The following is a 55164-nucleotide window of genomic DNA, read 5'->3' on the forward strand; positions in this document are numbered from 1 at the left end:
CGGATGGATCGAGGAGGTCGAGTGATTGATGTAGGAGATCGAACCGGTCGGCGGCACGGCCTGCAGGTTCTGGTTATAGAGGCCAAAGGTCATTACCGCCTGCTTCAGCACAAGCCAGTCTTCCTGTGTCGGAATATCGATGCCGGCTGTCTCGAAGAGCTCCTTGATCCGCTCGGTTGCCGGGACCCAGGCCTGCTCCGTGTATTTGTCGAAGTATTCGCCGGTTGCATACGTCGAGTTCTCGAATCCCTTGAAGCTCGTGCCACGCTCCCCCGCCAGCCGGTTCGAGGCGCGGATGGCATGGTAGGTCACCGTGTAGAAATACATATTGGTGAAATCGACGCCTTCGTCCGAACCGTAGTAGATGCGCTCGCGGGCGAGATAGCCGTGCAGGTTCATCTGGCCGAGGCCGATCGCATGGCTGTCGTCATTGCCCTTCTCGACTGACGGCACCGAGGCGATATGGCTCAGGTCGGAAACGGCGGTCAGCGCGCGGATCGAAGTCTCGATTGTCTTGCCGAAGTCGGTGGAATCCATCGCCGCGGCGATATTGAGCGAGCCGAGGTTGCAGGAGATGTCCTTGCCCATATGCTTGTAGGAGAGATCATTGTTGAACTCGCTCGCCTCGCTCACCTGCAGGATTTCCGAGCAAAGGTTGCTCATCGTGATGCGGCCGGCGACCGGATTGGCGCGGTTCACCGTGTCTTCGAACATGATGTAGGGATAGCCGCTTTCGAACTGGATTTCGGCGATCACCTGGAAGAAGTCGCGCGCCTTGATCTTTTTCTTACGGATACGGCTGTCGGCCACCATCTCGCGGTACCTTTCCGTCACCGAAATCTCGGTGAAAGCCACGCCATAGACCCGCTCCACGTCGTAGGGCGAGAAGAGGTACATGTCCTCGTTGTTCTTTGCGAGCTCGAAGGTAATGTCGGGAATGACGACACCGAGCGACAGCGTCTTGATCCGGACCTTCTCATCGGCATTTTCGCGTTTGGTGTCAAGGAAGCGCATAATGTCGGGATGGTGCGCATGGAGGTAGACTGCCCCTGCCCCTTGGCGCGCGCCGAGTTGGTTGGCGTAAGAGAATGAATCTTCCAAAAGCTTCATGACAGGAATGACGCCGGAAGACTGATTCTCGATCTGCTTGATCGGAGCACCCGCTTCCCGCAGGTTCGTCAGAGCAAGTGCAACACCCCCGCCGCGCTTCGACAACTGAAGCGCCGAATTGATGCCTCGCGCGATCGACTCCATGTTGTCCTCGACGCGCAAGAGAAAGCAGGAGACGAGTTCGCCGCGTTGCTTCTTCCCGGCATTGAGGAAGGTCGGCGTCGCGGGCTGAAACCGCCCGGCGATGATCTCATCGACCATATCACGGGCGAGGTTTTCGTTGCCGCAGGCCAGCGTCAGGGCAACCATGCAAATGCGGTCCTCGTAGCGCTCCAAATAGCGCTTTCCGTCGAAGGTCTTCAGCGTATAGCTGGTGTAATACTTGAAAGCCCCGAGGAAGGTTGGGAAGCGGAACTTTTTCGCATAGGCATGGTCGAAGAGTTCGCGCACGAAGTTGAACGAATATTGGTCGAGAATGTCCTGCTCGTAATAACCCTCGGTCACCAGGTAATCGAGCTTTTCCCTGAGGTTATGAAAGAAGACGGTGTTCTGGTTCACATGCTGCAGGAAATACTGCTTGGCCGCCAGCCGATCCTTGTCAAGCTGGATTTTGCCGTCCTCGTCATAGAGGTTCAGCATGGCATTGAGGGCGTGGTAGTCGAGCGCGGCTTCTGATGCCTTCAGAGGTCGATCGAGCGTTAGCGTGTCCAAAATCGTTCCAATCCGCGTCTGACGTTGTCGACATCCGCCGCCGTGCCCAGCAGCTCGAACCTGTAGAGGTACGGCACCTGGCACTTGGCAGAGATGATGTCGCCGGCGATCCCGAAGGTCGCTCCGAAGTTGCTGTTGCCCGCGGCGATGACCCCGCGGATGTTTGAACGGTTTTCCGCGTCGTTGAGGAAGCGGATCACCTCTTTGGGCACGGCCCCCTTGCCGCATTCGCCGCAATAGGTGGGGACGATCAGGACGAAAGGACTGCTAACCGCAAGGTTAGCGTCGCCGCCGATCGGGATGCGTTGGGCCGGCAAACCCAGCTTTGTTACGAAGCGATGAGTGTTTTCCGACCGACTGGAAAAATAGACGATCTCGCCCATCGTCCTTTCCGTCACACCAGCGCGCTGATCTTATCGGGGCGGAACCCGGCCCAATGCTGCTCACCGGCGACGACCACGGGCACCTGGCGATAGCCGAGGCCTTGCACCAGTTCGTAGGCCGCAGAATCGGTGGAAACGTCGATCACGGTGTAATCGATGCCCTGGCGGTCGAGTGCGCGGGTGGTCGCGGTGCACTGGACGCAGGCGGGCTTGCTGTAAACAGTAATGCTCATCAATATATCCTCGTGTATCAGGAAGGCATAAAGGATCGTTCGGACATCCGCCGATGTCCGTGCGACAGGAACTCGAAAATGAAGACAGCTATTGCCGATTGCCGGGCGCGCTAAATGCCCGTCACTCGCGTAGATGCAAATCGAAACTCAAGGACATAAGACTTCACCCCGAAGTGACTCATGCGGGGCATTAGCGGAAGCGAAGATCGCGGCATCGTGCACAATCCAACGCTCTCCATCCGGACACCCCGCCCGTGGACGTTGCTGATCGAGGCAGGTCTCCTGGCTTGCAGGTCATAGCGCTCATTCTCGCCTTCCCGAAATCAAAGACTTCAGTGGCTTTGTCGAACGAACACTCGCCGCTTACAGTTGCGGGGGCAGCTCCGGCATTGCTCGGCCCGTCATGGACGTCGCGCACCTTATTCCCGTCTTAGCTTCCGATCCTTGCGAATCTGAAGAACCTCGAACACTACATATAGTATATGAGGTTAATTTCCCGTCAATGGCTATGTTCACACCAGCCGGTGAAAGTCTGGGAAATCGCAATGCCACTCCGGAGGGGGTGTCGGACGGATCGACCTCGAAAGAAAATTGGAGCGAAGCAGAGTATTCGATCTGCACCGCGTCGCGACGCCTCTTGCGACCCGACCGCGCCCTGATCAGCTGCGTCCTCGCTGTCCCAGGCCGCGGGGCCGTTCATGGCGGAGACCGCCCTTGTCATCGATCAGCAGCGTGGCGGACAGGCCAAGGACCGCCCCTGCCGGCTGCTGGTGAAATATGTCGAGGCCGGCTGGCTCGGCCGCAAGTCCGGCCGTGGCTTCTATGACTATCGTGGCGAACCGCCGGTCCCGAGACGCCAATTGATATCGCGGATCCACGAGATGTCGGGTTCCATTCCTGCTATTTGAGGTTGGCCGCTCACACCAGATCGATAAGCTGATGAAGTGACCTGGCAAAAACCATCAACGCCTATACGCCACGGGCGTCGCGCTTTGCCTGTGAAACAGCGCCAGCCTTCCGCAATCTACCTCGCTCCATAGGACGGATGAGATTTTTGCGCTTTGAACTTTCGATCGAGTGCATGCCTGCATGAGCCTGGCGTGCGTTAAATGACGCGTCTTTCTCGCTTTTTGCTTCTTTCTTTCGCGCCAACACGGCTCGCATGTTCTCGACCATCTGAACTTTAGCGAGCATTCTACGCCGACGAGCCTGTTCGGCATTTACACTACGCACGCCCATTGCCAGAACTTCGAGTTTGGCTCTCGTGCCCGTATCCTTGCGCGCTGGCGCCGCCCCTTTGGGTTGCGCCTTGCCTCTCATTTCCCTGCGCTGTCTATTCGCCTCGCTTTGCGCACGATCGCGCCTTTCACGTATTCGCTTGGCGAGGTCCGAGAGATCAGCATCCGGCAGGCCCTGCATCGCCGGATGGTGGGTTTTTTGAACGAGTTGCCATTCGTCCGCCGTTAGCAAACGCTCTGCCTGCTTGCGCGAAATTGCCATCTACGCCTCCTACTCTGTCGCACCAGTAAACTGACTTGCGTTCGATAGGGCTCGCCTGCCCCCTGAGCGAAGCGAGCTAAAGCTTGAAAAGCTTGGGAGACGCCGTCTCCTTCAGTCGGGGTTCGACTTATGCGCCAAGCACGCGACTTCGTCTCGTTCACAATCTAGCGACGCACGGCAAGGTCCGCAATGGGCCTTCAATATCGGTGGTCGTGTGGCGTCTTTCGAGGGAGTATTCGAAGTTGTCGACGCTCACGACCCCACGGCACCCTTGATCAGCGCCTTGGCATCTTCGCTATCCCAGGCCGCCGGCCCGTTCATGGCAGAGATCAAGCAGCCCTTGTCGTTGATCAGCAGCGTGACGGGCAGGCCGAACGCCAGGCCCTGCTTCTTCAGGCTGTTGAACACCTCGATCGTGTTGTCGCGATAGAGCTTGAGCGCATCAACGCCGATCTCGCTCAGGAAAGCCTTCGGTTTCTCATCGTCGCCGGTATCGATGTTGACGGGAACGACCTGGAACCTGTCGCTGCCCAACTCCTTCTCCAGCGCGTTCAGGGCCGGCATTTCCTCGCGGCAGGGCACGCACCACGTCGCCCAGAGATTGAAGAGCACGGTCTTGCCGGCGAAGTTGTCGAGTGTCATCGGTTTGCCGTCGGCGCCCTTGAAGGCGACGGCGGTGAGCTTGCGGTGCTCGTCGGCGGCAACCATTGCTGCGACCTGGCCCTTCAGGAACGGCGAAATCCTGGCGGCGACGTCCTTTGCCGCCGCGCATTCGCCCGATGCCGTTTGCGCCCCGCCATTGCCAGACCCGGCTTCCCTGATGTAAACCGCTGCCGCACCGGCAATAATGCCTGCGACGGCCGCGATCCCTATCAGCTTGAGGGATGGCAGGCGCAGGGGCGTTCTTGTCGTCATTTCGTTCTCCGAGACACGCGTTCTTCAAGGCAGGCATCTTCATGGCCGACAGCACGGACACCAAATCCTCCAACCAGATGTGGGGCGGACGTTTCGCTTCCGGCCCAGATGCGATCATGGAGGAGATAAATGCCTCGATCGGTTTCGACAAGAAGCTGTTTGCACAAGACATCCGCGGCTCGATCGCCCACGCCACCATGCTCGCCCACCAGGGCATCATTCAGTCCGATGATAAGGACAAGATCGTCGAGGGGCTAAACACGATCCTGTCAGAGATCGAAAGCGGCAATTTCGAATTCTCCCGCCAGCTCGAAGACATTCACATGAATGTCGAGGCACGGCTCGCGACGCTGATCGGCCCGGCCGCCGGCCGCCTGCACACCGCCCGTTCGCGCAACGACCAGGTCGCGCTCGATTTCCGCCTCTGGGTGAAGGAAGAGCTTGAGAAGACCGAGCAGCTGCTGACCAACCTGATCGCCGCCTTCCTCGACCGCGCCGAAGAGCATGCCGAAACCGTCATGCCGGGCTTCACGCATTTGCAGACGGCACAGCCCGTCACCTTCGGCCATCACTGCATGGCCTATGTCGAAATGTTCGGCCGCGACCGCTCGCGCGTACGCCATGCCATCGAGCATCTCGATGAAAGCCCGATCGGCGCGGCGGCGCTGGCCGGCACCGGCTATCCGATCGATCGCCACATGACCGCCAAGGCGCTCGGCTTCCGCGAACCGACCCGCAACTCGATCGACACCGTCTCCGACCGCGATTTCGCCATCGAGTTCCTGGCGCTGGCCGCCATCTGCAGCATGCACCTGTCGCGTCTGGCCGAAGAGATCGTCATCTGGTCGACCCCGCAATTCGGCTTCGTGCGCCTGTCGGATGCCTTCTCCACCGGCTCGTCGATCATGCCGCAGAAGAAGAACCCCGACGCCGCCGAACTGGTGCGCGCCAAGACCGGCCGCATCAACGGCTCGCTGATCGCGCTTCTGACCATCATGAAGGGCCTGCCGCTCGCCTATTCCAAGGACATGCAGGAAGACAAGGAGCAGGTCTTCGACGCCGCCGAGAGCCTGGAACTGGCCATCGCTGCCATGACGGGCATGGTCCGCGACCTGACGATCAATACCGCGCGCATGAAAGCCGCAGCCGGTTCCGGCTACTCGACTGCAACCGACCTTGCCGACTGGCTGGTGCGCGAGGCCGGCCTGCCGTTCCGCGACGCCCATCACGTGACCGGCCGCGCCGTGGCGCTTGCCGAGAGCAAGGGTTGTGATCTCGCCGACCTGTCGCTTGCCGATCTGCAGGCGATCAATCAGGCCATTACCGACAAGGTCTACGACGTGCTGACGGTCGAGGCATCGGTTGCAAGCCGCAAGAGCTTTGGCGGCACGGCACCTGAGGAAGTGCGCAAGCAGATCGCCTACTGGCGCGCCCGCAACTGACCTCAACAATCAGGGTGCACAAGGTGGACAAACTTCGCTATGAAGGTGTCCACCAGTGCCGCTCCAAGAGGAATTCCATGCAGAAGAGCTTGCCGCAGATCGTCCGCTTGACGGTTGTTTTCGCCGTGATCGGCCTTGCCGTCGCCGGGTGCGGGCGTAAAGGCGATCTCGATCCGCCGAGCGCGAACGCAACGAAGACCGGCGACTCGTCGAAGCCGACGCCGCAGCCAGGCACCGCGGATAGACCCTTCATCCTCGATCCGCTTCTCTAAGAGGCAACTGACGTGAACCATTTCCAGTATCGCGACGGCGTCCTCTACGCCGAAAACGTTCCCGTTCCCGAGATTGCCAAGGCCGTCGGCACACCTTTCTACTGCTATTCCACGGCGACGCTCGAGCGCCACTATCGGGTGTTCGCCGAAGCGTTCAACGATGTCGACGCCATGGTCTGTTACGCCATGAAGGCGAATTCCAATCAGGCCGTGCTGAAGACGCTCGGCAATCTTGGCGCCGGCATCGACGTCGTCTCCGAAGGAGAGCTGCGCCGCGCGCTCGCCGCCGGCATCCCGGGATCGCGCATCATGTTCTCCGGCGTTGGCAAGACACCGCGCGAAATGGACTTTGCGCTCGAGGCCGGCATCTACTGCTTCAATGTCGAGTCCGAGCCGGAACTCGAGATCCTTAACCAGCGCGCCATCAATTCGGGCAAGAGGGCACCTGTCTCCTTCCGCATCAATCCCGATGTCGACGCCAGGACGCATGCGAAGATCTCGACCGGCAAGAAGGAAAACAAGTTCGGCATTTCCTGGGAGCGCGCCCGCGCCGTCTATGCCCGCGCTGCGACCCTGCCCGGCATCGAAGTGACCGGTATCGACATGCATATCGGCAGTCAGATCACCGAACTGCAGCCGTTCGAGGACGCCTTCAAACTGCTGCGTGAGTTGGTGAGCACGTTGCGCGCCGACGGCCACGACATCCATCACGTCGATGTCGGCGGTGGCCTTGGTATCCCCTACCGGGATGACAACAACCCGCCGCCGCATCCGGAAGCCTATGCCGAAATCGTCAAGAGCCAGCTGCGCGAACTGAACTGCAAGATCGTCACCGAGCCCGGCCGCCTGATCGTCGGCAATGCTGGCATCCTGGTGACCGAAGTGATCTACGTGAAGGACGGCGGCGAAAAGACCTTCGTGATCGTCGACGGCGCAATGAACGACCTCATACGCCCGACCCTCTATGAAGCCCATCACGAGATCCGCCCCGTCGTGATCTCCGCAGCAAACGCGCCGCGCATCAAGGCGGATGTTGTCGGCCCCGTCTGCGAAACCGGCGATTTTCTGGCGCTCGACCGCGAAATGGCGATGCCGAAACCCGGAGATCTTTTCGCTATCAGCTCCGCCGGCGCCTACGGCGCGGTGCAGGCCGGCACCTACAACAGCCGCCTTCTGGTTCCCGAAGTGCTGGTCAAGGGTAGCGATTTCCACGTGATTCGCCCGCGCGGGACCTACGAGGAGCTCATTGGTCTCGATTCCGTCCCGACCTGGCTGGGCTGATCACGCTCTCGGTGATGGCATCACTTTTTGGCGAAGAGCCGTGAAAAACCGGCATTGGCCGGCGCTTGCCCTCGCCTTCGCCACAAAGAATGTTATCTTTGACAGGGAGCGAATTCCCCCGGCGATCGCCGGAAGTGCACTCTGCCCTCGAACGCCAGCTCGCGGAGACCGGATTGAATAAGAGCTCCAGCAGCGAGAAACGCGGTGCATTTGCCCTGAGGCCGTCCTTGGCTCGGCTGGTTGCGGCGAAGCGCTTTCTGGCGCGCCTGGTCCTGCTGTCCGAGCAGATGCTGCCCCTGTTCCTGCCGATCCTGTCGGTTGTGGCTCTCTATCTGGCAGCGTCGTGGTTCGGTGTCTTTCGCTACGCGCCCGACTGGGTCCGCGTGGCGCTGCTGATCCTTTGCGCGGTTGCCTCTCTCGCAACGCTTCTTCCCCTGCGCCGGCTGCACTGGCCCGACACGGCCGCTGCCGACCGGTTGCTCGAACAGCGCAACGGCCTGCAGCACCAGCCGGTGGCCGTTCAGGAAGACGAGCCCGCCACCGACACGCCCTTCGCGCGCGCCCTCTGGCGCGAACACCAGACGCGTATGGCGGAGAAGATTGCGGCACTTGATACCGGCTTTCCGCGTCCCGACATCGCCTCCCACGACAGAATGGCGCTGCGTGCCATCCCGGCCCTGCTTGTGGTGATGGGTTTCGCCTATTCACTATCGATGAACGGCGGCTCGATCACCGACGCGCTGCTGCCGCGGCCGGCACCGCAAACCACCGATCCTGCAGTGCGCATCGATGCCTGGGTCACGCCACCCTCCTATACCGGTCGCGCACCGATCTACCTGACGGTAAACGGCACCGAGCAGGCGGCGATCCGTGTTCCCGAACTCTCGAACCTTACGGTCCGTGTCAGCGGCGGCAAGACCGCCGAGAAGGTCGTCTTCCGGCATGAGAACGGCGAGGCACAGAACATCGCGCCTCAGGAGGCGGCCAAGCAGCCCGCGCCTCCAGCGGCGACGCAGACTGAAGGCACGGCTGCACTCCCTGCTCTGTCGGCCGCTACGCATCTGATGAAGCTCGAGGAAAACGGCGAGCTCGAGGTCAACGGCCGCACGTGGAGTTTTGAGGTTATTCCTGACAAGGCGCCCGAGATCGCCTTCAATGGCATGCCGAAGCCGACGGTCAACGGTGCGCTCGAAGTCGGCTTCACTGTCAAGGACGACTACGGCGTACAGGAAGCGCGTGCGGAGATTGTTCCTGTCGACGCCGAGCCGACCGCAACGCCGCTCTACCCGTTGCCCGACTTTCGCCTGGATATCCCCCGCCGCAATTCGCGCGACGCAAAAGGCGTGACCAGCAAGAACCTTACCGAGCACCCACTCTCGGGTAAGCGGGTCCGCATCACCCTTGTTGCCAAGGACGCCGCCGGCCAGACCGGTCGCAGCCCGCCGCACGAGATGACGCTGCCCGCCCGCCCGTTCAACGAGCCTCTCGCCGCGGCCGTGGCCGAGGAACGGCAGGTCTTCTCGCTCGATACCCGGAAGATGCCGGAAGCGATCGCGCTGAACGAAGCACTGACGCTCCGCCCGGAAGAGACGATCCCGAGCCTGACCAATTACCTGCTGCTGCAATCCGCGTTGACACGCATGAAGCTCACCAAGGGCGACGAAGCGATGAAGGACACCGCCGATTACCTTTGGGATATCGCGGTCGGCATGGAGGACGGCGATCTTTCGCAGGCCGAGCGCAACCTGCGCAATGCCCAGCAGAACCTGGCCGATGCCCTGCAGCGCAATGCACCTGATCCCGAGATCAAGAAGCTCATGGACGAGCTGCGCAAGGCGATGCAGGAATATATGAAGGAGCTTGCCCAGCGCATGCAGAATGCGCCGATGCAGCCAAACCAGAACGCCCAGAACATCATTCGCCAGCAGGACCTGGAGCGGATGATGGACCAGATCGAGAATCTCGCACGCTCGGGCAATCGGGACGCTGCCCAGCAGATGCTCTCCGAGCTGCAGCGAATGATGAACAACCTGCAGGCCGGCAGGCCGCAGCAGGGGCAGCAAGGCCAGGACAACAGCCAGATGCGCCAGCAAATGGACAAGCTCGGCCAGATCCTGCGTGACCAGCAGAAACTGATGGAAGAAACGTTCAAACTGGACCAGCAGCTGAAGGACCGCATGCAGCGCGGCGATCCCAACATGGGCATGAACGATCCGTTGCTCGACGACACGCCGATGGACAATGACGGCATGCAGCAAGATCAGCAGGGCCAGAGTCAGGACCCGAACCAGCAAGGCCAAAACCAGCAGGGCCAAAGCCAGCAGGGCCAAAGCCAGCAGGGGCAGTCGCCTTCCGACCAGATGACGGCCGAGCAGCTGCGCGAGGCCCTAAAGCAGTTGCGTTCGCGCCAGGACGAACTCGGCAAGCAGCTCGGCGAGTTGCAGAAGGGTCTTGGCGACATGGGCATCAAGCCCGGTCCGGGCTTCGGTCAGGCCCAGCGCGAAATGGAAGGCGCCGGCCGCGAGCTCGGTCAGGGCCACGGTGAACCTGCGATCCAAGGCCAGGGACGTGCACTGGAAGCGCTGCGCCAGGGTGCGCGCGACATGATGAACCAGATGATGCAGGCAATGCAGGGCCAACAGGGACAGGGTCCCCAGGGTCAGGTCGGGCAAGGCAACCAGAACGGCCGCGACCCGCTTGGCCGTCCACGCCGCGCCGAAGGACCTGATTTCGGCGATCAGGTGAAGGTGCCTGACGAAATCGATGTGCAGCGCGCCCGCGAGATCCTGGATGCCATTCGCGAAAAGCTCGGCAACAACCCACCGCAGGAAATCGAACGGCGCTACCTGGAACGGCTGTTGGACATCCAGTAACCCAACTGTGCCGATTCAGGTCACAATAGCGTGAGATTCGCTGCCTCCACGCCCCCGACGCCTATGTCTACTGTGACGCGAGATCGCGCGTCGTTTGGGCACGAGCCGAGGGTATTTCCATGAAAACGGATTTGAAGCTGATCGCAGCTATCGCGCTTGGATTCGGCATGGCTGCAAGCACAGTAAGCGCAATGGATATCGGTGGTTTCGCCACGACCAACAGCGGCGGCAGGACCATGGCTGCCGACGGCTACGAATCGAGCCGAAGCTGGCGCGGATCGAATGCCTACCGACCGGCTCCCTATAGCATGGAGACGACGGGGAGCATTTCGTCCAACGGCTCCAGAGCACGGCGACCAGTCAATTGCCCGCCGCGGCCGGTTCCTGGCACGCTGCAGACGCAGGGCGGGAACAGTGGAACGACCATAAATCCGGCTTGCCCCGACTATTGAGAAGCCGCGACGGCTGGAACCTTGCCGATCATGCCATCGCCTCCCATCCAGCGAGACGATGGCATAACCAGACGCATGACATCGTAGACGCCAAGCTCCAAATTTATCGACGAGGCTAGCCCTGCCTGGCGAAAGCTTCGTAGTGTCACGCTGCAAGTGAATAACGATAGCGATTCGATGGCAATTCTCTTCAAGACGGCAATCGGTGAAAACGCAGCATTTGAGTTGATCGAGAATGCCCTCTCCCGAACCGGCGAATACGATGGCTACCTCAACGTCGTAGCTGACGAAGGCGAGCGAACTCTCTCCTGGTCCCCGGGCATGCACGCCGAACAGTTCCAGGCGGAGATCACGGAGATCCTTCGTTCGACATGGGACATTTGTCGCTTCTGGGTGATCTACGAGCGGCGTGATGATCGGCAGGATGCCGAAGCCAATGCCATCCGCAATGCGGCGTTCAGGCTGACGCGCGGCTATGCCGGCGTCATTGTCGTGACCCTCAGCCTGCTCCACAAGCGCGACAGCCTGGCCGATATCGAACTGATCTTCGTGTGCTTTCAGCAGGATTTCCAGCGACGCAATTTCCGCGTGCGCTACGAAGGCAAGTTCATTCGGGACGAGAACTGAACAGCCGAGGCAGTGCCTGACGCAACTCCCGGGTTTGAGGACGATCCGAGAGCAATAGGCAGTGGTTTGCCGGTGGCTTGACCCGAGGACGCAAACACCCCTCGCCGCAGCTCAAGATGCAAGTCCCGCCAGCCCGGATTCAACTTCTCGATCAGCTCGATCCTCCCACCGAGGGTCAAGCGCAGGATGACGAGAGGATATGGGAGCAAGGGCGCACGAAATGACCGCCCTCGCAACCGAAAATGGGACCCGTTTTCGGGATAAGGACATGGCTGGCCAAGACAACCGCGCGAAAGCGCCGCAAGCGAACCTGAAAGATCGTGACGCGCTCAGGCGGCCAACGCACGCGCAACTGCCTTGCGGATATCGGGCAAGGCAAAGGGCTTCGAGACGACATCGACGATCTTTTCCGCCAGGTCGTCAGCGCGTTCGCGCTGTTCCGCATAGCCGGTCATCAGCAGGATTTTCAGCGCCGGGAAGGCCGATTTTGCCTGGTGCGCCAGTTCGATGCCGTCCATAACGGGCATGCGGATATCCGAGAGCAGCAGGTCGTAGACGCCGTCTCTGAGTTTTTCCAGTCCTTCCGCACCGTCGGCGGCTTCTTCGGTCTCATGACCGTCAAGACGCAAAGCGCGGGCTACGAAAGAACGCAGGGAGTCCTCGTCTTCCGTAATCAGAATTTTTGCCATGGTGTGCATCACTCCGTTTCATGCCCCGCAACGGAAATCACACGACTTTCCTTTGCGATCGGTAAACGGCGCCAAGGGATGGACGGGATGGTTAACAACCCGTCTTATCACGGCACATTCAGGCGTCGCCAGTGACGACGCCGACAAATGGAAGCTCGCGGAAGGCATAGGCGACATCCATTCCGTAGCCGACGACGAAATAGTCGGGGCATTCGAAGCCGACATAGTCTGCTTCCAGCTTTTCCTTGCGCTTCACGCTCTTGTCGAGGAGCACGGCAATGGTGACGTGGCGTGCGCCGCGCTCATAGAGCAGTTCCTTGGCAAACAGCAGCGTGCGGCCGGATTCCAGAATATCGTCGATCAGAAGAACGTCGCGATCCTTCACGTCGCTGTCGATATCCTTGACGATTCGAACGCCTTGCGAAACTGTGCCGGTGCCGTAGCTCGACAGCGTGATGAACTCGACTTCGGGCGCCAAACCGCTGTCATGCAGCGCGCGGATGAGGTCGGCGGCGAAGATGAACGAGCCCTTCAAGACGGCAATGACCAGCAGATCCTTCGTGGGTCCCGCTGCAATCTGCTTCGCCATGGCATGGTTGCGTTCCGCAATCTGCTCAGCGGTGAAGAGTGGCTCGATATTTTTTCCGCGCACGACGGGCATAAGAAGGCTTTCTCCATGAATAGAGCACAAGCCGTTACCACAAACAGCGGGACGAAACACCCCTTACGGCATGAACGAAAGCCGGACTTCCGGCATTTTTCCACCCGCGTACTGGACTCTCGTTGAAAACCCGCGGCTCTGGCCACCGTAGATGACATCCGCAGGCGGGTTGACAACGATGCTTGCCGTCAGCTGCTCGCCGGCAAAAAAGTCGGCGCGGATGGGGCGCACGACCTGCGTCGTGCCGCTCTGATTGTCGATGATGCCATTCATGAGCAATACCCGCATTCCGTTCGCATCACGGGGCGTCATGGTGACGTGCGAGAAATGCAGCGGCGAATCCGTTGATCCAGCCTCGCTTTGCGAGAGACCGGAGAACCCTCCGAAGAGGCCGAATACCAGCACCGAAAGCGCAAGTACGAGCGCGGCAAAGGTCTTGACCGATGCCTGCTGCAACCAGGCTTCGCCCATCCGAATGAGTGCCGATGTGCTCGACGACTGCGAAGCACGCTGGCGATTGTCATTGAAGCTGGGGGCAACAAAGCCCCGGGTACGACCGTTCGCAAGCACAACGAATTCGGCATCGGCAACATCGGCCGGGCGAGTTCGGCGGGCCTCACGCTTGGTCGGTTCGGGCGGCAGAAAATCATAGGCGTGACCGGGCGCCTGGCGTCTGAACGAGGAGGAGGTCATGATGACGGCCTTTTCCGGTGTCCACATGGTTTCAGGCCGGACGGAAATCCGGCATTGAAACGAATCCTGCTCAGTCGTAAATTTTAATGGTTAATGCTTCGCAAAGATCGCCATCAAAGCGGCGTCTTTCCGGTAAAATTTACTGGTTGTTAATGGTGTTGGTTAACAAGTCGTGCGGTGAACAAACAAAAGACTGATCTGCCGTTGATCCACTTCGAAAATGTCGGTTTGCGCTATGGGATGGGGCCGGAAATTCTCCGGGACCTGACGTTCGACATTCCGAAAAAATCGTTTCAGTTCCTGACGGGGCCTTCGGGCGCCGGCAAGACCACGCTGCTGCGGCTGCTGTTCCTTTCGCTGCAACCGACCCGTGGACTGATCCGCATGTTTGGGCGCGACATTTCCGATATTCCGCGCCCCGAGCTGCCACTGCTGCGGCGCCGTGTCGGCATCATCTTCCAGGAATTCCGTCTGCTTGACCATTTGACCACCTACGAGAACGTGGCGCTGCCGCTGCGTGTTCGCGGCAAGGACGAAAGCTCCTACAAGACCGATGTGCTTGAGCTTCTGAAGTGGGTTGGTCTTGGCGAGCGCATCAACGTCTTGCCGCCGGTTCTATCAGGTGGCGAAAAGCAGCGCGCCGCGATCGCGCGCGCCCTGATCGACCGTCCCGAGATCCTTCTGGCCGACGAGCCGACCGCGAACGTCGATCCGCCGATGGCCCGCCGTCTGCTCAATCTCTTCCTCGAACTCAACCGTCTCGGCACGGCGGTTGTCATCGCGACCCACGATCTGGCGCTGATGGACCAAGTGGAAGCCCGCCGCATGATTCTCTCGGAAGGGCATCTCGAAATCCATGACTGAAGCTGCCCCCAAACCGCCGGCAGAGGCCGCTCCCCGAAGCCAGAAGCGGCCGGAGATGAAGGTGCGCCCGACGGCGCCGATTCTGCCTTCCGCCAATATCCAGGGCAACGCGCTGATTGTGGTCATTGCCATCATGGCCTTCCTCGCCTGTCTGACACTCGGCGGCGTCAGCATGGTCCGCTCCACGGCGGCAAGCTGGGAGAGCCAGATTTCCCGCGAGATCACCATCCAGATCAGGCCCGACGAGGGTCTGGACATGGACAAGACGCTGACACAGGCGCGAGATCTCGCGCTCACCTTTGTCGGGACAAAGGACGGCCAGATCGTCGACGAAGCGGCAACGGCCCGTCTGCTCGAACCCTGGCTCGGCACCGGGCTCGACATCAAGGAACTGCCTGTTCCACGGCTCGTGATCATCACCATCGATGAGAACAACCCGCCCGATTTCGAGGCAATGCGCTCGCTGCTCAAGGAAAGCATCCCGCAGGCTTCGCTCGACGACCACCGCACCTGGGTCGACCGGCTGGTTTCGATGGCCCACACCACCGTCATGATCGGCACCGGCATCCTGCTGCTGGTCTTTTCGGCGATGGTGCTGACCGTCGTTTTCGCGACCCGTGGCGCCCTGTCCAGCAATCGCCACATCGTCGAGGTGCTTCACTTCGTCGGCGCGGAAAGCTCGTTTGTCGCAACAGAGTTCCAGAAGCATTTTCTGAAGATCAGCCTCAAGGGATCAGCGGTCGGCAGCGCCCTTGCCGCGCTCTTCTTCATGACCGCCGGCTTCCTGCAGAGCCACACGCTGGCCACCCCGCAGACGGACCAGGCAACCGCTCTCTTCGGCACGTTTTCGGTCGGTGCGCTTGGCTATGCCGGCATCTTTGCCACCATGATCGTCATTGCCCTGCTGACGACCTTCACGGCCCGGCTGACGGTAATGCGAACCATTTACGAGATCGACACGCTGCGTTCCGATCCGACACGCGCCGATGGGCTCGTGAATTGAGCTTTACATGCCTTTTTTGCCTTGAAAGCGTCTGTTCGCCGCCGCAATCTGCATATATTTTTCTGATTCATGAGCATGGGCAACTTTTCGCGCACCCCGATTCGCCCTGGAACGGAGCTTGCTCGCTCCGACGGGCGACCTGTGCGCGGTCCGGTGCGTCGAATGCTGCGCTGGGGCGGCGTTGCCTTTGTGCTCATTGTCGCGCTGATTTTTGGCGGCTTCCTTCGCTTTGCCGATTCCGTTACGACCTTGAAGCCTCCGCTCGATCCGCGCGCGGATGCGATCGTCGTTTTGACAGGAGGCTACCAGCGCATCGACCAAGCCGTCGAGCTACTTCAGAAAGGTGCCGGCAAGCGCCTGCTGATTTCAGGCGTGCATCCGGCAACCACGCCGAAGCAGATCCGCAAGATGACCCAGGCGTCGCCGGAGCTTTTCTCCTGCTGCGTCGACATCGGCTACGATGCGCTCGACACGATCGGCAACGCCCAGGAAGCATCGAACTGGATCCATCAGCGCGGCTACAAGAGCGTCCTCGTCGTCACCAATAACTATCATATGCCGCGCAGCCTGGCGGAGCTCGCTTATGTTGACTCCGAAACCCAGTTCATTCCCTATCCTGTTGTGAACACGGATCTGAAGACCAGCAACTGGTTCACCGATCCCAACGCTGTGCGGGTCATGCTTGCCGAATATGCGAAAGTGCTCTTTGCCGCCGCGCGCAATCTGACGGGTCTCGGCCGTCATGCAGGGCTGCGTTCGGCCGGCGTCTCCGGCTAAAGCCGAGGGAAACCTTTTTCTGACGGCCAATATCGTGTAGGAGGGCGCAACCGCCTTTTGCGGACATTGGCCTTGGGAAAGTTTATGATCGCCCTGCGTTCCGTTCTCTTCAACACGATCTTCTACGTCAACCTCATCGTTCGCATGATCGTGCTGTCGCCCTACTATTTTGTCGCGCGGCGCCAGGACGCCTACCGCATACCGAAGAACTGGGCGCTGTCGAGCCACTGGTTGATGGAGAAGATCGTCGGTACGACCTTCGAGATCGAGGGCATGGAGAACCTGCCTGATGGTGGCTATATCCTGGCACCGAAGCATCAGTCTTTTTGGGATACCTACGCCCTGCTGCCTTGGCTGAAAGACCCGGTCTATATCCTGAAGCGCGAGCTGATGTGGATCCCGCTCTTTGGCTGGTATGCCAAGAAGCAGCGGATGATCCCGATCAACCGCGGCGCACGCGGCAAGGTCATGGTCGAGGCGTTGAGGCGCACCAAGGAAGAATTGGCAAGCGGCCGGCAGCTGATTATCTACCCCGAAGGCACGCGCCGCCCGCCGGGCGCCGAGCCGCTCTACAAATACGGCATCGCTCGCATGTACCGTGACCTGCAGCTACCGGTCGTGCCGGTCGCCATGCATCCCGGCCTCTTCTGGCCGCGACGCAGCACGATGCGCTATCCCGGCCACTTCAAGGTCCGGATACTGCCGCCGATCCTGCCCGGCATGGATCCCGATGCCTTCTTTGCGCATCTGATTGAGGTGACCGAGAAGGCGAGCGATGAACTACTGGTCGATACCGTCGAGCGCAATCCGAACCTGCCGCTTCCGCCGACGGCCACTCGCCGGCTTGCGGAATTGCAGAAGGTCAATGCCGCGACGGCTTGACCTCAGGCCGCCTTTCTCAGCCGTTCCACTTCGCCGACCACCTGCTCCAGCCAGTGATCGCGAATGCCCATCTCCTGCAAATGCGCCAGCGTGTTGAAGACGTAGGCGTCGTTTGGTCCTGACTGGCCTTGCGCACCGTGGACAACCCGCGCCGCCGCGATCGCATCGAGCCCGCCGGCATATTGCGTATGGCTGCGATCGACGACATAGGCGATCGCCTTGCTTGCCCTGCCGTCCGCCAGCTGCAACGGCAGGCAGCGTTCGAGGTAGACGTTGGTTACGAGCTCGCGCTCCCTGAGATAGTCGATCGTTTCGTCCCACTGCTCCGGCGCGATCCGGAAGGCCATTCCACGGCAGGAACCACCACGATCAAGGCCGAGCACCAAGCCCGGATCCCGCTGCGTGCCGCGATGCACCCAGGAATGCACGCAGAGCGAACGCCTATAGCCATAGACAAGAGCCTGAGAACGCTCCAAAAACGCGAAGCCCGGATTCCACATCAGTGATCCGTAGCCAAATACCCAAAATTCGTCCATATCGCACGCCAGACCGACATTCCCACTCGCGGCACACCATTGGAGAACATCATGGCAGCGTCAAGCCCATCCCGCAGCGGCAGAAAATTCTGGATGCTCGGCGGCGGTATCGTCTTGGTGATCGTGCTTTATACGGGTGCTTGGTTCTATGCCGCGTCCCAGTTGAAGAACACCGTGCTGAGGGCAATCGCACCCGGCAATACTGCAGGCGTCAGTGGCGAGTGCACAGATATCGATTTCCGCGGCTATCCATTCCGGATCGGCCTGTTCTGCTCGAAGGTCGATGTCGACGATACCGTCAACGGCGTATCGGCAAGCTTCGGCCAGTTGCGCTCCGCAGCGCAGGTCTACGCTCCCGGCCATATCGTGTGGGAGCTCGATTCACCCGCCGAGATCCGCAGCGCCCATGGCCTGTCGCTCAATGCCGAATGGGCGAGCCTGCAATCCAGCCTGATCACCAAGCTGAAGGGTATCGACCGCTCGTCGATGGTCATCGACGGGCTCAAGGGAACCGCCGTCTCCTCCCAAACGGGCCAGACGATCGACTTCGACGCCGCCCACACCGAAATCCATCTCCGCCAGAACGGCGGCGATCTTGACGGCGCGATCTCCGTGACGGATTCCAATGCCGCCATCAAGGATTGGTCTGCCTTCCCCAAGCTTTCGGCGAGTGCCGACGTGACGCTTGCCGGCAAGGCCGGCATGATCGACGGCAGCGACCAGAGAGGGCTCTTCGGCGCCAGTGGCGAACTGCGCAAGGTCGTAGCCGACATCGGTGACGGCAAGGTCATGACCCTGAGCGGCCCCTTCTCCTTCGACGAGGAGGGCTATCTGTCAGGCAAGTTCAAGCTGGAGATCGAGCAGCTTGGCCCCTGGCGCGACAGCATCAAGCAGACCTTCCCTGACATCGCCAAGACGGTCGACACAGCCGCCAAGTTGCTCAAGGCGCTGGCCGGCGGCGGCGACAAAGTTTCCGTGGATCTCGTGGTGGCGCGTGGCAACGCCACGGTCGGCGGCTTCATTCCGCTCGGATCGATCCCGCCGATCTGAGGGTTAGCCGTGGCCCCGCCTCATCCCTGCACTTGTCGCAGGGATCCAGCCATGGCGCGTCCGCGCGGTGAATGACTGATATTACGCTAGCGGGAGCTTCCCGGGCCGAAAGACTTGGGGCGCGCGCAGTGGATTCCTGTGACAAGCACAGGAATGAGATGCGGGGGCAGCCTATTTGCCAACCCTCGACCATCCTGCGGATGAGAGAGGGGCGAAACGGCTCGGTCAACTCCTATGCTCGTCACCGGAACGGCATGTCTAAAAGTCCGTACCCTACTTCTTTTCGAGCGGGTGGGGACGGCCGAAGTCCGGTGCATCGACATCCTGACCAGCCTGGACGATGGAGCGGCGGATAGCGCGGGTACGGGTGAAAAGATCAAAGATCTTGTCGCCCTCTCCCCATCGAATGGCCCGCTGCAGATAGGCGAGGTCCTCGGAGAAGCGCGCGAGCATTTCGAGGATCGCATCCTTGTTGTGCAGGCAGACGTCGCGCCACATCGTCGGATCGGAGGCGGCCAGACGCGTGAAGTCGCGGAAGCCGGAAGCGGAATACTTGATGACTTCCGATTCGGTGACCGCCTCAAGATCATCTGCCGTACCGACGATGTTGTAGGCAATGATATGCGGCAGGTGCGAGACGATGGCGAGCACCTTGTCGTGATGCTCCGGATCCATCTCGTCGACCTTGGAGCCCAACGATTCCCAGAACTGTCGCAGCGTCTTCAACGCCGTCTCGTCAGTGCCTGAAATCGGCGTGAAGATGCACCAACGGCCCTCGAAGAGCCCGGGGAAGCCGGCATCCGGACCGGATTTCTCCGTACCCGCCAGCGGGTGACCGGGGATGAAATGAACCTGCGGCGGCATATGCGGCTGCATCTGTGCGATGACCGAAGCCTTAGTCGAACCGACATCCGTCACGATCGCACCTGGCTTCAGGCTGCCGGCGATTTCTTTCGCAACGCTCTCGGACGCCCCAACGGGCACCGACACGATGACCAGGTCGGCGTCCTTTGCGGCATCGGCCGACGACGTCGTGTAGCGGTCGCCGAGTTGCAGTTCCTCAGCTCTCTTCAGGGTGTCGGCGCTGCGGGTCGCAATGACGACCTCCTTTGCCAGGCCAAGCCGCTTGACGTCATAGGCAATGGAGGAGCCGATCAGGCCGATCCCGATCAGCGCGATGCGATCGAACTGCACGGTCATGACTTGCGTCCCACAAACTCGCTAAGCGCTTCGATGACACCACGGTTCGCCTCGTCCGGCCCGATGCTCATGCGCAGCGCATTCGCGAATCCGTAGCCCTTGACCGCACGCAGGATGTAGCCGCGGCTGGTCAGGAACGCATCGGCTTCGGGCGCCCGTTTGCCATCGACGTCTGGGAAATGGATGAGTACGAAGTTGGTGACCGACGGCGTCACCTTCAGACCGACAGCCTCGAGTGCGACCGTCATCTTCTCGATCCACATCTGATTGAAAGCTACGGCTTCCTGCACAAATGCCTGGTCGCGAATGGCTGCGGCACCGGCGGAGATTGCCGCCGAATTCATGTTGAACGGACCGCGGACACGATTGACCGCGTCGATGATGTCGGCGGGCGCGTACATCCACCCAACGCGAAGAGCGGCCAGGCCATATACCTTGGAGAAGGTGCGAGTCATGACGACGTTTGGATTGGACGAAACGATCTCGATTCCGGCTTCGTAGTCGTTGCGGCGCACGTATTCCGCATAGGCCGCATCCAGAACCAGCACGACATTCTTGGGCAAGGAGGCATGCAGACGACGGATCTCGCAGACCGGAACATACGTGCCAGTCGGATTGCCCGGGTTGGCGATAAAGACCATTTTGGTCTTGGGCGTAACCGCGGCAAGGATCGCATCGACGTCAACGGTCTCGTCCTTCTCCTTGACAACGACCGGCGTGGCGCCTGCACCCATGATCTGGATTTTGTAAACGAGGAATCCGTGCTCTGTGATGATCGCTTCATCGCCGGTGCCCAGATAGACATGGCAGAGAAGGCCGAGCAGCTCGTCCGAGCCGTTGCCGCACATGATATTAGCCGGATTAAGACCGTGAACTGCCGCGATGGACTCCCGCAATTCGATGGCCTGACCGTCCGGGTAGCGTTCCAGATTGCCAACAGCCTCACGGAAAGCTTCGATCGCCTTCGGGCTCGCGCCGAGCGGCGTTTCGTTGGACGAGAGCTTATAGACGCGTGCGACGCCCGGCGCATGTTCCTTGCCCGGCACATAGGCTGCGATGTCCAAAATACCGGGACGCGGAACGGGCTTGCTCTTCTCTTCGCTCATGGGATCGACCTTGGAAATACCGGGGAAATTCGGCTGAAAACTGCCCTGTGGCAATAGAACGGAAAGGCGGTCTTGTCGAGTGCTGCGGGACCTAGGGTCAGGACCTAGCGGCTGCGCGTCGTTGGAACGCCATGCGGCGCCAGAACCGGCACGAAGACGCGACGCGAGGCCCGGGCGGCAACCGGCAAGCCCTGATAGAGCCGCTTCTGCGCCTCGACGATGATGACGCCTGAGAAGGCCGGCCATAAGGTCCGTCCCACGCGGTCGAAGACACTGCGCAGACGCATCATCGTGCGAAGCTTTGAGGGCGGAAAGAACAATGCCTCCGCCGTCGCGCCGGGCGTGAAATTGGTTTCCCGCAGGAGATTCGTCAGCTGTCCTCGCGAATAGGGACGCCCCGAGCCAAACGGCGTGTGTTCCATGCGCGCCCAGACCCCGCGGCGGTTCGGTACGACAATGACCAGACGCCCGCCTGGTGCCAGCACCCGCCACAACTCCTTCAGGGTTTCCCGCGGGCTCTCGGCAAATTCGAGGGAATGGACCATCAAAACCCGGTCGATCGAGGAATCGGGCAGCGGCAATTCCTCGTCGAAGATCAGGGCCGTCGTGGAGAGCGCGCCCACCGGCCAATTCACGGCGCCTTGCCCTGCCGGCATGAAGGCAAAGGTTCTCTCCGTGTCGGGCTGGAAGCGATCAAGGAAGGGAACGACATAGCCCAGACCAACGAGACGTTCCTGCGGCAGCCGGACCCACAGCGAGGAGAGCGCCATGGCGATCGACTGCTCGGCAATGCGTCCGAGGTCGGAATGATAGAACTGGCGTAGGTCAACAATATCAGCGTGCATCAAGGCAAATGTTATCAGTGGGCGGTTGGACTTCAAGGCGGGACTCTCTACATTCCCGGTATACCCGCGATAAAGAGGCTGCCTGGGACTATGAAACCTTTGGATTTAGACGTTTTTCTCTGCCGTTCCGACAATTTCGGCGTGTTGGTGCACGATCCTGAAGCCGGCCTGACGGCGTCGATCGACGCGCCCGATGCAGCCGCAGTGGAGCAGGCTGCGTCCCGTCGCGGCTGGACAATCTCGCATATCTTCACCACGCATCACCATACCGACCACGTCGAAGGCAATCTCGCGCTGAAGGAGCAATATGGCTGCGAGATCATCGGCCCCGTCAACGAGGCCGTGGCGATCCCCGGCCTCGACAAGACCATGGCCGACGGCGATACCTTCCTGTTCGGCGACCATACGGTACAGGTCATCGAGACCCCTGGGCACACGGCCGGGCATATCTGTTACCACTTCATCGACGACAAGCTGCTCTTTGCCGCTGACACGCTGTTTGCGCTCGGCTGTGGTCGGCTCTTCGAGCGTCCGGCCGCCGATATGTGGCACTCGCTTCAGAAGCTTGCCGCGCTGCCCGACGAAACGGCCGTCTACTTCGGCCACGAATATACCCTGTCAAACGCGCGCTTTGCGCTCACCATCGATCCGGACAATCAGCGCCTGATAGTCCGTGCGGCCGAGATCGAGGCCCTGCGGGCCGAGAACAAGTTCACAATTCCGACGACGCTGGCGCTGGAGAAGGAGACCAATCCCTTCCTGCGCGCCGCCGACCCTGCGATCCGCCGCAACCTGCTGATGGAAACAAAGAGCAACGAGGAGGTCTTCGCGGAGATCCGCCGACGCAAGGACAATTTCTGATGTCCCCGGACGATATCATTCGCGAACTTGGAATGGAGCCGCATCCCGAAGGCGGCTGGTATGTGCAGACCTTCCGCGACACCGACGGTGGCTCGCGCGGACATTCGACGGCGATCTACTATCTCCTGAAGGCCGGCCAGCGTTCCCACTGGCATCGTGTCCACGACGCAGCCGAGGTCTGGCACTACTATGCAGGAGCGCCCCTTGCACTGCACCGCGCCGACGACGAAGGCAGACGTGAAACGCTGACGCTTGGCACCGACATCCTGAAAGGAGAGCGGCCGCAGGCGATCATTCCAGCCAACTGGTGGCAGTCCGCCGCAACGCTCGGAGATTACACGCTGGTCGGCTGCACGGTCGCACCCGGGTTCGAATTCTCAAGCTTCGAAATGGCGCCGCCCGACTGGAAGCCCGCCGCCTGATCATTCCGCGGGCGTGGCTTGCTCCGCCGTTGCGGCCTTCCGCCGAAACATGTCCTGCGCCGCCAGCACCGCCCCGCCTGTCACGAGCAGGCAGGCGAAGGCGATCCGCCAGCTTGGGTCGGCAAAGCCGAAGATAGTCAGGATGATCGTCGAAAGCAGGGGCGCGGCATAGCTCGCCGAGCCGAGGATCTGGATGTCGCCATTTTTGACGCCGAAATCCCACGCATAGAAGGCGGCACCCACCGGAAACAGGCCGAGGCCGAGAACACCCAGCCATTCAAGGCCCGTCTCCGGCCAGATCGTCGTCTCAAGGCCGAGGTGGCAGATCAGCGACAGGATAGAGGTCGCCATGCAGAAACCGGTGACGACATCGGTCGACACAGCATCGAACCGCCGCGTCAACAGCGAATAGCCGGACCACGTGAAGGCGCAAAGGAAGGCAGCGCCGTAGCCGACGGCATAGGCGCCATCGAAATTGATGCCGTTGCGCCCGACGATCAGGAAGGTGCCGCAAAGACCGGCCAGGGCGCCGACGATATGATACCAGCGCAGCCGCTCTCCCGGCAGCAGCGCCGATCCGACGACGATCAGCAGCGGCCAGAGATAGGCAATCAGCCCTGCTTCGACCGCCGGCGCATTGCGAAGCGCCGTGAAGTAGAGGAAGTGATAACCGAACAATCCCGCAATCCCGACGATCCAGACCTTGGCCGGCTGCTTGAGCAGCGCCAGCCGCGACGGATTGAGGGTCAGCACGACGATGCCGGGAATGCTGCCGATGGCAAAGCAGATTGCCGACAGCTGGAACGGCGGCATTTTGCCGGAGGCGGCCGTCAACAGCGCCAGAAACGACCACATGAGGATGGCCGTAAAGCCGATTAGCGTTGCCCGAAGCTTCACCTGCCCCCCTTTTGCGGAGACCCCTGCTCCGTCAGCTTGCGCCGTACTTCACGGCGGTGATCGTCACCGGCCCGTATTGCGTGGGAATACGGACGTAGACCGGAGCATATACATTTGCCGTATCCGACTTGGCAAACCAGATTTCCATCCGGCTGCTCTTGCTCAGATAGTCGATATCGCTGCGACCCTTCTTGTAGCCGGAGCGAGGGACGAACCGGACATTGCAGACCGTCGCCTTGCCGCTGAAGCCCGCCGTCGAGAAATTCTGCGCGCCCTTGGGAGAGAGCACCAGATCCATGCGCATCTCGCCGTCATAGATCGGCAGCTTCTGCGCGCAGACATTGGCATCTCCGGGGAAGATCAGACCTGAGATCGGGTCGAGGACGGAACGCATGTCGCTGGCCGGTACGTTGACCCAGTTCTTTGGCAGCCGGCGCGGCGGCTTGACTGTCGTCGAGGTGATATTGCCGTTGCTGTAACGCACTTCGTATGTCCGGGCGCGCTTGCCGCTCCTGTAGTAGAGATAGTAGCGGGATGCCTGTAGCCGGTCGCCGCGCAGCACGCCGTCGACGCTCGTCTTGGCGGAGATATTGGTGACGAGGTCGGCAAGGCCGGCCGAACTGATGTCACCAGATACCCTGTAGCTCTTGTCGTCCTCGATCTTCGTCAGGAAGGCTGCGCGCGCAATCGTCAAAATGCCAAGCGAAACCCTGTATTCCGTGCGATACACGATCTCGCTCGCCCCGGCCGGAATGGCCATCAGCGCAGCGACCGCGGAAATGAAAATGCGTTTGCCCAGATGAGCCATGAAATGAACCTTGTTCGGGCAGCTCGTAAAGCCGTTCATCACGGTCTATACGCCTGTCTCACGACGAAGCAAACACGAGCTTTTTGACAGAATTGCGGGAAATGCCAAGGTTTGGCTTGACGCGCACGGCCTGTCTGACTATAGAACCGCAACTTTCCAATCATGGCCTGTTGGATTGCTAGCCCGGTTTTGCGTGGGCGTGCAACTGATGGCCGAGAAAAACAAGAATAGGTGTTCCATGTCCCGCATGTGCGAATTGACCGGCAAGGCAGTCCTGACTGGTAACAATGTCAGCCATGCCAACAACAAGACCAAGCGCCGGTTCCTCCCGAACCTATGCCAGGTTACGCTGATCTCCGACGCGCTCGGCCAGCGTTATCGTCTTCGCGTTTCGGCTGCTGCTCTTCGTTCCGTCGAGCACCGTGGCGGTCTCGATGCCTTCCTGCTGAAGGCAAGTGAAAACGAACTGTCGATGCGCGCTCGTCTGCTGCGTCGCCAGATCGTCAAGAAGACTGCCGAAGCCGCTGCTGCGTAAGCTTCGACTGCTTCTTCTTTCATACGGCTTCAAAAGGCTTGCACGGATGATATCCGGACAAGCCTTTTGCTTTGCCGGCCTGTCCCTCGAACTGGTGGCATACCCCAGGATAAAAAAATGCTGACGACGCGCTTTACGCTTATCTATGTCACGCTGATGACGCTGGTCGTGGTCGCCTCGAACTTCCTCGTGCAGTTCCCGCTGAATGCCATGCTCGCCGGCATCAATCTGGCCGACATTCTGACCTGGGGTGCCTTCACCTATCCGGTCGCCTTCCTGATCACGGATCTGACCAACCGCCAGTTCGGCCCGCAGGCTGCCCGCAAGGTCGTCTTTGCAGGCTTTGCCGTCGGTGTGGCGCTGTCCTTCTATACCTCGGTTCCGCGTATCGCGATCGCTTCGGGTTCGGCCTATCTCGCCGGCCAGCTGCTCGATATCTCGGTCTTCAACCGCCTGCGCCGTCAGGCCTGGTGGCGCGCGCCGCTCGTCGGCTCGCTGATCGGCTCGATGCTGGATACAGTGATCTTCTTCTCCTTCGCTTTCGCGGCCTTCTTCGTCTTCATCGGGCCGAACAATCCCTTCGCGCTCGAACCCGCCCCGATCCTCGGCGTCTTCACTGCAGAGGCGCCGCGCTGGATTTCCTGGGCGATCGGCGACTTCGCGGTGAAGATGATCGTCGGCCTCGTGATGCTGCTGCCCTATGGCGCACTGATGAACGTGCTGCGCCCGATGCAGGCCGCCCCCGCGCGCTAAACAGGCGCCCGCCGCCCCCATTCTTAGCTATTCGGCGGAGCTCTTGCTCCGCCGTTTCTTATTATTGGCAAGGACCCCTGGACGGTTTGCCGAAAGATTCTCGCCGCGACACTTTGCTGCCACGCTCGAATGCAAAAAAATCTATGTATCCCATTGCGCGGCGGTGGTTGTTGATGACGTTTTTATGACAGAAAGTGTCGCAACCGCATCAAACAGGAGGCAAGCGTGAGCGAGAAGCGGAAGCGAGTTTATGAGGCGCTGTTGGACGGCGCGACGGAAGGTCTTTTTGGCAATGCGCTTTTCGATTTCGTGCTGGAACGATGTCCCAAGGCCACCAGCAAGAAGATCGTGCGTGCCTCTTTGCTGGCCCTGACCGATCCTGACGTCACCGACCGCAACGTTCTGCATACTATCTACGCGCTCGCCATCGCCCACCGGATGGATGAAGTCGGCTCTACCAACGATCCTGACGACGATGAGAATCCCACGGAAAAGAGCCCGGTGCTGCGGACGCTGAAGAAGAAGCGTACGTCCGCGTCGGCGCCAGTGGAGGCTAGCCAGATCTGAACCGGCGGCTTCAGGGCGGTGCATCACCAATGTTGCGGATGCACAACACCGTAAGCGAAGCGAAACGGCGAAAACCCTCGCCGCAATGTGTGACGGTTGACGACAAGATCGCCACAAACCTAGCAACCAAACTGAGCATCCAATACCACGACCCGGACGATGCCGACGACTATGTGGAAGGTTTCCTGCGCTTACGGCGGAACTCCTAAGGCGCACGTGCTCGGTTCGGGCTGCGCCAAGACACGCGCAGCCCGTGCTAAATTAGCTAATCGGCGGCTCCGACCTGGCGGCGCTGTCCAAGCTCCGCTCGCGGCGATTGCCGGTTGCGGCCGTACTGGCGTGGCGAGCAGCCCATCACCCGCTTGAACGCCGTGCTGAAGGCGGCTTCCGACTCGTAGCCGAGCGATGGCGCGATCAGGGAAATGGGTTCTCTGGAGTTTTCCAGCCGGTCTCCGGCGAGAAGCATGCGCCAATGCACGAGATAGTCCATCGGCGAGGTCCCGACCGTCTCCTTGAACCTGAGCGCAAAGGTCGAGCGCGACATGCCGGCGCGCGCCGCCAGTTCCTGCAGGGTCCAGCGGCGGGCCGGGTCGTCGTGCATCGCCGTCATCGCCGCACTCATCTGCTTGTCTGCCAGCGCAAAGAGCCATCCGACACCGGCCCGGGAACCGTCCGCGAGATGCAGCCGCAGCGCCTGAACCAGGATCATGTGCGCCAGGTGTTGCACGATCAGGAAGCCGCCCGGTTGCGGCTCGCGCAGCTCCTGCATCATCCGCTCCACCGACCAGCGCAGCGCCGCCTGGCCGGGCTCGTCCCTGATGAGGACGATGGGCGGCAGGATGCGAAGCAGCAGGCCCGCATGCGCGCCGGTCAGCGCAAAGCGGCTGCTCACCAGAAGGAAATCGTCGCCGCCATTGTAGGAGACGATGCCGCCCGTGCGCGCGCTCGCAAAGATCGTCGCCGCTCCGACCGGCGGCAGCGAAAGGTCCGTCGCCAGGCGAAAAGGACGGCCACTCGGCATCAGGAAGCAATCACCCGTCTGCAGCCGCACCGCCTCTGGCACGCCTTCCACCGAGAGCCAGCAATGGCCGGAAACCACGGCGCCGCATTTGACACCGTCTCGTTGATCGGGGAACTGGATCGACCACTCCCCACCCGCCTCGAAGCCCGCAGACAGGTAATTGCGGGGCTTCAGCAGAGACAGGACGTTTGACAGCGGATCCATGAGGCCATTCCGGACGATCGCGAAGATAATACGGACCTTATAGCATAGACCGTACTTTCCAGACATCTTACCTTGATCTGGACGAGGCCGCGGGGCGGCCCGAAATTCAGAGATAGCTGGGAGAAATCGATGCGTGTCTTCGTAACAGGCGCGACGGGATTTGTCGGCTCTGCCGTCGTTCAGGAGCTCATTGGCGCGGGCCACCAGGTCCTCGGCCTTGCCCGCTCGGATGCCGCTGCGGTATTGCTTGCAGCGGCCGGTGCTGCCGTGCATCGCGGCCGTCTTGAGGATCTGGAGAGCCTGCGCAGTGGTGCCGCTGCCGCCGACGGCGTGATCCATACCGGCTTCATCCATGACTTCTCCAGGTTCAAGGAGAACTGCGAGATCGACCGGCGGGCCATCGAGACGCTGGCTTTCACGTTGGCGGCGAGCGACCGCCCGCTGGTCATCACCTCAGGAACCGGGCTGCTCCCGAAAGGCCGGTTGACCACCGAGGAGGATGCGCCGACCGCCGCCTCTCCCCGCATCGCCTCCGAAGAGGCCGCCGCTGCCGCCGCATCGCGGGGTGTGCGCGCCATCACGATCCGCCTGCCTCCGTCGGTTCATGGCGACGGCGATCACGGCTTCGTCCCGCTGCTGATCGGCCTCGCCCGCGAGAAGGGCGTTTCGGTCTATACCGGCGAGGGGGGCAATCTCTGGGCCGCCGTGCACAGGTTCGATGCAGCCAAGCTCTACAGGCTGGCGCTCGAGAAGGGCAAGGCAGGCGCCCGCTATCATGGCGTCGCTGAAGAGGGCGTTCGCTTCCGGGAGATCGCCGAGGTCATCGGCCACCGGCTGAACGTGCCGGTCGTTTCCAAGTCTCCGGAGGAGGCGGCTGTACACTTCGGCTGGTTTGCGCATTTTGCGGCGATGGACAATCTCGCCTCGAGCAAGCGCACGCGCGAAGAAATGGGTTGGCAGGCAACCGGTCCGGGGCTGATCGCGGATATCGACCGGCGGTCTATTTTGGCGGCTGACGCCGGGCGGTCATTTCTGCAGGCGAGCCGTGTCGCCGGCTCGCGACTCCACCAGCCGGAACTCCAGCATCAGATTGCGTTGGAGGATGGAGTGATTGTCATCAGAGACGATCACCACATGCGTGGTCCCATCCTTGGCCGCGAAGACATCCAAGCCTTCCATATTGTCGATCTGATAGTTGAAGTCGCCCTGCAACAATATCTCGCCGTCCATAACAGCGCCGGGTCGGATGTCGGCAGCCTTGATGCGGCGGATGCGCATTCCGATGCCTTCTGCGACGTTGAAGCGGCGCTCCAGCAGCAGCAGGTCGCCATTCGGCAGGAAGGCTCCGTCCGTCGCGTCGAAATCGCCGTAATGGGCGAGCGACAGACGTCCCTTCAACGGCCCGTCCAGAATCGCTGCATAGGCATTGCCGTCGATGTCTAAGCTGCGTTCGGCGACGATCAACGTCCCGCCCTTGAGGGCACTGTCCACGGGCGCAATGGCGATGGTCTCAAAGCCGCGGTTGCCGCGCAGCGATCGGTTGGGGAACGGAATGGGAATGGTGTCGATCGCACGCGACGTCTCGAAGCCGGGGTCGGGATAGACGTCGACGCGGTGGTCCTGCTCGAAGGAAACGAGGATCTGGTCGCCATGCAGCGTGACACCCTCGGCATCCATATGCCCCTTGCCTTCAAAGCTCTCCCCGGCGCGATTCTTCATCGGGGTGATCGCGACATCGGCAAGGCCAGACAGGCGCCCCTGCGGATCGCGCTCGATGCGTCCGGTCATCCAGTGGCCGGTATCGAGCACGCCCACAAAATCCGTCTTGTCTGATCGAAAACGGATCGACGACAGCGAACCGAACAGCCGTTGGGGAGAGACCATCTCGAGCCCACCGAGGAATTCGACGGGGCCGAACCGGGTCGCGTCGGAGCCGATCTTGAAGTCAGTGATGACGCGGCTCCTGACCTCGACATCGCCATCGGCAAGCGCTGGCGGCATGGCGGCCGCCAGCGCAAGGGCGATCGATATCAGGCTGGCGAAAGGCTTCCGGAGCATCCAGAAAGCGTCCTTCGCGGTTAGCCGGCGCGGCGGAGGCGACCGCCCCGCGGCTGAACGGTCTTGTCTTCGAAGAGCGACGCAAGCTGCTCGGTCATGGCGCCGGCCAGCTCGTCCGCATCGACGATCGTCACCGCGCGCCTGTAATAGCGCGTCACGTCATGACCGATACCGATTGCCAGAAGCTCGACCGGCGAACGCGTCTCGATGCGATCGATGACGGCGCGCAGGTGTCGCTCCAGATAGTTGCCCGGATTGACCGACAGCGTCGAATCGTCGACCGGCGCGCCATCGGAGATCATCATCAGGATGCGTCGCTGCTCGCGGCGGGCAAGCAGGCGGTTGTGCGCCCAGATCAACGCTTCGCCGTCGATGTTCTCCTTGAGCAGGCCTTCGCGCATCATCAGGCCGAGATTGGCACGCGCACGGCGCCAGGGAGCATCGGCCGACTTGTAGATGATATGGCGCAGATCGTTGAGACGGCCCGGTGTCTGCGGCTTGCCGCCACCAAGCCACTTCTCACGCGCCTGCCCACCCTTCCAGGCCTTTGTGGTAAAGCCCAGGATCTCGACCTTGACGCCGCAGCGCTCCAACGTGCGTGCCAGGATATCGGCGCAGGTGGCCGCAACCGTGATCGGGCGGCCGCGCATCGAGCCTGAGTTATCGATCAAAAGCGTTACGACGGTATCGCGGAACTGCGTGTCCCGCTCCATCTTGAAGGACAGCGCCTGCATCGGGTCAATGATCATGCGCGTCAGACGCGCAGGGTCGAGGTATCCTTCCTCGAGATCGAAATCCCAGGAGCGGTTCTGCTGCGCCATCAGGCGGCGCTGCAGGCGGTTCGCGAGACGGCCAACCGCACCCTGCAGATGTGCAAGCTGCTTGTCGAGGAAGGCGCGCAAGCGCTCCAGCTCCGCGGCATCGCAGAGCTCTTCGGCAGTAATTGTCTCGTCAAATTCCTCGGTGAAGACGTGGTAATCGACCTTCTCGTTGAAGTCGTCGAAGGGGGTGTTCGGACGGCGGGTTTCGCCCGGCGTCTCGGAATCGTCCTCGCCTTCTTCCTGCATGTCGTCGTCGGAGATTTCGGCGCCTTCGGTGTCGCCGTCCTCCATCTGCTCGTCGGCGACTTCGCTGTCCTCCACGGGCGCAGCGTCGGAACCCGCCTCGTCATCGACCTCGTCCTGATCCTGCTCGTCGCCGTTCGGCTGGTCTTCCTGCTCCGAATCGTCGTCGGAATCGGGCTCGCTGTCATCGTCGCCATACTCTTCCGCCATCTCCATGGCCGAAAGCACGTTGCGGATTGCCTTCGAGAAGGCTGGCTGATCGTTGATGACGCCGGAGAGGTTTTCGAGTTCGGCACCAGCTTTCTCCTCGATGAACGAGCGCCAAAGGTCGAGGACCTTGCCGGCGGAAGCTGGCGGCTTCTCACCGGTCAGCTTCTCGCGCACCATCATGGCCATGGCCTCGCCGATCGGCGCATCCTCCTGTCGCTCGATGCCGGAGAAATTCGCCTTGGCGTATTTCTCATCGGTCATCGACCGAAGGTTTGCAGCAACGCCTTCCATGCGCAGCGCGCCGATCGATTCCACCCGCGCCTGCTCGACGGCGTCGAAGATCGCCCGCGCGTCGGAGCCTTGCGGCGCCATCGTCGCGTGCACCCTATCGTCGTGGCAGGCGAGCCTCAGCGCCATCGAGTCGCCGAGGCCGCGCGTGACCGCGAGTTCATGCATCGTCGGACGCTTGGAAAGCTCCGGCAGACGAATCCGCTCGGCAGTCATTCCAGGGCGTTCGTTGGCGAAGGTCACCTCGACGTCGCCATCGCCGGCAATCGCGCGAACGCTGCCGGTTATCGCCCGCCGCAGCGGCTCGACGTCGACTGGCGAGCCAGGCTTTGCTTTCGAATTGTCACCGCGAGCAGCCATGATCGGTCAGCCTTAGGCTTCCAGAACGATATTGGCCGCACTCTCCTTCAGCTCGACGCCGAAGGCGCGCTGATAGTGCTCGGCAACCAGCGGGCGCTCCAGTTCGTCGCACTTGTTGAGGAAGGTGACGCGGAAGGCAAAGGCGATATCCCCGAAGATCTCGGCGTTTTCTGCCCAGGTGATGACCGTACGCGGGCTCATGACGGTGGACAGATCGCCGTTCATGAAGGAGGCGCGCGTCAGATCGGCAACGCGAACCATCTTGGAGACCGTATCGCGGCCTTCCTTGTCCTTCTGGAACGTCTTCACCTTGGCAGCGACGATGTTCACCTCATGGTCGTGCGGCAGGTAGTTCAGCGTCGTGACAATCGACCAGCGGTCCATCTGCGCCTGGTTTATCTGCTGTGTGCCGTGATAGAGGCCGGTGGTGTCGCCGAGGCCGATCGTGTTTGCGGTGGCAAAAAGACGGAAAGCCGGGTGCGGACGGATGACACGGCTCTGGTCGAGCAGCGTCAGGCGGCCGGACGATTCCAGAACGCGCTGGATGACGAACATCACGTCGGGGCGGCCGGCATCGTATTCGTCGAAGACGAGCGCGACGTTGTGCTGGTAAGCCCAGGGCAGGATGCCGTCCTTGAATTCCGTGACCTGCAAACCGTCCTTCAGAACGATCGCGTCCTTGCCGACGAGGTCGATACGGCTGACATGGCTGTCGAGGTTGATACGCACGCACGGCCAGTTGAGGCGGGCGGCGACCTGTTCGATGTGCGAGGACTTGCCCGTGCCGTGATAGCCGGAGATCATCACGCGTCGGTTATGGGCGAAACCGGCAAGAATGGCGAGCGTGGTCTCGCGGTCGAAGAGATAATCGGTGTCGAGGTCCGGAACATAGGCGCTGCCCTGGCTATAGGCCGGCACGCGAATGTCGGAATCGATACCAAAGACCTCCCTGACCGAAACGGTGGTGTCCGGAAGCTCCGAAATATCAAGGTCAATCTTGCTCATCATGTCTCCAAGGCGGGTGACCGACACCCGACCATACTGTCTCAGCCCATATCGCAACCATGACGCCGCAGATTAGGTCCGCGCTCGCTCATGTCGGAACGTCGGCGATGCTTCTCCGGGACTGAAACGAAACCTCGGGGGCGATAATCTACCGCTAGCGAGCATTCTTGAACAAAGTCCCGGACAAGAAGCGCCGCGCCCGGAAGTGGCCAAGGCGCCTGTGGGACAAACGCAGAAAGTTATGCCGCGGTTGCCTGCGGCCTCAGCCGATTTGGGACCATACCTGATTGAAGACCAAGAGCAAGGACGGGAATTAACAAAAACCGTTCTGCTTCAATAATTGATAGGCCTGAATGACGGCGCGGAACCGTTCTTCCGAGCCGCGGTCGCCACCATTGGCGTCGGGGTGGTGCTTCTTGACCAGTTCCTTGTATCGGCTCTTGATCTCCGACGAGGTCGCACTGGCATCAAGGCCCATGGTGTCGAAAGCCTTGGTTTCCAGGCTTTTCAGCTTGCGCTGTTCGGGAAAACGGGGACCGCTTCCCTTGGTGCCGTTGACGAAGCCGAAGGGATCGCGCACGCGGTAGGAACCCGACCGCAGATCGGAATGCAGCGGGCTGTTCTTGGCGGCCTTGTTGACGCCGACCGTCCAGGTCGGACGATGCCCGGTTATCGCTTCCTTCTGGTAGCGCGCGATTTCGCCGTCGGAGAGGCCGGAGAAGTAGTTGTAGCCCTTGTTGTATTCCTTCACGTGCTCGAAGCAGAACAGAAAGAACTGTCCCTCGGCGTTGCGTCCGACGGGAGCGCGATGCACGCCTTTCTTGTCGCAGCCATCCCACTGACAGGAAGGGGGAGCCTGTTCGGTTTCCTGCTCGCGTTTGCGGCGGGTGCGGATGCGGTCGAAATATTTGGAATCGAGTCTCATGGCGGCACTAATTATGGGCCTGCGAAGAGGCGACAACAAGAATTGACAAACGGGAATGTTGCTGGCTTGGTGGGAACCTTTTTCGCAAAGCAACGAGACCATGACCCTGCAGACCCGCATTGAAGAAAAGTTGACCGCCGCGTTCGCGCCAGAGCGCCTGAGCGTGATCAATGAAAGCCATCTTCATGCGGGCCATCAGCCCGACATGACGGGGACCGGCGAGACCCACATGCGGGTGCGCATCGTATCCGCCAAGTTTGCCGGCATGCCACGACTGGCGCGACACCGTGCGATCACGGAGCTTTTGAAGCCAGAGCTGGATGCCGGATTGCATGCGCTCGCTGTCGAACCAGCAGCCCCCGGCGAAGCTGTGCGCTGGTAGCGGGTACAAGCCCATATATGGGTGTTCTGGTCGCTTTTTCCAATGCGACCCGATACGTCACGGTACCTTTTCAGCGGATCAGAAGCGCCGTCGCATAAAGCCCGAAGCCGAAGATGGTATGCGCCACCAGATTGAGGAAGCGCACCTTGTTCGGGTTCGGCGTCTTCGACGCCGCCCAGCCGATGCCAAGACCGGGCTGCAGCAGGAACCAGCCGGCACCAACGGTGACGATCGCCCAGATCCAGGCCGGCAGGAAAGTCGGCTCCGCCAGCCAACCCGGCCCGACGAGCAGCACGAGCAGAATGGCGTAGACAATGCCGACCGCATAATGGCCGATCCAGCCGAGCGCGAGTTCATGTTCGCAAGGTGCGGCGGTGCCGATATCGTCGTGGAAGACCTTGCCATTCTTCAGGTGCCAGAACCAGCGCCCGACCGGCGCCCAATTCGGCAGCGGGCCGCCCGTGGCTTTCGCAAGAACAATTGCCCAGATGTCCATAAGGACGGTCGCCCCGATGCCGATGGCGACAGAACGCCAGAAAATATCAAACATATCAAATCCATAATGGTGATGCCGGCGACGGACCCCTCTCCGGCGCGAGCAATAAAGGGACATCAGCCTGAAGCCGGACCTGCCTCGTTTTCCTCCGCCGGCCGGATACGAAGTTTCGTGATGCGGTTCTTTTCGCGCTTCATGACGATGAAGCGCTTTTCATGGAAGGTGAAGGCCTGCCGCTCCTCTGGGATGGTCATCGATTCGTGGATCACGAGGCCGGCGATCGTCGTCGCCTCCTCATCCGGCAGATTCCAGTCGAGGGCGCGGTTGAGATCGCGGATCGGGACGTTGCCATCGACCACGATCGAACCGTCCGCCTCCTGGCGCACGCCCTGTATGTCGATGTCGTGCTCATCGGCAATATCTCCGACAATCTCCTCGAGGATGTCCTCCAGCGTCACGATGCCCTGCACTTCGCCGTACTCGTCGACGACGACGGCGAAGTGCTGCTTGCGGCGCAGGAAGGCATTTAGCTGCGCTTCGAGACTGGTGCTGTCAGGCACGAACCACGGCTTCTGCGCGATCTTGACGATATCGAGATGTTCCGGCTCGGCATCGCGCTCGGCAAGCGCGCGCAGCAGATCCTTGGAATGAACCACGCCGATGATATTGTCCGTCGAGCCGCGCCAGAGCGGCATTCGGGTAAAGGGGCTTTCCAGGATCGTCCTTACGACCACCTCCGGCGGATCGTCCGCGTTGATCGCCCGCATCGCCGTGCGGTGGACCATAATGTCGGAAAGTTCGAGTTCACCGAGATCGAGGACGCCACCCAGGCGGTCGCGGTCTGCCTTGACGAACGATCCCTCGCGGTGCAGCAGATCGACGGTGCCGCGCAGTTCCTCGTGGGCCGAAAGCATTGAGGTCTCACGCGAGAGGTTGATACCAAAGAGCGACAGGAGCCAGCGCACGATCGCATTGACAAAGGATGACAGCGGGCCGACGACCGCGACGAACAGCTTAACCGCATAGGCGACATTGAGCGCGAACCGATCCGGCGTCGAAATCGCCCAGCTTTTCGGCAGCACCTCGGCGAAGATGACCAGGATGACGGTCATTGCGAGAGTGGCAAGCGCCACGCCGGAATTGCCGAACAGCCCGAGAAACAGGCTGGTCGCCAGCGACGAGGAAAGGATGTTGGCGAGATTGTTGCCGATCAGCAGCGCGCCGATCAGCCGGTCGCGGCGTTCGATGAGCCGCCGCACCAGCCCCGCGCGTTCCTCGCCATTGGCTTCGAGCGTGTGGATACGGCTGCGGGAGACCGCCGTCAGCGCCGTTTCCGAGCCGGAGAAAAACGCAGACATGAGCACGAGGGCCACGATGGAGACAATTTCCGGCCAGGATGCGGAAAGAAATGCCAGCGTGCCTTCGAGGGTCATTGCGGGTGTTTCTCCTTGAGGAAGCTCAGCACTTCCGAGGCGGGAACATCATTGGCGACAAAGGACTGCCCGATGCCGCGGGTCAGGATGAAGGTCAGTTTGCCGCCCTTCACCTTCTTGTCCTGGGCGATCGCGTCCATCAGCACTTCAGCAGATGGCAGCGTTCCTGGGATTTCTGCCATGCGCGTCGGCAGACCGACACCCTTCAGGTGGCTTTCGACACGGCGTGCGTCGTCCGGGCTCGCCAAGTTCATGCGCGCCGAAAACTCGTGCGCCAGAACCATGCCGATCGACACGCCTTCGCCGTGTACGAGACGCGAACTGTCATAGGCGGTGGCCGCCTCCAGCGCATGGCCGAAGGTGTGGCCGAGATTGAGCAGCGCGCGTTGTCCAGTTTCGCGTTCATCGGCCACGACGACATCGGACTTTGCCTGGCAGCTTGTGGCGATAGCCTCGATGCGGGCGGCACCGCCGGCAAAAACCGCCTGCCAGTTGGCTTCCAGCCAGGCGAAGAAATCCGGCTTGTCGATCAGGCCGTATTTCGCCACCTCGGCATAGCCGGCGCGGAACTCCCGCGCGCTCAGCGAATTCAGGACGTCGGTGTCGGCGAGCACGAGGTCGGGCTGATGGAAGACGCCGACGAGATTCTTGCCGCGCCGGCTGTTGATGCCTGTTTTGCCGCCAACCGAGGAATCGACCTGCGACAACAGCGAGGTCGGCACCTGCACGAAACGCACACCGCGGCGCACGATGCCAGCAGCAAAGCCGGAGAGATCGCCGATCACGCCGCCACCGAGCGCGATGACATAGTCGTTACGCTCAATCCGCGCTTCAAGGACCTTGTCGCAAACGGTCATCAGGTGCTCGAAGCTCTTGGTCTTCTCGCCCGCCGGCAGCACGAGGGTTGCCGAGGCGATGCCTGCCGCCTCGAGGCTTTGGACCAGCGCCTCAAGATAAAGCGGCGCCACGTGCTCATCGGTGATGACGGCCGCTTTCCGGCCCTTCAGGCGCGACGCGATCTCTGCACCGGCGCGGGCGATCAGGCCTGGTCCGATCAGGATATCGTAGGCGCGCTCGCCGAGCGGCACGTGAACCTTGCGTTCAAAGGCGGAGGCAATCGCATTCATCAGGCTGCACTTTCGGTTCGGGCATCGATCACGGCTTGGAGAACCTCATCCGCCATCAGTTCCTTGCGCACATCGCGCGAGAGGACGGTGAGGTCGGCGAGCTCGTAGATCGGATAACGCGCGTTCATCAGGTTTTCGAGGGTCTGCTTGGGGTTCTCGGTCTTGAGCAACGGCCGCGTATCGCGCTTGCTGACCCGCTCCCAGAGAACGTCGAGGTCCGCCTTCAACCAGATGGAGACGCCGCCCTTCTTGATATGCTTGCGCGTCCGGTCGTTGATGAAAGCGCCGCCGCCGGTAGAGACCACGCGCGGACCATTCTTCAGCAGGCGCTTCATCACGCGGGTTTCAAGCGCGCGGAACTCTTCCTCGCCGTAAGCGGCGAAGAGCTCGCTAATGGACATGCGCGAGACCTTCTCGATCTCGGCGTCGCTGTCGACGAAAGGGATGCCGAGCTGATGGGCGACGATCCGACCGACGGAGGATTTGCCTGCGCCCATCAATCCGACCAGGATCAGATTGCGAGAACCGAGCGCAGCACGAGCCCTGTCTTTCAAGCTTTCGGCAACGGTCAGAACTGGGTCGCTCATTGGTCCATTCACACTTTGTTTGCGAACGGTATCGACAAATGCAGGTGTAGCGTCAAGTCGCGGGTAAGGGAAACGTGGTTCAAATGCGCCTTCTTGCGCTTGCAAACATGCTTCTTCATAAAGAAGCAGAGCCATGGAGTTGCTGAATGCCGAGTTTGTTCCGTTTTCTCGCCGTTTTGGCGGTCATCGCCGGTGCGATATACGGAACGATGTGGGCACTTGTTGTTTTCGTGGAGCCGCAGGAGCGCGACGTGACGATCCGTATTCCGTCCGAGCGGATCAACCCTCCGTCGACCGGCGCCATCAACCGATCCAAGAAGTGAGACGATGAAGGATCTCGGCTGGGTTCACGTCGAAGCCTTTCTGGAGATGATGAGCGCGGAGCGGGGTGCGGCCGCAAATACGCTCTCCTCCTATGAGCGCGACCTCGACGATCTGCACGCCTTCCTGAACGGCAAAGGCGTCCGCCTGATGGACGCGGCGTCGGCGGATCTTTCGGCCTATCTCTCCTCACTCGCTGCCCAAGGGTTCAAGCCTTCCTCCCAAGCGCGGCGGCTGGCTGCGATGCGCCAATTCTACAAATTCCTCTATGCCGAGGGCCTGCGCACCGACGATCCGACCGGCGTTCTCGATGCGCCGAAGAAAGGCAGGGCACTGCCGAAGACGATGGGCGTCGACGAGGTCGGCAGGCTGCTGGAGCAGGCCGAAACCGAAGCTCAGGATCCTGCGCCCGGCCAGCTGCAGCGACTTCGGATGCTGGCTCTTCTCGAACTGCTCTACGCGACGGGGATGCGCGTCAGCGAGCTTGTTTCGCTTCCCGCCCGTGTGCTCGATCAGGACGGACGCTTCCTGATGATCCGCGGCAAGGGCAACAAGGAGCGGCTTGTGCCGCTATCGCATTCGGCAATCGCGGCGCTGAAGCTTTATGGTCGCATGCTCGCCGCCGAGAACGTCGCCGCCAAGGTTCCGCAGGAAAGCCCTTGGCTGTTTCAGGCTGCATCCAAGGAAGGCTATCTGCCGCGGCAGGTTTTCGCGCGTGATTTGAAAAATCTTGCGATCCGCGCGGGCCTCACCCCATCTATGATCTCGCCGCACGTCATGCGGCATGCATTTGCAAGCCATCTTCTCGCTAATGGCGCGGATCTTCGCGTCGTTCAGGAGCTGCTTGGGCACTCAGACATTTCAACCACGCAAATCTATACGCATGTGTTGGAGGAACGGCTTCAACAACTGGTCCAAACGCACCACCCCCTTGCCAAACAGGCCAAAAAGCAGGAATAGGACCGGCAACAAAGGGCGCGCTCATAAAAGGCCGCCCCGGCAAAAGGAACGGAAACGCACCTCATGCACAACTATCTCGACTTCGAAAAGCCGATCTCCGACCTCGAAGGCAAGATCATCGAACTGAAGAAGCTCGCCTCAGAAGACGAGAGCATCGACACATCCGATGAAATCGGCAGGCTCGAAGTTCGCGTTCGCGAAGCGATGGTCGACATCTATTCGAAGCTCAACGCCTGGCAGAAGACGCAGGTTGCGCGCCATCCGCAGCGACCGCATTTCGTCGATTATGCCAAGACGCTGTTTCAGGAATTCACGCCGCTCGCCGGCGACCGCAAGTTTTCCGAAGACGCCGCGATCCAGGCAGGGCTTGCCCGCTTCCGCGGCCAGCCTGTCGCCGTTCTCGGTCAGGAAAAGGGCAACGACACGAAGAGCCGCCTGAAACACAATTTCGGCAGCGCACGTCCGGAAGGCTACCGTAAGGCGATCCGCATTCTCGAGATGGCTGACCGCTTCGGTCTCCCCGTCATTACGCTCGTCGATACGGCAGGCGCCTATCCGGGCGTCGGCGCCGAAGAGCGCGGCCAGGCCGAAGCCATCGCCCGGTCGACGGAAATGTGCCTATCGGTAAAGGTGCCGATCGTTTCCGTCGTTATCGGCGAAGGTGGTTCGGGCGGCGCGATTGCAATCGCCACCGGCAACCGCGTCTACATGCTGGAGCACGCAATCTATAGCGTGATTTCGCCGGAAGGCGCGGCCTCGATTCTCTGGCGTGATTCCGCCCGCGCCAGGGAAGCCGCCACCAACATGAAGATCACGTCTGACGATCTGAAGTCGCTCGGCATCATCGACGGTATCATCAGCGAGCCGCTCGGCGGCGCGCATCGTGATCCGGACAGCGTGATCGCTGCGACAGGTGATGTCATTGCCAATGCTCTCGGGGAACTTTCCAATCGCACGGGAGAGCAGCTTCGCAACGATCGCAGGCAGAAATTTCTCAACATGGGCCGCAATTTGTAGTACACAAACGCCGCTGCGCTGTGAATGAGGCCAAACCTTGGCCACAATAATGTTATCAATAACTTTCCTACTTGCGGGGACGCGCGCTTCATAGGCTGCTAAGAGTTTGTGAACCATAGTCAGCCTATGATTCGCTCCGCGCTCGTTGAGGCCGGGTTGCATACTGTTGATGGGCTATTTTGAATGCGCATTCGTCATTTTGCTTATGTTTCCCTGATGGCGCTGGCCTTGGCCGGGTGCAACGATGCATTGGAAACCGCTCAGGTGGACCTCTCGAGGGTCAAGAACAAGGTCGAGCAGCCGCTGCCGCCGCGTATCCTGTCCGAGATCTCCGCCAAGGGCATGCAGCGCAATTCGCCGATCATGATCCGCATCTTCAAGGAAGAAGGTGCGCTGGAGATCTGGAAGGCGAAGACCGATAATCGCTTCGACAAGATCGCCGACTATAAGATCTGTGCCTGGTCGGGCCGCCTTGGTCCGAAGGTGAAAGAGGGTGACCGGCAGGCGCCGGAAGGCTTCTACAACCTGAGCCGCGCCAACCTGAATCCGAATTCGAAGTATTATCTCGCCATCAACACCGGCTTTCCGAACCGCTATGACGCGGTCAATGGCCGCAGCGGCACCAATCTGATGATCCATGGCGCCTGCTCGTCGTCAGGCTGCTATTCGATGACCGACCAGCAGGTGCTTGAGATCTATGCCTTCGCCCGTGATGCCTTCGCCGGCGGCCAGTCGACGGTGCAGCTTCAGGCCTTCCCCTTCCGCATGACCGCGGAGAACATGGTGCGGCATCGCCTGAACCCGAACATCGAGTTCTGGAACATGCTGAAGGTCGGCTACGACAACTTCGAGGTCACGAAGCGACCTCCTGAGGTGAATTTCTGCGAGAAGAAGTACGTCTTCAACCAGCAGGCAACCGACAACGCCACCTTCAATCCGGCCGGAGCGTGCCCGGCAATGTCGACGCCGCCGGCGCTGACGGCCGCCCTTGCCTCCTACGGCAAAACCTACGACGCCGACTATTCCAAGGCCATGAAGAAGTATGACGGCATGGCCTGGTACGATCCGAGCGAGGCCGAACGCAAGGCTGTGGTCGCCAAGCTGCGGAAGGGTCGCGAGCTCGCCTATGCACCGACCGGCACCTCGCTCGAAGCGGGCAAGATGGTCAAGGTCGCAGAACTCGAAGAAATGGCGGCCAGCAAGACCGCGTCCACGGTGGCCGCCAATGCAGCGCCCGGCGCTGCGCCGGCGACGCCCGAAGCAAAGGCGATCGCAGTCGCCGCCGCCGTTCCGGCCCAGGTTCCCGTCCCCACGCCAAGCCCCCTGGCATTCGCGCCGGTGGAGCAGTCGGTGCCGGTGGAGGTCGCCTCAAAGAAACCGTTCTGGAAGTTCTGGGGCAAGGATTGATGGCGTGAGCGCCATTCTCTATGATCTGCGCGGCCTCAAGTGCCCGCTTCCGGTGCTGAAGACACGCCGCAAGATGTCCTCCCTGCCGAAGGGTGCATTGATCCGCGTCGAAACGACCGATCCGCTCGCCGGAATAGACATCCCTCACTTCTGCAACGAAGACGGCCACGAGCTCATCGAGGCCGAAAAGACCGAGGCCGGCCACCGCTTCCTCATCCGCAAGGGATAGATCAGAACCGCATGCCCGGCACGGCGAGCGGATTGTCGTTCAGCGCCGTCCGATCCGGCGTATCGACACCCGGCTTGCCGAGAAACGCATCGAACAGATCCTTGACGAAGGCTTCGGGCAAATCCCTGGTGATCAGCACCATGCGCGTGCGGCGGTCCTCAGGGTCAGGCCAGGCCGGCAGACGGGACGGCGGGTGGAAGATGCTCTGCACGCCGTGAAGCACCAGCGGTCGATCTGGCCGGTCGGATACCGCGACGATCGCCTTCATCCGCAACAGCTTTTCGCCGTGCGCCGAACGCAAGAGATCGATGAACATATCGAGCGCCATCGGGTCGATTGGCTTGTCCTCGACGATCGAGAAGGACCGGATCGAGGAATCGTGGCGGTTCACGTCATGCGGGTCCTGATGATCGTGTCCGTGATGATGATGGTGATGATGTCCGTCAGCGCCATGGTGATGGTGTTCATGGTGGTGCGCATCATGCGCATCCTCATCCCGCAGCCAGCGACCGACGTCGGCGATCTTGGTTGCCGGATCATAGAGACCATTGACCAACACACTCGCCTGTCCGGCTTCGGCGCTGTCGGCATCCATCAGCGCCGCACGCGGGTTGAGTGCATCAAGACGCGCTTCCAGCGCCCGCAACACCTCCGGCGGCACCATCGTCCGCTTGGCGATGAGCAGCCGATCCGCAACTGCCGCCTGCTTGACCGCTTCCTCGTGATTGTCGAGTGTCTGCGAACCGTTGACCGCATCGACCACCGTCACGATGCCGTCGAGATCGAAATTGGTGGCGATGATGGGGTTGCCCATGATCGCCTGCATGACCGGTGCCGGATCGGCAAGCCCCGTCGTCTCGATGACGACCCGGTTGACCGGCTTGACGCGACCGGTCTGCACCGCATCCATCAGGTTTGCCAGCGTATCGACCAGCTCGCCGCGCACCGTGCAGCAAAGGCAGCCATCCGAGAGCTCGATGATCGCGTCACCTGAGCTTTCCACCAGCAGGTGATCGATGCCGACGTCACCGAACTCATTGATGATGACAGCGGCATCCCTCATCGCCGGATCCTTGAGGATGCGGTTCAGCAGTGTCGATTTGCCGGCACCCAGAAAGCCGGTCAGGATGGTGACCGGTATCCGATCGGAAGCAGCGCTCATCTCAAACTGACCTTAAAAAGAGGTCGGACGCGGCAGCGGCACCGGCACGTTGGCGATCGTCCCGGCGGTATCCGCAGTGGCCAATTTGTCCGGCTGCGGTTCGTTCTGACCCGGAATAAGTCCCGCGAAGACGAAATTCGGCTCGTGGTCCATTTCCTGGATATAGGGCGACAGGACCTTCATGCGGCCGACCTCGTCGCGCGTTTCACTGCGGACCTTGGCGCCCTTGGCGCTGCAGATATTGGCAGTGATGTCGGTCACCTGATCCTGGCCCGGCCCATAGGGCCGCAGCGAACTGAGCGTGTCGGGCGCGGCAAACTGCGAGGTGAAGCCCTTCTGCAGCAAGTCAGCGGAGGCATCCGCGCGCGCCGCAAGGCTGTCGGTGCCGAGTACAACGGAGATCAGCGTGCGGCCGCTGCGGGTTGCCGAGGCGATCTGGTTGAAGCCCGAGGCGCAGATGAAGCCGGTCTTCATGCCGTCCGCGCCTGCGAAACGGCCGATCAGAGCGTTGATGCTCGGCACATTCTTGGTGCCCGTCGTGATGCCCTCAAGCGAGAAATAGCCGGCATATTGCGGGAACTCGCGGCGCAGTGCGACGGAGAGAACCGCAAGATCGCGCGCCGTCGTGTACTGGCCTTTGCCGGGCAGGCCGTTGGGATTGACGAAATGGGAATCCGTCATGCCGAGCTTTGCTGCCTCGGCGTTCATCTTCAGCACGAAGGCTTCCTGCGTGCCGCCGACGGCCTCAGCAACGGCAACCGCGATGTCATTCGCCGACTTGACCATCAGGATCTTCAGTGCGCTGTCGAGCGTCAGTTTCTGTCCCGGCTTGAAATACATCTTCGCCGGCGGCTGGGCGGCCGCCCGCTTGCTCATCACAACAGGCGTGTCGAGGCTGATCTGACCGGCGCGAACCGCATCGAACACTGTATAGACGGTCATCAGCTTGGTCAGCGAGGCGGGATACCATTTACGGAACGCCTCGTCGTGCTCCAGCACGCGGCCGCTCTGGACATCGACGAGAATATGCGGGTTCGCATAGGCTTGGGCGGAGGCCGAAAGAGCGATAGCGGCTGCGGAAGCTGCGATTGAGAGCGGCCGCAAAGCGGCAAACAAACGGTTCTGGCGCGTCGACACGGTTCGTCCTTAAAGATGTCCGGAAGTCTCGAAAGTTTCCCCTATTTAACGTATATGGCCATGACATGGCAAAGGGCCTTGATTAAGTTATTTCTGCGGCATCGTGTCCCCGCGACCCGGTTCCGTCCCCGATTCGATTTTCACGACAGGAAAGCCAGCATGCCGATTTTGAACAGAGCCGCCGAACTTCAGGACGAAGTGACAGAGTGGCGACGGCATATCCATGCGCGTCCCGAACTTCTCTTCGCGGTCGAAACCACCGCTGCCTTCGTGGCCGAGAAACTCAAGGAGTTCGGTGTCGACGAGATCGTCACCGGCATCGGCAGGACCGGCGTCGTTGGCCTGATCAAGGGCAAGGGCGAAGGCGCGCGCACCATTGGCCTGCGCGCCGACATGGATGCCCTGCCGCTCACCGAAATCAGCGGCAAGCCCTGGGCCTCGACGACCCCGGGCAAGATGCATGCCTGCGGCCACGACGGCCATACCGCCATGCTGCTCGGCGCGGCGAAATATCTGGCCGAGACGCGCAACTTCAACGGCAATATTGCGGTCATTTTCCAGCCGGCCGAAGAAGGCGGCGGCGGCGGCAACCTGATGGTCAAGGACGGCATGATGGAGCGCTTCGGCATCGAAGAGGTCTACGGCATGCACAACCTGCCGGGCCTTCCGGTCGGTCACTTCGCCATCCGCAGCGGCGCGATCATGGCCGCCACCGACGAGTTCACCATCACCATCAAGGGCCGCGGCGGCCATGCGGCACAGCCGCACCGGACGATCGATCCGATCGCGATCGGCGCGCAGGTCGTCAGCAACCTGCAGCTGATTGCTTCCCGCAGCGTCGACCCGCTGCGCTCGGTCGTCGTCTCGGTCACCAAGTTCAATGCCGGTTTCGCGCACAACGTCATCCCGAACGATGCGACGATCGCCGGCACGGTGCGCACGCTCGACGAAGAGGTGCGCGACCTCGCCGAGACGCGCCTGAAGCAGGTGGTTAACGGCCTGGTTGCGGCCCATGGAGCCGAGGTCGACATCAACTTCAACCGTAACTATCCGGTGACCTTCAACCACGCGACGGAAACCGGCCACGCCCTTCGCATCGCTGGCGAGATCGCCGGCGCCGGCAATGTGAATGCCGAGATCGACCCGATGATGGGCGGCGAGGACTTCTCCTACATGCTGAACGCCCGTCCGGGCGCATTCATCTTCATCGGCAACGGCGACACGGCCGGCCTGCACAACGCCGCCTACGATTTCAACGACGAAACCATTGCCCACGGCATTTCCTACTGGGTGCGGCTTGCCGAACAGCGCCTCGGTGCCTGAAACCGACTTCATGCGGGCATTGCAAAAGAGCTTGGCTTCCGGCCAAGCCTTTTGTATGCATGACGCTCAAGTGGTCCCGTAGCTCAGCAGGATAGAGCATCAGATTCCTAATCTGAGGGTCACGCGTTCGAATCGCGTCGGGATCACCAGTATTTTCAAAGTTAACCTTCGATTTCCCCAGAGTGTCACGTTCGTGCATCCGTTCACGTTGTTCTCAATGGATCAACGTGTTGTCGACAGCCTGAATAGACATCACCGAAATCGATAACATCCGTATCTAGAGTGGATCGAATCTGACGCTTGGTACCCGCGCAGAAACCTCCGTCCCGGTCGTGGAAGGGCGTTTCGACCCTGCCCGGAAGCAGAAATTCCAGTGTCGCACGAGGGTGGTTAGCGATCCTTTGGTTATTCGTCACTCCGACAAAGCGGCGCGCAGTTTACGCCCAACCTCACTTTTGGGTAATGTCGCCTTCGAGCTATTCTGAATACCCTGCGGTGGAGATTTTGCAGCATGGCGAAGCTCGTCTTTGGAATGAACCAGTCCCTGGACGGCTACGTCGACCACCTGGAAATGCCGACAGGCCCCGCGCTCTTTCGTCACTGGATAGAGCAAGTGCGCGACCTGACGGGCAGTGTGTACGGCCGCCGCATGTACGAGATCATGCGTTATTGGGACGAAGACCGTCCTGGGTGGAGTGCGGAGCAACGCGAGTTCGCGGCGGCGTGGCGGCGCCAACCGAAGTGGGTCGTGTCGCGCGCGTTGACGTCAGTCGGCCCCAACGCCACACTTGTCGAGGATGACATCGAGGCGGTGATACGTGGCCTGAAGGCACGGCTCGTTGGGGAGATTGCAGTTTCCGGACCAGACCTAGCACGAAGCCTAACCGACCTTGGTCTTATTGATGAGTATCGACTCTACTTCCACCCCGTCGTGCTTGGTCGCGGCAAGCCATTCTTCGCCGGCCCGCGGCCACCACTGCGCCTTGTCTCCACCGATCACGTCGGCGAGGACGTGATTAGGTTGACGTATGTTCCTGCTTAATCGCGCGTCTCGCCAGACGGACTGCGCCGCCGCGTCTGGTCGGCTTTGGGTCGAGTTTTCCCCTTTGGTCGCCGGCCGAAGATCGGACATCCAGTGCGGCGATAGGACCGCCGCACTGACATGCCCAAGGGCCATCGAACTCACTTGAGCCAACCGGTAATGATCGGAATGAGGCGCTGGCTTTTGCAATGAACGCGGCGCGACGCTCGTGCATCTCTTAGAGAGGTATGGTAGCTAGGGTGCATCTTCGAGACGCCAAACTGTCTTGGGAACGGGACGACTTCTCCATGACAGCCAGCAACCGCATCGCCCTCTCCAGCGACCACGCCGCCATTCAGCTGCGACAGGCCATTGCCGGTCATATTGCGGCGCAAGGCTGGGTAGTCGTCGATATCGGACCGACAACGCCGGAGAGCACACACTATCCTAAGCACGGCGAAGCGGCGGCGCGGCTCGTCGCCTCCGGCGATTGCCGGTTTGGCATCATCCTATGCGGCACCGGCCAGGGCATCATGATGGCGGCGAACAAGGTAAAGGGCATCCGTTGCGGCGTCTGCGTCGACACATTCTCAGCCCGCATGATCCGCCAGCACAACGATGCCAACATGCTGTCAATTGGCGTGCGCGTGGTGGGCGAAGGGCTGGCGCTCGATATCGTGGATGCGTTCCTGACCGCTCGTTTCGAGGGCGGCCGGCATGCGGCGCGGGTGGAGATGATTGAGGCGCTGGAGGGGTAGCGCCGTCCTTTTGTTCTTCTTCTTTGGGTTCCCGCCCCGAATCCCCAAGCTGACGGATGACCGCTTCTTACATTTACGTCCAGAAGATGCCGGTCGGCTATCCACCAAACCTCGTCGTTTCCCGATGGCTCGGTTATGCCGAACCGCCGCATGACCAGGAATACTTATCGGCCCCAAAGCTCTGCCATGCGGCATAATCCGACTTACGGCATAATGAATGGTATCGCCGGGCGGGTCGCCCAGGGTCAGGGCTAAAATCAGTTCAGCCACGTCGTCAACCAGCTTAGGGACACGCGCAAGCCGCGTCTTGTCGTGCAGCAGACCCGGCACGCCCTCTTCCATGAACCGCGCCTGCCAGCGCCAGACGGCGGTCTTGCTGACACCGGCTGTGCGCATCATCGCCGCCGTGCCCAGCCCATCGGCCAGTGGCCAGCACGATCCGGGCGCGCCAGACGTGCTTCTGGGGGGTGCGGTCGTCAACGATCACCTGCAGGCGCTGCGATCGGTCGGGTTCAAGTGGACGGTGATGCCAGTGGGCATCCTGAAGGCTCGCACGCCGGCAAACTCGTGGGAATCCCACGAAGGACCCTTGTGTCGATATCAATCCAGCCGCGTCCTCGTAACCGTATCGGTGCGTCGCCGCGATGGCGATGACACCAATCACCGTCATCGGTTTGCTGTACATGGTCTCAAGCCGTCTTCGCGACACAGGATGGCCGCAATCCTCATGTGGGTGCTTCTGGCGCCGGTCTTCCTACCGACGTTTATCGCTATCCCGCTGCCCGCTTTGGCGACACAAGGCATCGCCCTTTTTTCTATGGCGTCGCCTTTGTCCTTGCGTTGGTTCCCAGCGAGGGCTTCACGCCGGCAGGCCAATCTCAAGCTGCGCGGCCTTCGGCCCTGACGAAGCCGCGCAGAGGTCAGTTTGGCAGGCTCGGGATGGATTAGGACCAATATCGAGCACGCCCACCTAGAGGAAGGATGGGCGGTTCATGCGCGGCGATCAGAAGTCCGGCAATTAGAGTCGGGACAGAAACCTCTCCAACTCCTCGGCATCAACAGGCACGCGATGACGTTCCTCGGGATAGGCGCCGCTTGCGATGTCGGCGGCGTATTCGCGGAATGCCGCGATCCGTTCCACCTGGATCCGATCATATTCCGCCGCGAGGTTGCGATAGACCTTGGCGTGGCGCGGATAGCGCCCGCGGTTCAGGCCCAGCACGTCCTCGGAGAACAGATATTGGGCATCGCAGCCGCTGCCGGCTCCCATGGAGATCAGTAGCATCGAGGTCCGTTCCGAAATCGCCGCAGCGACCTCGGCCGGCACCACCTCGATTTCCACGCTGAAAGCACCCGCAGCCTCCAGATCCTTCACCTGCTTGTAGACGAAGGCTGCCGATGCCGCCGTCTTCCCGACGGCCCGAAAGCCGCCCGTCCATGTGGAGTGCGACGGAATGAGCCCCGTATGGCCGCAGACGGGAATATGTTCGTCGCGCAGCCGCCTGATCGTCTGCAGGCTGGCGGCGCAGTAGATGGCATCGGCTGACGCCGCCCGCATCTTCACGGCGCAGCGCAGGATCTCATCGGTGGTGGCACCGCTCTGGCCGTACTCGCCGCCGGGGATTGCGAAGCGACCGGGAGCGGCATCGCGAAACTGTGGATCGAAGAGGAGCTCGGGAGGAACCGAAATCAGATCGATGCCGGCGGCCTCGGCCGCTTCGGCCTCCTCGAGCGCTACCACGCGTAGCATGCTGAGCTGCCGCTTGCCCTTCATCGCCAGGAGGTCATGCACAGTCGGTCGCACTTGTTTGCTCATTGCCGATACCTTGAGAATACGGTCGCCACTCAGGCGGCCAGGAGGGATTTCAGTTTGACGTTGCTTGCAACGAGGGCCGCCGGATCCGGATGGGCGCGCGCCGCGATCAGCATTTCGGCAAGCCGAATATCGCGGGCGACCGCATTGCCGCGACCGACGCCGCTTGCCGCAAGCAACCGGCCGGCTTGATCGAGATGGAACAGGATGAAGGCGCCATCGCCGAGATCGCGTCGCAGATGCTGAACGGCGCCCTCCGCCAAGCCGGCGATCTGCAGCGTCACATCGTATTGATCGGACCAGAACCAGGGTACGGCGGAAACGGCTTCGCCAAGCCCTATCATATTGGCGGCGGCCAGTGCCCCCTGCTCCTGGGCATTGCGCCAGGATTCGAGCCGCACGCGGCGGCCGCCATAGATCGCCAGCGGGAACGAGCAGCAGTCGCCGGCTGCGTAAATGTCAGGTGCCGAGGTGCGCAGGAGTTCGTCGACGGCAATGCCGTTGTCGATCTTGAGGCCGGCGCAAGCGGCAAGATCCGTATTGGGAACGGCGCCAATACCGACGAGCACGAGATCTGCCTCGACAGCATCGCCATCGACCAGGCGGATGATCGCCCTTTCGTTTTGTTCCGTTACACTGTTGATGACAACGCCGCAGCGAATGTCGACGCCTTCGAGCGAATGGCGTTCGGTGATGACGCTGGCAACCTCCTCCGGCACGCCGCGCTTCAGCACGCGCTCCAGTCCTTCGAGAACCGTCACATCCGCTCCGAACGCCCGCGCCGTCGCGGCAAGTTCCAGGCCGATAAAGCCGCCGCCGATGATCGCGATGCGCTTGCCGGGCACCATGGCCTTGCGAAGGGCAACCGCGTCCGCATGGGTGCGCAGCGAACGGATATGCTCGCTCTCCGAGCCGATCCCCGGAAGCGGCCGTGCGCGAGCGCCGGTGGCAAGCAGGAGCTTGTCATAGGCAATGGTACGGCCATCGGAAAGCGCGACTGACTTTGCCTTAGGATCGAGACCCTGAATTGTGACACCCGTCAGCAGGCTGATGCCGCTTTCGACATATTTGGCCGGCTGGGCGATGAATTTCGGCGCCGCCGAACGCTCGTCGCTCGCCTTTGAAAGCGGCGGCCGCTCGTAGGGCGCGAGCGACTCGCTACCGATCAGCGTGATCTCGCCGTCATATCCCTTTTCGCGCAGGGCAAACGCCGCGCGTGCGCCGCACTCCCCTGCCCCGATGATCACGAAATGGGTCATCACAGCCTCCTCAGATCGAGATGAAGACGGCGCCGCCTTCGACTTTCACGGGATAGGTGCTCAGGTTGACGCAAACCGGCGCCCCCCTGGCTTCACCCGTCTTGTAGTTGAAGCGGCCATTGTGCTTCGGACATTCGATGATCTCGTCCATGACGAGGCCATCGGCAAGATGGACGTGCTCGTGCGTGCAGAGCCCGTCGGTTGCGAAGAACTCGTCGTCGGGGCTGCGGTAGACCGCAAACGTCCTGCCCGCGCAATCGAAACGCATGACATCCTCCTCGTCGATGTCCTCGACCGCACAGACCTCGATCCAATTTCCGCTCATCTTGTCCTCCCAAACTCTTCGTTTCGCGCCGGGCTATTGGGCCGCTGGCGCAAGCTCGCTGTGGAATTCCTCGCGATAGGGCCGCGCCGTCGCCGGCAGCTCGCGTTTGAGGAAATAGTCCTCGTTGCGCAGCTGGCGCAGAAATGCCGGGATCATTTCGCGATAGCCGGACAAAATCGACGGATTGGCCACCGGCAGATCGTGCTTGATCATCGCATGCAGGCGCGGCAGCGCGTGGTAGGGCACCATCGGGAACATGTGATGCTCGACGTGGTAGTTCATGTTCCAGTAAATGAAGCGGCTGACCGGGTTCATATGGACCGTGCGGCTGTTTAAACGGTGGTCGATGACATTGTCCGCGAGACCGCCATGCTGCAGCAGGCCGGTCAGCACATGATGCCACGCGCCATAGAGCCGGGGCAGGCCGATCAGCATCAGCGGCAGGATGGAGCCCATCGCAATCGCAGCCGCGATCGTTACGACATAGATGGCAAGCCAGCTGCGCGCGATAAGGATGGCGCGCGGCTGTTCCATCTCAGGAATGAAGGTCTTCTCCTCCGCGCTGATGATGCCGAAGGCATTGCGCAGCATGTCGACCATTGCATGCCAGACATCGAGAATGCCGAAGAAGTTCAGGATCAGCCGCAGCAGATCCGGCGGGCGCATCACTGCAATTTCGGGGTCCCGGCCGACGATCACCGTGTCGGTGTGATGGCGCGTATGGCTCCAGCGCCAGGTCACCGGATTGCGCATGATCATGAAGCAGGCGATCTGATAGACCGCATCATTCATCCAGCGCGTCTTGAAGGCCGTACCGTGGCCGCATTCGTGCCAGCGGCTATCGGATGCCGAGCCGTAAAGCACCCCATATGCAAGGAACAACGGCAGAGAGAGCCAGGAGCCCCAGAAATAGATACCAAACCCGGCAAAGACGATCATCGCCCCGAGCCAGATGATCGTGTCGCGAATGGCCGGGGCGTCGGAACGCTGCATCAGCGCCTTCATATCCTTGCGCGCAACCTCGGTGTGATACCACTCCGCGGCCGCCAGTCCCATGTCGACGGCCGTTCGGCCGCTTTCGCCGAGCAGGCTGTAGTCTCGTTTCTTCGTCTTGTCTGCCATTTTAATCTCCCACAGGCCGTCCCTCCCGGCCCGCCCAACAGAGATTAGGTTGACTTTCGTCATGCGACAATGCAGCCTTGATGTATTCTATCAAAACACATCATTGCGATGGCATTACGATGATGGATTCTTGCAGGGCACGATGGTAAAGCGACCAACGATACAGGATCTGGCGGATGCGTCCGGCGTTAGCGTCGCGACGGTCGATCGTGTGCTGAACGGTCGCCATCGCGTTCGGGAGGAGACGGCGCGACGCGTCTATAACGCGGCAGCCTCGATCGGCTACCATGCCGTCGGTCTGCTCCGGCAGCGGGTGTTTCAGGACCTCCCGCATTATCGGCTGGGGTTTCTGCTGCAGCGTCCTGCCCAGTCGTTCTATCAAACGCTCGCTCGCGAAATTGAGCAGGCGGTGCACGCCAATACGTCATTCCGCATTACGGCGCAGATCGAGTACGCGGCCGCGTCGACGCCGGCCGCCATCATCGAAAAACTGAAGCTTCTCGCGAGCCGCAATCAGGCGATTGCTTTGGTCGGACCGGACTATCCGGCCGTCACCGCCGAGGTCGAAGACCTGAAAGCCAAGGGCGTCCCGGTCTTTTCAATCCTGTCTGACCTCGCAAGCGGCGTGCGGCGGGGCTACATCGGATTGAACAATCGGAAGGTCGGCCGTACGGCCGCCTGGATGATCGCAAAGGCCGCCAGAAACCCCGGAAAGGTCGCCTGCTTCGTCGGCAGCCATCGTTACCACGGGCATGAGTTGCGCGAGATCGGCTTCCGCTCCTATTTCCGCGAGAATGCCCCTGATTTTGAGGTTCTCGAAACGCTGATCAACCTCGAGACGCCTGAGATAACTCACGAAGCCACTATCAATCTCCTCAAGCAGCATTCGGACCTCATCGGATTTTATGTCTGCGGCGGTGGCATGGAAGGCGCGATCTCGGCTGTCCGCGAAGAGGGCCTTGCCGGCAAGATTGTCGTCGTCGTTAACGAACTGACACCGGACTCGCGCGCAGCGCTTGCTGACGATGCGGTGACCGTGGCGATCTCAACGCCGATCAAGAGCCTCTGCAGCGAATTGATCACGCTGATGACCTCGTCCCTTGGCTCGGAGAATGATGCGGTTCCGGGGCAATCGTTCTTGCCGTTCGATATCTACACCTCAGAGAACATCTAGCCGCTCGTCGCGCCATTCCAGTATCACGACCAACGAGAACGGTATCGGTCGGCGGTGAGTCCGTTCAGGTGTGCGTCAGTTTCATGACACATTTAGCCGCTACTGCGGTGGACTGAATGTTCGCCCATGCGGACAAACAGGCACCGAGGCCGTCCACTTGACACCACCATCGCTCTATCGGCCAAGAATCGGCAGCATTTCGCTGTCCGCCATCACCGGGCTCTATCTCGTCATGTTCACGAACCGGACGTTCTGGGGGAAGGTTCACACCTATCTCGCCACGACGCCGACAGCGATCACCGCACTTTACATTGCGATCTCGGTTCTGTTCGTGGCCATCGTCACGGCCTTTTCGGCGAAATACGTCATCAAGCCGGTTTTGATTTTTCTGGTACTTGCGGCGGCACTGGCGGCGTGGTTCACGGACACCTTCGGCGTGATCGTCGACAGCGACATGATCCGAAATGCGATGGAAACGACGCCTGCCGAGGCCAATCACCTGATTACGCCCGGCTTTCTCCTGCATGTCGTACTGTTCGCCGTCATCCCGATCACGCTGATCCTTTGGGTCAAGGTGGTTCACCGCCCCGTGCTGCAGAAGCTCTTGTGGAACAGCGTGACGATCCTCTGCTGCCTGTTGGTATTCGGCGCCGTCGCGGGCGTCTACGCCAAGGAGTATACTGCAGCGATCCGTCAGCACCGAGACATCGTCAAGAGCCTGAACCCCGTCACCCCGATCGTCGGCGCCACGCGGTATTTCATGCAGGCCGGCAAAGAAGCCAGGCTCGTCGTCAAGCCGCTCGGCACCGACGCCAGGGTCGTCCCTGTCGTGGACGTGCACAAACCACGGGTGACGATTATCGTTGCCGGCGAGACGGCGCGGGCGATGAACTTTTCGCTCGGCGGCTATCATCGCGACACCAACCCCGAGCTTCGCAAGCAGGGCGTCATCTATTTCCCGCAAACGACGAGCTGCGGCACGGCGACTGCGACGTCGATACCCTGCATGTTCTCGCAGTTCACGCGCGCAAGCTTCACCCATCGCAAAGGCATCGAAAACGAAGGCCTGATGGATGTTCTCGCCCACGCGGGCATCGACGTGACCTGGTTTGACAACAACACCGGCAGCAAGGGCGCCGCTGCCCGCATCAATTATGTAGACCTCGCGAATTCGACCGATCGGCGGTTCTGCAAAGACGGCGAGTGCCAGGACGGCATCTTTCTGGACAAGCTCGACACATGGCTGAACGGCGTAACCAAGGATAGCGTGCTCGTCCTGCATCAGATCGGCAGCCACGGCCCGGCCTATTACCTGCGCTATCCCAACGAGTTCCGGAAGTTCACCCCTGAGTGCGAGACGGCGGAGCTCGGCAACTGCAAGGACGATGAAATCGTCAACGCATACGACAACTCGATCCTCTACACCGACCATTTCCTTTCCACGGTCATCGACAAGCTCAAGGCTCGCAGCGACAAGATTGCGACCGGCTTGATCTACATGTCGGATCACGGTGAGTCGTTGGGCGAGAAGGGTCTCTATCTCCATGGGGCGCCCTATTTCCTCGCCCCGGAGGAGCAGACGCACGTTCCTTTCGTCGTTTGGCTCGACCCGGATTTCACTGCGTCGATGGCACTCGACAAGGCATGCTTGGCCCAGTCGACAGCACAGCCGACATCCCATGACAACCTGTTCCACAGCGTGCTCGGAATGATGAATATCTCGACGTCCGTCTATGACGCGAAGCTTGATGTCTTCGCCGGTTGCAAGACGGGTCGGACCTCCTAGCGCTAAGAGCGCGCTGCCCAGGAAAGGCCGCGACGAAGAATGAGGCGCATGTAGGGGTGATCGAATTCGCTCTCTACATGGCCGAGCGCCGAGTAGAACACACGTCCCGAGCCGAACTGGCGCTTGAAGGCGACCGGCATCGTGACGTTGCGCGCAGCCGCATCATACTCACCGGAAAAGCTCGTCGTCGCCAGGATTTCGACCGACGGATCGTAGTGCAGGTAGTATTGTTCTGACCGATA

General features: G+C 61.0%; 58 protein-coding genes, 1 tRNA gene, 3 pseudogenes and 1 riboswitch (2 of these 63 running past the window's edge). Of the genes and pseudogenes, 31 read left to right on the top strand and 31 right to left on the bottom strand.

Going from position 1 to position 55164, the window contains the following annotated elements; translation table 11 throughout:
• From nrdE to LPU83_RS75395, 4 genes and pseudogenes are all read right to left on the bottom strand, one after another.
• Positions 1-1821, bottom strand: partial view of a class 1b ribonucleoside-diphosphate reductase subunit alpha gene (gene nrdE, locus LPU83_RS57220; RefSeq protein WP_024316208.1) — the 5' portion only. Its footprint begins 333 nt before the window's first position; the window shows 1821 of its 2154 coding nt (coding positions 1-1821); the start codon lies at positions 1819-1821; its stop codon lies off the left edge, out of view.
• Positions 1809-2204 (bottom strand): class Ib ribonucleoside-diphosphate reductase assembly flavoprotein NrdI, encoded by a 396-nt coding sequence (gene nrdI, locus LPU83_RS57225; RefSeq protein WP_024316207.1) that lies wholly within the window; start codon positions 2202-2204, stop codon positions 1809-1811. The genes nrdE and nrdI overlap by 13 nt, the downstream gene beginning before the upstream one ends.
• 11 nt (positions 2205-2215) lie before the next feature.
• Positions 2216-2437, bottom strand: coding sequence for a glutaredoxin-like protein NrdH (nrdH, locus tag LPU83_RS57230; protein ID WP_024316206.1), 222 nt, complete (start codon positions 2435-2437; stop codon positions 2216-2218).
• A gap of 255 nt (positions 2438-2692) precedes the next feature.
• Positions 2693-2917, bottom strand: a riboswitch (cobalamin riboswitch).
• A gap of 160 nt (positions 2918-3077) precedes the next feature.
• Positions 3078-3195 (bottom strand): annotated as a pseudogene (locus tag LPU83_RS75395) (TlpA family protein disulfide reductase); the annotation flags it as partial.
• Between LPU83_RS75395 and LPU83_RS57240 the strand changes: the two are divergent.
• Positions 3181-3345 (top strand): annotated as a pseudogene (locus tag LPU83_RS57240) (3-hydroxyacyl-CoA dehydrogenase family protein); the annotation flags it as partial. The pseudogenes LPU83_RS75395 and LPU83_RS57240 overlap by 15 nt on opposite strands.
• 61 nt (positions 3346-3406) lie before the next feature.
• Here LPU83_RS57240 and LPU83_RS57245 read toward each other — a convergent pair.
• Positions 3407-3937: a hypothetical protein gene (locus LPU83_RS57245; protein WP_024316204.1), complete on the bottom strand. Its 531-nt coding sequence runs from the start codon at positions 3935-3937 to the stop codon at positions 3407-3409.
• Positions 3938-4189: 252 nt separating this feature from the next.
• Positions 4190-4852, bottom strand: coding sequence for a thiol:disulfide interchange protein TlpA (gene tlpA, locus LPU83_RS57250; RefSeq protein WP_024316203.1), 663 nt, complete (start codon positions 4850-4852; stop codon positions 4190-4192).
• 41 nt (positions 4853-4893) lie between these two features.
• Between tlpA and argH the strand changes: the two genes are divergently transcribed.
• The 6 genes from argH to LPU83_RS57280 all read left to right on the top strand — a co-directional run bounded on the left by argH (position 4894) and on the right by LPU83_RS57280 (position 11799).
• Positions 4894-6294, top strand: coding sequence for an argininosuccinate lyase (gene argH / locus LPU83_RS57255; protein ID WP_024316202.1), 1401 nt, complete (start codon positions 4894-4896; stop codon positions 6292-6294).
• 77 nt (positions 6295-6371) lie between these two features.
• Positions 6372-6566: an LPS translocon maturation chaperone LptM gene (gene lptM / locus LPU83_RS57260; protein ID WP_007789400.1), complete on the top strand. Its 195-nt coding sequence runs from the start codon at positions 6372-6374 to the stop codon at positions 6564-6566.
• Positions 6567-6578: 12 nt separating this feature from the next.
• The gene (lysA, locus tag LPU83_RS57265; RefSeq protein WP_024316201.1) at positions 6579-7847 is read left to right on the top strand and encodes a diaminopimelate decarboxylase; all 1269 of its coding nucleotides are present in this window, start codon (positions 6579-6581) and stop codon (positions 7845-7847) included.
• Between the two features lie 227 nt (positions 7848-8074).
• A complete protein-coding gene (locus LPU83_RS57270) occupies positions 8075-10720 on the top strand; it encodes a TIGR02302 family protein (protein ID WP_024316200.1) in 2646 nt (881 codons plus the stop codon).
• Between the two features lie 119 nt (positions 10721-10839).
• Positions 10840-11172: a hypothetical protein gene (locus tag LPU83_RS57275; protein ID WP_024316199.1), complete on the top strand. Its 333-nt coding sequence runs from the start codon at positions 10840-10842 to the stop codon at positions 11170-11172.
• A gap of 177 nt (positions 11173-11349) precedes the next feature.
• Positions 11350-11799: a hypothetical protein gene (locus LPU83_RS57280; protein WP_024316198.1), complete on the top strand. Its 450-nt coding sequence runs from the start codon at positions 11350-11352 to the stop codon at positions 11797-11799.
• A 329-nt stretch (positions 11800-12128) separates the two neighbouring features.
• Here LPU83_RS57280 and LPU83_RS57285 read toward each other — a convergent pair whose 3' ends face one another.
• The 3 genes from LPU83_RS57285 to LPU83_RS57295 form a co-directional block, all read right to left on the bottom strand.
• Entirely contained in the window at positions 12129-12488 is a 360-nt protein-coding gene (locus LPU83_RS57285; protein WP_007789408.1) for a response regulator, read from the bottom strand.
• Between the two features lie 118 nt (positions 12489-12606).
• Positions 12607-13149: a hypoxanthine phosphoribosyltransferase gene (hpt, locus tag LPU83_RS57290; protein ID WP_024316197.1), complete on the bottom strand. Its 543-nt coding sequence runs from the start codon at positions 13147-13149 to the stop codon at positions 12607-12609.
• A gap of 63 nt (positions 13150-13212) precedes the next feature.
• Entirely contained in the window at positions 13213-13842 is a 630-nt protein-coding gene (locus LPU83_RS57295) for a hypothetical protein (protein ID WP_037070378.1), read from the bottom strand.
• Between the two features lie 204 nt (positions 13843-14046).
• On the opposite strand from LPU83_RS57295, the gene ftsE reads away from it, so the two are divergent.
• From ftsE to LPU83_RS57315, 4 genes are all read left to right on the top strand, one after another.
• Positions 14047-14706 carry a cell division ATP-binding protein FtsE gene (gene ftsE, locus LPU83_RS57300; RefSeq protein WP_024316195.1) on the top strand — a complete coding sequence of 220 codons (660 nt, stop codon included), beginning with the start codon at positions 14047-14049 and terminating at the stop codon, positions 14704-14706.
• Between the two features lie 55 nt (positions 14707-14761).
• The gene (locus tag LPU83_RS57305; protein WP_374046196.1) at positions 14762-15709 is read left to right on the top strand and encodes a cell division protein FtsX; all 948 of its coding nucleotides are present in this window, start codon (positions 14762-14764) and stop codon (positions 15707-15709) included.
• Between the two features lie 69 nt (positions 15710-15778).
• Positions 15779-16486: a YdcF family protein gene (locus tag LPU83_RS57310; protein WP_176703590.1), complete on the top strand. Its 708-nt coding sequence runs from the start codon at positions 15779-15781 to the stop codon at positions 16484-16486.
• Between the two features lie 84 nt (positions 16487-16570).
• Positions 16571-17368, top strand: coding sequence for a lysophospholipid acyltransferase family protein (locus LPU83_RS57315; RefSeq protein ID WP_024316192.1), 798 nt, complete (start codon positions 16571-16573; stop codon positions 17366-17368).
• A 2-nt stretch (positions 17369-17370) separates the two neighbouring features.
• On the opposite strand, the gene LPU83_RS57320 is transcribed toward LPU83_RS57315, so the two are convergent.
• Positions 17371-17904, bottom strand: a complete 534-nt coding sequence (locus tag LPU83_RS57320) for a gamma-glutamylcyclotransferase (RefSeq protein ID WP_024316191.1) — start codon at positions 17902-17904, stop codon at positions 17371-17373.
• A 51-nt stretch (positions 17905-17955) separates the two neighbouring features.
• Between LPU83_RS57320 and LPU83_RS57325 the strand changes: the two genes are divergently transcribed.
• On the top strand, positions 17956-18954 hold the full coding sequence (locus tag LPU83_RS57325; protein WP_024316190.1) for a DUF2125 domain-containing protein: 999 nt from the start codon (positions 17956-17958) through the stop codon (positions 18952-18954).
• 273 nt (positions 18955-19227) lie between these two features.
• Here LPU83_RS57325 and LPU83_RS57330 read toward each other — a convergent pair whose 3' ends face one another.
• The 3 genes from LPU83_RS57330 to LPU83_RS57340 form a co-directional block, all read right to left on the bottom strand.
• Positions 19228-20154: a prephenate/arogenate dehydrogenase family protein gene (locus tag LPU83_RS57330; protein ID WP_024316189.1), complete on the bottom strand. Its 927-nt coding sequence runs from the start codon at positions 20152-20154 to the stop codon at positions 19228-19230.
• Complete coding sequence (gene hisC / locus LPU83_RS57335) at positions 20151-21260, bottom strand: histidinol-phosphate transaminase (protein ID WP_037070379.1); 1110 nt, start codon at positions 21258-21260, stop codon at positions 20151-20153. Before hisC ends, LPU83_RS57330 begins: the two co-directional genes overlap by 4 nt.
• A gap of 104 nt (positions 21261-21364) precedes the next feature.
• Positions 21365-22141, bottom strand: coding sequence for a class I SAM-dependent methyltransferase (locus tag LPU83_RS57340; protein WP_024316187.1), 777 nt, complete (start codon positions 22139-22141; stop codon positions 21365-21367).
• 54 nt (positions 22142-22195) lie between these two features.
• On the opposite strand from LPU83_RS57340, the gene gloB reads away from it, so the two are divergent.
• Both gloB and LPU83_RS57350 read left to right on the top strand, forming a co-directional pair.
• On the top strand, positions 22196-22966 hold the full coding sequence (gene gloB, locus LPU83_RS57345) for a hydroxyacylglutathione hydrolase (RefSeq protein ID WP_024316186.1): 771 nt from the start codon (positions 22196-22198) through the stop codon (positions 22964-22966).
• Complete coding sequence (locus tag LPU83_RS57350) at positions 22966-23388, top strand: cupin domain-containing protein (protein WP_024316185.1); 423 nt, start codon at positions 22966-22968, stop codon at positions 23386-23388. Before gloB ends, LPU83_RS57350 begins: the two co-directional genes overlap by 1 nt.
• Here the strand turns inward: LPU83_RS57350 and yddG are convergent, their stop codons facing one another.
• Together yddG and LPU83_RS57360 are read right to left on the bottom strand one after the other, a co-directional pair.
• Positions 23389-24285, bottom strand: a complete 897-nt coding sequence (yddG, locus tag LPU83_RS57355; protein ID WP_024316184.1) for an aromatic amino acid exporter YddG — start codon at positions 24283-24285, stop codon at positions 23389-23391.
• Positions 24286-24316: 31 nt separating this feature from the next.
• A complete protein-coding gene (locus LPU83_RS57360; RefSeq protein ID WP_024316183.1) occupies positions 24317-25093 on the bottom strand; it encodes a DUF3108 domain-containing protein in 777 nt (258 codons plus the stop codon).
• Between the two features lie 238 nt (positions 25094-25331).
• On the opposite strand from LPU83_RS57360, the gene rpmB reads away from it, so the two are divergent.
• From rpmB to LPU83_RS57375, 3 genes are all read left to right on the top strand, one after another.
• Positions 25332-25628, top strand: coding sequence for a 50S ribosomal protein L28 (gene rpmB, locus LPU83_RS57365; protein WP_024316182.1), 297 nt, complete (start codon positions 25332-25334; stop codon positions 25626-25628).
• Positions 25629-25745: 117 nt separating this feature from the next.
• Positions 25746-26381 (top strand): queuosine precursor transporter, encoded by a 636-nt coding sequence (locus tag LPU83_RS57370; RefSeq protein ID WP_037070094.1) that lies wholly within the window; start codon positions 25746-25748, stop codon positions 26379-26381.
• Between the two features lie 225 nt (positions 26382-26606).
• Positions 26607-26948, top strand: a complete 342-nt coding sequence (locus LPU83_RS57375) for a hypothetical protein (protein ID WP_024316180.1) — start codon at positions 26607-26609, stop codon at positions 26946-26948.
• Positions 26949-27213: 265 nt separating this feature from the next.
• Here LPU83_RS57375 and LPU83_RS57380 read toward each other — a convergent pair whose 3' ends face one another.
• A complete protein-coding gene (locus LPU83_RS57380) occupies positions 27214-28173 on the bottom strand; it encodes an AraC family transcriptional regulator (protein ID WP_024316178.1) in 960 nt (319 codons plus the stop codon).
• A 129-nt stretch (positions 28174-28302) separates the two neighbouring features.
• Here LPU83_RS57380 and LPU83_RS57385 point away from each other — a divergent pair.
• Positions 28303-29169 (top strand): annotated as a pseudogene (locus tag LPU83_RS57385) (SDR family oxidoreductase); the annotation flags it as partial.
• A 30-nt stretch (positions 29170-29199) separates the two neighbouring features.
• Here LPU83_RS57385 and LPU83_RS57390 read toward each other — a convergent pair.
• The 4 genes from LPU83_RS57390 to LPU83_RS57405 all read right to left on the bottom strand — a co-directional run bounded on the left by LPU83_RS57390 (position 29200) and on the right by LPU83_RS57405 (position 34083).
• Positions 29200-30231, bottom strand: a complete 1032-nt coding sequence (locus LPU83_RS57390) for an esterase-like activity of phytase family protein (protein WP_024316176.1) — start codon at positions 30229-30231, stop codon at positions 29200-29202.
• Between the two features lie 20 nt (positions 30232-30251).
• Complete coding sequence (gene cobT / locus LPU83_RS57395) at positions 30252-32153, bottom strand: cobaltochelatase subunit CobT (RefSeq protein ID WP_024316175.1); 1902 nt, start codon at positions 32151-32153, stop codon at positions 30252-30254.
• Between the two features lie 12 nt (positions 32154-32165).
• Positions 32166-33158: a cobaltochelatase subunit CobS gene (gene cobS / locus LPU83_RS57400; RefSeq protein WP_024316174.1), complete on the bottom strand. Its 993-nt coding sequence runs from the start codon at positions 33156-33158 to the stop codon at positions 32166-32168.
• Between the two features lie 313 nt (positions 33159-33471).
• The gene (locus LPU83_RS57405; protein ID WP_024316173.1) at positions 33472-34083 is read right to left on the bottom strand and encodes a J domain-containing protein; all 612 of its coding nucleotides are present in this window, start codon (positions 34081-34083) and stop codon (positions 33472-33474) included.
• Positions 34084-34183: 100 nt separating this feature from the next.
• Here LPU83_RS57405 and LPU83_RS57410 point away from each other — a divergent pair, with 100 nt between their 5' ends.
• Entirely contained in the window at positions 34184-34465 is a 282-nt protein-coding gene (locus LPU83_RS57410; RefSeq protein WP_024316172.1) for a BolA family protein, read from the top strand.
• 70 nt (positions 34466-34535) lie between these two features.
• On the opposite strand, the gene LPU83_RS57415 is transcribed toward LPU83_RS57410, so the two are convergent.
• From LPU83_RS57415 to LPU83_RS57430, 4 genes are all read right to left on the bottom strand, one after another.
• A complete protein-coding gene (locus LPU83_RS57415; protein ID WP_024316171.1) occupies positions 34536-35015 on the bottom strand; it encodes a DUF2938 domain-containing protein in 480 nt (159 codons plus the stop codon).
• A 62-nt stretch (positions 35016-35077) separates the two neighbouring features.
• Entirely contained in the window at positions 35078-36394 is a 1317-nt protein-coding gene (locus LPU83_RS57420; RefSeq protein ID WP_024316170.1) for an HlyC/CorC family transporter, read from the bottom strand.
• Positions 36391-37521, bottom strand: a complete 1131-nt coding sequence (gene aroB, locus LPU83_RS57425; protein WP_024316169.1) for a 3-dehydroquinate synthase — start codon at positions 37519-37521, stop codon at positions 36391-36393. The genes LPU83_RS57420 and aroB overlap by 4 nt, the downstream gene beginning before the upstream one ends.
• Complete coding sequence (locus LPU83_RS57430; RefSeq protein WP_024316168.1) at positions 37521-38108, bottom strand: shikimate kinase; 588 nt, start codon at positions 38106-38108, stop codon at positions 37521-37523. The genes aroB and LPU83_RS57430 overlap by 1 nt, the downstream gene beginning before the upstream one ends.
• Before the next feature lie 146 nt (positions 38109-38254).
• On the opposite strand from LPU83_RS57430, the gene LPU83_RS73145 reads away from it, so the two are divergent.
• The 5 genes from LPU83_RS73145 to LPU83_RS57450 all read left to right on the top strand — a co-directional run bounded on the left by LPU83_RS73145 (position 38255) and on the right by LPU83_RS57450 (position 42042).
• Complete coding sequence (locus LPU83_RS73145) at positions 38255-38431, top strand: hypothetical protein (protein ID WP_024316167.1); 177 nt, start codon at positions 38255-38257, stop codon at positions 38429-38431.
• 4 nt (positions 38432-38435) lie between these two features.
• The gene (xerD, locus tag LPU83_RS57435) at positions 38436-39389 is read left to right on the top strand and encodes a site-specific tyrosine recombinase XerD (RefSeq protein WP_024316166.1); all 954 of its coding nucleotides are present in this window, start codon (positions 38436-38438) and stop codon (positions 39387-39389) included.
• A 63-nt stretch (positions 39390-39452) separates the two neighbouring features.
• Positions 39453-40406, top strand: a complete 954-nt coding sequence (locus LPU83_RS57440) for an acetyl-CoA carboxylase carboxyltransferase subunit alpha (RefSeq protein ID WP_024316165.1) — start codon at positions 39453-39455, stop codon at positions 40404-40406.
• A gap of 183 nt (positions 40407-40589) precedes the next feature.
• Positions 40590-41813, top strand: coding sequence for a L,D-transpeptidase family protein (locus tag LPU83_RS57445; protein WP_024316164.1), 1224 nt, complete (start codon positions 40590-40592; stop codon positions 41811-41813).
• Between the two features lie 4 nt (positions 41814-41817).
• Positions 41818-42042, top strand: coding sequence for a sulfurtransferase TusA family protein (locus tag LPU83_RS57450; protein WP_024316163.1), 225 nt, complete (start codon positions 41818-41820; stop codon positions 42040-42042).
• A gap of 1 nt (position 42043) precedes the next feature.
• Here LPU83_RS57450 and LPU83_RS57455 read toward each other — a convergent pair whose 3' ends face one another.
• Entirely contained in the window at positions 42044-43204 is a 1161-nt protein-coding gene (locus LPU83_RS57455; RefSeq protein ID WP_024316162.1) for a CobW family GTP-binding protein, read from the bottom strand.
• Positions 43205-43216: 12 nt separating this feature from the next.
• Entirely contained in the window at positions 43217-44341 is a 1125-nt protein-coding gene (locus tag LPU83_RS57460; RefSeq protein WP_024316161.1) for a D-alanyl-D-alanine carboxypeptidase family protein, read from the bottom strand.
• A 159-nt stretch (positions 44342-44500) separates the two neighbouring features.
• Here LPU83_RS57460 and LPU83_RS57465 point away from each other — a divergent pair, with 159 nt between their 5' ends.
• The 5 genes from LPU83_RS57465 to LPU83_RS73495 all read left to right on the top strand — a co-directional run bounded on the left by LPU83_RS57465 (position 44501) and on the right by LPU83_RS73495 (position 48347).
• Positions 44501-45664 (top strand): M20 aminoacylase family protein, encoded by a 1164-nt coding sequence (locus LPU83_RS57465; protein WP_024316160.1) that lies wholly within the window; start codon positions 44501-44503, stop codon positions 45662-45664.
• Between the two features lie 72 nt (positions 45665-45736).
• A tRNA-Arg gene (locus LPU83_RS57470) sits at positions 45737-45813 on the top strand.
• A 362-nt stretch (positions 45814-46175) separates the two neighbouring features.
• A complete protein-coding gene (locus LPU83_RS57475; protein WP_024316159.1) occupies positions 46176-46706 on the top strand; it encodes a dihydrofolate reductase family protein in 531 nt (176 codons plus the stop codon).
• Between the two features lie 287 nt (positions 46707-46993).
• A complete protein-coding gene (rpiB, locus tag LPU83_RS57480; RefSeq protein ID WP_024316158.1) occupies positions 46994-47443 on the top strand; it encodes a ribose 5-phosphate isomerase B in 450 nt (149 codons plus the stop codon).
• A 340-nt stretch (positions 47444-47783) separates the two neighbouring features.
• A complete protein-coding gene (locus LPU83_RS73495) occupies positions 47784-48347 on the top strand; it encodes a hypothetical protein (protein WP_024316157.1) in 564 nt (187 codons plus the stop codon).
• Positions 48348-48461: 114 nt separating this feature from the next.
• Here the strand turns inward: LPU83_RS73495 and LPU83_RS57490 are convergent, their stop codons facing one another.
• From LPU83_RS57490 to LPU83_RS57505, 4 genes are read right to left on the bottom strand one after another with little or no spacing between them, the layout of a single operon-like run.
• Complete coding sequence (locus LPU83_RS57490; RefSeq protein ID WP_024316156.1) at positions 48462-49259, bottom strand: 3-methyl-2-oxobutanoate hydroxymethyltransferase; 798 nt, start codon at positions 49257-49259, stop codon at positions 48462-48464.
• Positions 49260-49288: 29 nt separating this feature from the next.
• Positions 49289-50515, bottom strand: coding sequence for an NAD(P)/FAD-dependent oxidoreductase (locus LPU83_RS57495; protein ID WP_024316155.1), 1227 nt, complete (start codon positions 50513-50515; stop codon positions 49289-49291).
• Between the two features lie 10 nt (positions 50516-50525).
• Positions 50526-50840 carry a MocE family 2Fe-2S type ferredoxin gene (locus tag LPU83_RS57500; protein WP_024316154.1) on the bottom strand — a complete coding sequence of 105 codons (315 nt, stop codon included), beginning with the start codon at positions 50838-50840 and terminating at the stop codon, positions 50526-50528.
• 33 nt (positions 50841-50873) lie between these two features.
• On the bottom strand, positions 50874-51962 hold the full coding sequence (locus LPU83_RS57505; protein ID WP_024316153.1) for a fatty acid desaturase family protein: 1089 nt from the start codon (positions 51960-51962) through the stop codon (positions 50874-50876).
• Positions 51963-52104: 142 nt separating this feature from the next.
• Between LPU83_RS57505 and LPU83_RS57510 the strand changes: the two genes are divergently transcribed.
• Together LPU83_RS57510 and LPU83_RS57515 are read left to right on the top strand one after the other, a co-directional pair.
• Entirely contained in the window at positions 52105-53136 is a 1032-nt protein-coding gene (locus LPU83_RS57510; RefSeq protein ID WP_024316152.1) for a LacI family DNA-binding transcriptional regulator, read from the top strand.
• A gap of 157 nt (positions 53137-53293) precedes the next feature.
• Positions 53294-54922: a phosphoethanolamine transferase gene (locus tag LPU83_RS57515; protein ID WP_024316151.1), complete on the top strand. Its 1629-nt coding sequence runs from the start codon at positions 53294-53296 to the stop codon at positions 54920-54922.
• A gap of 2 nt (positions 54923-54924) precedes the next feature.
• Here the strand turns inward: LPU83_RS57515 and LPU83_RS57520 are convergent, their stop codons facing one another.
• Positions 54925-55164 carry the end of a ThuA domain-containing protein gene (locus LPU83_RS57520; protein WP_024316150.1) on the bottom strand. 405 nt of this gene lie beyond the right edge of the window, so only the last 240 of its 645 coding nucleotides appear in the window; its start codon lies off the right edge, out of view; it ends in the stop codon at positions 54925-54927.

The sequence above is a fragment of the Rhizobium favelukesii genome (assembly GCF_000577275.2).
GTDB lineage: Bacteria > Pseudomonadota > Alphaproteobacteria > Rhizobiales > Rhizobiaceae > Rhizobium > Rhizobium favelukesii.

Coding starts and splice junctions, on each gene's coding strand:
- nrdI (WP_024316207.1), bottom strand. CDS start 2,204: ATGGGCGAGATCGTCTATTTTTCCAGTCGGTCGGAAAACACTCATCGC.
- nrdH (WP_024316206.1), bottom strand. CDS start 2,437: ATGAGCATTACTGTTTACAGCAAGCCCGCCTGCGTCCAGTGCACCGCG.
- LPU83_RS57245 (WP_024316204.1), bottom strand. CDS start 3,937: ATGGCAATTTCGCGCAAGCAGGCAGAGCGTTTGCTAACGGCGGACGAA.
- tlpA (WP_024316203.1), bottom strand. CDS start 4,852: ATGACGACAAGAACGCCCCTGCGCCTGCCATCCCTCAAGCTGATAGGG.
- argH (WP_024316202.1), top strand. CDS start 4,894: ATGGCCGACAGCACGGACACCAAATCCTCCAACCAGATGTGGGGCGGA.
- lptM (WP_007789400.1), top strand. CDS start 6,372: ATGCAGAAGAGCTTGCCGCAGATCGTCCGCTTGACGGTTGTTTTCGCC.
- LPU83_RS57275 (WP_024316199.1), top strand. CDS start 10,840: ATGAAAACGGATTTGAAGCTGATCGCAGCTATCGCGCTTGGATTCGGC.
- LPU83_RS57280 (WP_024316198.1), top strand. CDS start 11,350: ATGGCAATTCTCTTCAAGACGGCAATCGGTGAAAACGCAGCATTTGAG.
- LPU83_RS57285 (WP_007789408.1), bottom strand. CDS start 12,488: ATGGCAAAAATTCTGATTACGGAAGACGAGGACTCCCTGCGTTCTTTC.
- hpt (WP_024316197.1), bottom strand. CDS start 13,149: ATGCCCGTCGTGCGCGGAAAAAATATCGAGCCACTCTTCACCGCTGAG.
- LPU83_RS57295 (WP_037070378.1), bottom strand. CDS start 13,842: ATGACCTCCTCCTCGTTCAGACGCCAGGCGCCCGGTCACGCCTATGAT.
- LPU83_RS57305 (WP_374046196.1), top strand. CDS start 14,762: ATGAAGGTGCGCCCGACGGCGCCGATTCTGCCTTCCGCCAATATCCAG.
- LPU83_RS57310 (WP_176703590.1), top strand. CDS start 15,779: ATGAGCATGGGCAACTTTTCGCGCACCCCGATTCGCCCTGGAACGGAG.
- LPU83_RS57315 (WP_024316192.1), top strand. CDS start 16,571: ATGATCGCCCTGCGTTCCGTTCTCTTCAACACGATCTTCTACGTCAAC.
- LPU83_RS57320 (WP_024316191.1), bottom strand. CDS start 17,904: ATGGACGAATTTTGGGTATTTGGCTACGGATCACTGATGTGGAATCCG.
- LPU83_RS57325 (WP_024316190.1), top strand. CDS start 17,956: ATGGCAGCGTCAAGCCCATCCCGCAGCGGCAGAAAATTCTGGATGCTC.
- LPU83_RS57330 (WP_024316189.1), bottom strand. CDS start 20,154: ATGACCGTGCAGTTCGATCGCATCGCGCTGATCGGGATCGGCCTGATC.
- hisC (WP_037070379.1), bottom strand. CDS start 21,260: ATGAGCGAAGAGAAGAGCAAGCCCGTTCCGCGTCCCGGTATTTTGGAC.
- gloB (WP_024316186.1), top strand. CDS start 22,196: ATGAAACCTTTGGATTTAGACGTTTTTCTCTGCCGTTCCGACAATTTC.
- LPU83_RS57350 (WP_024316185.1), top strand. CDS start 22,966: ATGTCCCCGGACGATATCATTCGCGAACTTGGAATGGAGCCGCATCCC.
- LPU83_RS57360 (WP_024316183.1), bottom strand. CDS start 25,093: ATGGCTCATCTGGGCAAACGCATTTTCATTTCCGCGGTCGCTGCGCTG.
- rpmB (WP_024316182.1), top strand. CDS start 25,332: ATGTCCCGCATGTGCGAATTGACCGGCAAGGCAGTCCTGACTGGTAAC.
- LPU83_RS57370 (WP_037070094.1), top strand. CDS start 25,746: ATGCTGACGACGCGCTTTACGCTTATCTATGTCACGCTGATGACGCTG.
- LPU83_RS57380 (WP_024316178.1), bottom strand. CDS start 28,173: ATGGATCCGCTGTCAAACGTCCTGTCTCTGCTGAAGCCCCGCAATTAC.
- LPU83_RS57390 (WP_024316176.1), bottom strand. CDS start 30,231: ATGCTCCGGAAGCCTTTCGCCAGCCTGATATCGATCGCCCTTGCGCTG.
- cobT (WP_024316175.1), bottom strand. CDS start 32,153: ATGGCTGCTCGCGGTGACAATTCGAAAGCAAAGCCTGGCTCGCCAGTC.
- cobS (WP_024316174.1), bottom strand. CDS start 33,158: ATGAGCAAGATTGACCTTGATATTTCGGAGCTTCCGGACACCACCGTT.
- LPU83_RS57405 (WP_024316173.1), bottom strand. CDS start 34,083: ATGAGACTCGATTCCAAATATTTCGACCGCATCCGCACCCGCCGCAAA.
- LPU83_RS57410 (WP_024316172.1), top strand. CDS start 34,184: ATGACCCTGCAGACCCGCATTGAAGAAAAGTTGACCGCCGCGTTCGCG.
- LPU83_RS57415 (WP_024316171.1), bottom strand. CDS start 35,015: ATGTTTGATATTTTCTGGCGTTCTGTCGCCATCGGCATCGGGGCGACC.
- LPU83_RS57420 (WP_024316170.1), bottom strand. CDS start 36,394: ATGACCCTCGAAGGCACGCTGGCATTTCTTTCCGCATCCTGGCCGGAA.
- aroB (WP_024316169.1), bottom strand. CDS start 37,521: ATGAATGCGATTGCCTCCGCCTTTGAACGCAAGGTTCACGTGCCGCTC.
- LPU83_RS57430 (WP_024316168.1), bottom strand. CDS start 38,108: ATGAGCGACCCAGTTCTGACCGTTGCCGAAAGCTTGAAAGACAGGGCT.
- LPU83_RS73145 (WP_024316167.1), top strand. CDS start 38,255: ATGCCGAGTTTGTTCCGTTTTCTCGCCGTTTTGGCGGTCATCGCCGGT.
- xerD (WP_024316166.1), top strand. CDS start 38,436: ATGAAGGATCTCGGCTGGGTTCACGTCGAAGCCTTTCTGGAGATGATG.
- LPU83_RS57440 (WP_024316165.1), top strand. CDS start 39,453: ATGCACAACTATCTCGACTTCGAAAAGCCGATCTCCGACCTCGAAGGC.
- LPU83_RS57445 (WP_024316164.1), top strand. CDS start 40,590: ATGCGCATTCGTCATTTTGCTTATGTTTCCCTGATGGCGCTGGCCTTG.
- LPU83_RS57455 (WP_024316162.1), bottom strand. CDS start 43,204: ATGAGCGCTGCTTCCGATCGGATACCGGTCACCATCCTGACCGGCTTT.
- LPU83_RS57465 (WP_024316160.1), top strand. CDS start 44,501: ATGCCGATTTTGAACAGAGCCGCCGAACTTCAGGACGAAGTGACAGAG.
- LPU83_RS57475 (WP_024316159.1), top strand. CDS start 46,176: ATGGCGAAGCTCGTCTTTGGAATGAACCAGTCCCTGGACGGCTACGTC.
- rpiB (WP_024316158.1), top strand. CDS start 46,994: ATGACAGCCAGCAACCGCATCGCCCTCTCCAGCGACCACGCCGCCATT.
- LPU83_RS73495 (WP_024316157.1), top strand. CDS start 47,784: ATGAACCGCGCCTGCCAGCGCCAGACGGCGGTCTTGCTGACACCGGCT.
- LPU83_RS57490 (WP_024316156.1), bottom strand. CDS start 49,259: ATGAGCAAACAAGTGCGACCGACTGTGCATGACCTCCTGGCGATGAAG.
- LPU83_RS57495 (WP_024316155.1), bottom strand. CDS start 50,515: ATGACCCATTTCGTGATCATCGGGGCAGGGGAGTGCGGCGCACGCGCG.
- LPU83_RS57500 (WP_024316154.1), bottom strand. CDS start 50,840: ATGAGCGGAAATTGGATCGAGGTCTGTGCGGTCGAGGACATCGACGAG.
- LPU83_RS57505 (WP_024316153.1), bottom strand. CDS start 51,962: ATGGCAGACAAGACGAAGAAACGAGACTACAGCCTGCTCGGCGAAAGC.
- LPU83_RS57510 (WP_024316152.1), top strand. CDS start 52,105: ATGGTAAAGCGACCAACGATACAGGATCTGGCGGATGCGTCCGGCGTT.